The sequence below is a fragment of the Candidatus Accumulibacter vicinus genome (assembly GCF_000584955.1).
Taxonomy (GTDB): Bacteria; Pseudomonadota; Gammaproteobacteria; order Burkholderiales; family Rhodocyclaceae; genus Accumulibacter; species Accumulibacter vicinus.
Window position 1 is genome coordinate 97321 of the sequence record NZ_JDSS02000027.1, and the last position, 40786, is coordinate 138106.

The 40786-nt window shown below is 62.0% G+C and carries 38 protein-coding genes; 18 read left to right on the top strand and 20 right to left on the bottom strand.

Features of this window, described 5'->3' with window-relative positions; all coding sequences use genetic code 11:
* Positions 1-175: 175 nt before the first annotated feature.
* Together CAPSK01_RS12925 and CAPSK01_RS12930 are read left to right on the top strand one after the other, a co-directional pair.
* On the top strand, positions 176-1813 hold the full coding sequence (locus tag CAPSK01_RS12925) for an acyl-CoA synthetase (protein ID WP_034927238.1): 1638 nt from the start codon (positions 176-178) through the stop codon (positions 1811-1813).
* A 92-nt stretch (positions 1814-1905) separates the two neighbouring features.
* Positions 1906-2706 (top strand): enoyl-CoA hydratase, encoded by an 801-nt coding sequence (locus CAPSK01_RS12930; protein WP_034927241.1) that lies wholly within the window; start codon positions 1906-1908, stop codon positions 2704-2706.
* A gap of 80 nt (positions 2707-2786) precedes the next feature.
* On the opposite strand, the gene CAPSK01_RS12935 is transcribed toward CAPSK01_RS12930, so the two are convergent.
* On the bottom strand, positions 2787-3095 hold the full coding sequence (locus tag CAPSK01_RS12935; RefSeq protein ID WP_034927245.1) for a transcriptional regulator: 309 nt from the start codon (positions 3093-3095) through the stop codon (positions 2787-2789).
* A 444-nt stretch (positions 3096-3539) separates the two neighbouring features.
* Between CAPSK01_RS12935 and CAPSK01_RS12940 the strand changes: the two genes are divergently transcribed.
* From CAPSK01_RS12940 to CAPSK01_RS12950, 3 genes are all read left to right on the top strand, one after another.
* The gene (locus tag CAPSK01_RS12940; RefSeq protein ID WP_034927250.1) at positions 3540-3788 is read left to right on the top strand and encodes a hypothetical protein; all 249 of its coding nucleotides are present in this window, start codon (positions 3540-3542) and stop codon (positions 3786-3788) included.
* Complete coding sequence (locus tag CAPSK01_RS12945) at positions 3788-4216, top strand: TA system VapC family ribonuclease toxin (protein ID WP_034927252.1); 429 nt, start codon at positions 3788-3790, stop codon at positions 4214-4216. The genes CAPSK01_RS12940 and CAPSK01_RS12945 overlap by 1 nt, the downstream gene beginning before the upstream one ends.
* A 201-nt stretch (positions 4217-4417) precedes the next feature.
* The gene (locus tag CAPSK01_RS12950) at positions 4418-4645 is read left to right on the top strand and encodes a hypothetical protein (protein WP_034927254.1); all 228 of its coding nucleotides are present in this window, start codon (positions 4418-4420) and stop codon (positions 4643-4645) included.
* A 65-nt stretch (positions 4646-4710) separates the two neighbouring features.
* Here the strand turns inward: CAPSK01_RS12950 and recN are convergent, their stop codons facing one another.
* Both recN and CAPSK01_RS12960 read right to left on the bottom strand, forming a co-directional pair.
* Positions 4711-6399: a DNA repair protein RecN gene (gene recN / locus CAPSK01_RS12955; RefSeq protein ID WP_034927261.1), complete on the bottom strand. Its 1689-nt coding sequence runs from the start codon at positions 6397-6399 to the stop codon at positions 4711-4713.
* A gap of 35 nt (positions 6400-6434) precedes the next feature.
* Positions 6435-7361, bottom strand: coding sequence for an NAD kinase (locus tag CAPSK01_RS12960; protein WP_273703640.1), 927 nt, complete (start codon positions 7359-7361; stop codon positions 6435-6437).
* Between the two features lie 73 nt (positions 7362-7434).
* Between CAPSK01_RS12960 and hrcA the strand changes: the two genes are divergently transcribed.
* Both hrcA and hemH read left to right on the top strand, forming a co-directional pair.
* Positions 7435-8463: a heat-inducible transcriptional repressor HrcA gene (hrcA, locus tag CAPSK01_RS12965; protein ID WP_034927264.1), complete on the top strand. Its 1029-nt coding sequence runs from the start codon at positions 7435-7437 to the stop codon at positions 8461-8463.
* Positions 8463-9566, top strand: a complete 1104-nt coding sequence (gene hemH, locus CAPSK01_RS12970) for a ferrochelatase (RefSeq protein ID WP_034927267.1) — start codon at positions 8463-8465, stop codon at positions 9564-9566. The genes hrcA and hemH overlap by 1 nt, the downstream gene beginning before the upstream one ends.
* 4 nt (positions 9567-9570) lie before the next feature.
* Here hemH and aceB read toward each other — a convergent pair whose 3' ends face one another.
* Positions 9571-11169, bottom strand: coding sequence for a malate synthase A (gene aceB / locus CAPSK01_RS12975; RefSeq protein WP_034927269.1), 1599 nt, complete (start codon positions 11167-11169; stop codon positions 9571-9573).
* A gap of 117 nt (positions 11170-11286) precedes the next feature.
* Between aceB and CAPSK01_RS12980 the strand changes: the two genes are divergently transcribed.
* Positions 11287-12192 (top strand): LysR family transcriptional regulator, encoded by a 906-nt coding sequence (locus tag CAPSK01_RS12980; protein WP_034927585.1) that lies wholly within the window; start codon positions 11287-11289, stop codon positions 12190-12192.
* A 47-nt stretch (positions 12193-12239) separates the two neighbouring features.
* Here CAPSK01_RS12980 and CAPSK01_RS12985 read toward each other — a convergent pair whose 3' ends face one another.
* Positions 12240-12395 (bottom strand): hypothetical protein, encoded by a 156-nt coding sequence (locus tag CAPSK01_RS12985; RefSeq protein WP_273703641.1) that lies wholly within the window; start codon positions 12393-12395, stop codon positions 12240-12242.
* A gap of 542 nt (positions 12396-12937) precedes the next feature.
* Positions 12938-15883 (bottom strand): HD domain-containing phosphohydrolase, encoded by a 2946-nt coding sequence (locus CAPSK01_RS12990; RefSeq protein WP_034927280.1) that lies wholly within the window; start codon positions 15881-15883, stop codon positions 12938-12940.
* Between the two features lie 134 nt (positions 15884-16017).
* Here CAPSK01_RS12990 and CAPSK01_RS12995 point away from each other — a divergent pair, with 134 nt between their 5' ends.
* On the top strand, positions 16018-16527 hold the full coding sequence (locus CAPSK01_RS12995; RefSeq protein WP_273703642.1) for an adenylyltransferase/cytidyltransferase family protein: 510 nt from the start codon (positions 16018-16020) through the stop codon (positions 16525-16527).
* A gap of 55 nt (positions 16528-16582) precedes the next feature.
* Here the strand turns inward: CAPSK01_RS12995 and CAPSK01_RS13000 are convergent, their stop codons facing one another.
* The 7 genes from CAPSK01_RS13000 to CAPSK01_RS13035 all read right to left on the bottom strand — a co-directional run bounded on the left by CAPSK01_RS13000 (position 16583) and on the right by CAPSK01_RS13035 (position 23249).
* Positions 16583-17431, bottom strand: a complete 849-nt coding sequence (locus tag CAPSK01_RS13000; protein ID WP_034927283.1) for an HDOD domain-containing protein — start codon at positions 17429-17431, stop codon at positions 16583-16585.
* 183 nt (positions 17432-17614) lie between these two features.
* The gene (locus CAPSK01_RS13005) at positions 17615-17998 is read right to left on the bottom strand and encodes a YajD family HNH nuclease (protein WP_034927286.1); all 384 of its coding nucleotides are present in this window, start codon (positions 17996-17998) and stop codon (positions 17615-17617) included.
* Between the two features lie 74 nt (positions 17999-18072).
* Complete coding sequence (locus CAPSK01_RS13010) at positions 18073-19239, bottom strand: nucleotide pyrophosphatase/phosphodiesterase family protein (RefSeq protein ID WP_034927309.1); 1167 nt, start codon at positions 19237-19239, stop codon at positions 18073-18075.
* 247 nt (positions 19240-19486) lie between these two features.
* Positions 19487-20023 (bottom strand): chalcone isomerase family protein, encoded by a 537-nt coding sequence (locus CAPSK01_RS13020; RefSeq protein ID WP_034927313.1) that lies wholly within the window; start codon positions 20021-20023, stop codon positions 19487-19489.
* Entirely contained in the window at positions 19992-21173 is a 1182-nt protein-coding gene (locus CAPSK01_RS13025) for a cyclopropane-fatty-acyl-phospholipid synthase family protein (RefSeq protein ID WP_034927319.1), read from the bottom strand. Before CAPSK01_RS13025 ends, CAPSK01_RS13020 begins: the two co-directional genes overlap by 32 nt.
* Entirely contained in the window at positions 21170-21931 is a 762-nt protein-coding gene (locus tag CAPSK01_RS13030; protein WP_034927322.1) for a DUF1365 domain-containing protein, read from the bottom strand. The genes CAPSK01_RS13025 and CAPSK01_RS13030 overlap by 4 nt, the downstream gene beginning before the upstream one ends.
* Before the next feature lie 7 nt (positions 21932-21938).
* Positions 21939-23249, bottom strand: a complete 1311-nt coding sequence (locus tag CAPSK01_RS13035) for an FAD-dependent oxidoreductase (protein ID WP_273703674.1) — start codon at positions 23247-23249, stop codon at positions 21939-21941.
* A 192-nt stretch (positions 23250-23441) separates the two neighbouring features.
* Here CAPSK01_RS13035 and CAPSK01_RS13040 point away from each other — a divergent pair, with 192 nt between their 5' ends.
* Positions 23442-24347, top strand: a complete 906-nt coding sequence (locus tag CAPSK01_RS13040) for a MerR family transcriptional regulator (protein WP_034927323.1) — start codon at positions 23442-23444, stop codon at positions 24345-24347.
* A 25-nt stretch (positions 24348-24372) separates the two neighbouring features.
* Here the strand turns inward: CAPSK01_RS13040 and CAPSK01_RS13045 are convergent, their stop codons facing one another.
* The gene (locus tag CAPSK01_RS13045) at positions 24373-25422 is read right to left on the bottom strand and encodes an MBL fold metallo-hydrolase (protein WP_034927324.1); all 1050 of its coding nucleotides are present in this window, start codon (positions 25420-25422) and stop codon (positions 24373-24375) included.
* 157 nt (positions 25423-25579) lie between these two features.
* On the opposite strand from CAPSK01_RS13045, the gene CAPSK01_RS13050 reads away from it, so the two are divergent.
* The 8 genes from CAPSK01_RS13050 to CAPSK01_RS13085 all read left to right on the top strand — a co-directional run bounded on the left by CAPSK01_RS13050 (position 25580) and on the right by CAPSK01_RS13085 (position 32068).
* Complete coding sequence (locus CAPSK01_RS13050) at positions 25580-26029, top strand: PaaI family thioesterase (RefSeq protein ID WP_034927325.1); 450 nt, start codon at positions 25580-25582, stop codon at positions 26027-26029.
* A 16-nt stretch (positions 26030-26045) separates the two neighbouring features.
* Positions 26046-27209, top strand: a complete 1164-nt coding sequence (locus CAPSK01_RS13055) for an isovaleryl-CoA dehydrogenase (RefSeq protein WP_034927326.1) — start codon at positions 26046-26048, stop codon at positions 27207-27209.
* A gap of 25 nt (positions 27210-27234) precedes the next feature.
* Entirely contained in the window at positions 27235-28377 is a 1143-nt protein-coding gene (gene can / locus CAPSK01_RS13060; RefSeq protein ID WP_034927327.1) for a carbonate dehydratase, read from the top strand.
* 88 nt (positions 28378-28465) lie between these two features.
* Positions 28466-29410, top strand: a complete 945-nt coding sequence (locus CAPSK01_RS13065; protein WP_273703643.1) for a DMT family transporter — start codon at positions 28466-28468, stop codon at positions 29408-29410.
* Entirely contained in the window at positions 29407-30543 is a 1137-nt protein-coding gene (locus CAPSK01_RS13070; protein WP_034927328.1) for an acyl-CoA dehydrogenase, read from the top strand. The genes CAPSK01_RS13065 and CAPSK01_RS13070 overlap by 4 nt, the downstream gene beginning before the upstream one ends.
* 31 nt (positions 30544-30574) lie before the next feature.
* Positions 30575-30904, top strand: coding sequence for a hypothetical protein (locus CAPSK01_RS13075; RefSeq protein ID WP_034927329.1), 330 nt, complete (start codon positions 30575-30577; stop codon positions 30902-30904).
* A gap of 3 nt (positions 30905-30907) precedes the next feature.
* Positions 30908-31525, top strand: a complete 618-nt coding sequence (locus CAPSK01_RS13080) for a VTT domain-containing protein (RefSeq protein ID WP_337958582.1) — start codon at positions 30908-30910, stop codon at positions 31523-31525.
* A 339-nt stretch (positions 31526-31864) separates the two neighbouring features.
* Positions 31865-32068 carry a zf-HC2 domain-containing protein gene (locus tag CAPSK01_RS13085; protein ID WP_273703644.1) on the top strand — a complete coding sequence of 68 codons (204 nt, stop codon included), beginning with the start codon at positions 31865-31867 and terminating at the stop codon, positions 32066-32068.
* A gap of 91 nt (positions 32069-32159) precedes the next feature.
* On the opposite strand, the gene CAPSK01_RS13090 is transcribed toward CAPSK01_RS13085, so the two are convergent.
* The 6 genes from CAPSK01_RS13090 to CAPSK01_RS13120 form a co-directional block, all read right to left on the bottom strand.
* A complete protein-coding gene (locus CAPSK01_RS13090; RefSeq protein ID WP_337958583.1) occupies positions 32160-33074 on the bottom strand; it encodes an MFS transporter in 915 nt (304 codons plus the stop codon).
* Positions 33013-34920: a pyruvate kinase gene (locus CAPSK01_RS13095; RefSeq protein WP_034927332.1), complete on the bottom strand. Its 1908-nt coding sequence runs from the start codon at positions 34918-34920 to the stop codon at positions 33013-33015. The genes CAPSK01_RS13090 and CAPSK01_RS13095 overlap by 62 nt, the downstream gene beginning before the upstream one ends.
* Positions 34921-35100: 180 nt before the next feature.
* Positions 35101-35280 (bottom strand): hypothetical protein, encoded by a 180-nt coding sequence (locus CAPSK01_RS13100; RefSeq protein WP_273703646.1) that lies wholly within the window; start codon positions 35278-35280, stop codon positions 35101-35103.
* An 85-nt stretch (positions 35281-35365) separates the two neighbouring features.
* Positions 35366-35923, bottom strand: coding sequence for a 1-acyl-sn-glycerol-3-phosphate acyltransferase (locus CAPSK01_RS13105; protein WP_034927334.1), 558 nt, complete (start codon positions 35921-35923; stop codon positions 35366-35368).
* 460 nt (positions 35924-36383) lie between these two features.
* On the bottom strand, positions 36384-39701 hold the full coding sequence (locus tag CAPSK01_RS13115) for an Ig-like domain-containing protein (RefSeq protein WP_273703647.1): 3318 nt from the start codon (positions 39699-39701) through the stop codon (positions 36384-36386).
* Between the two features lie 85 nt (positions 39702-39786).
* Positions 39787-40786, bottom strand: a 1000-nt coding sequence (locus CAPSK01_RS13120; RefSeq protein WP_034927347.1) for an asparagine synthase C-terminal domain-containing protein, incomplete at its 5' end; no start/stop codon positions are given.

Sequence of the window (40786 nt, forward strand, 5' to 3'; positions counted from 1 at the left end):
CGCCGACCGCCGACGCCCAGGGTGGCGTCATTGCCCTGGTTGTGGCCAGCGGAGAACTCGGGCGAGAGTTCGCTGCGTGGTTGAATGATCTGGAGAAACGTGGCAGGCTGAAGCACTGCCGGTCAACGGCAGGCGAAAGCCAATCATACTGATCACCTGAGAGGAGAAGCTGGGGATGCCAAATATTTACCAAGAAGGTCTCGACAAGAATACGGCCAATTACACGCCGCTGACGCCGCTGACATTCATTGCCAGGAGCGCTTATATCTATTCCGAGCGCACGGCAGTGATTCACGGTCAGCGTCGCTATAGCTGGCTCGAGACTTTTACCCGCGTCCGCCGCCTCGCGTCGGCGTTGACCAACCACGGTATCGGCGAGGGCGACACCGTGGCCGTGATGCTCAACAATACCCCGGAGATGGTCGAGTGCCACTTCGGCGTGCCGGTCACCGGCGCGGTTTTGAATACGCTCAATACCCGTCTGGATGCCGAAACGATTGCTTTCATGCTCGAGCACGGCGAGGCCAGGGTGCTGATTACCGACCGCGAGTATTCGCCTACCGTGAAAAAGGCGCTGGCCGTTCTGCGCAGCCCGATCCTGGTGATCGATGTTGACGATCCCGAGTACAGCGGCCCCGGTGAACGCCTGGGCACGCAGGAGTACGAGCAGTTCATTGCCGGCGGGAGCCCGGAGTTTCCCTGGGGCGGCCCGGCTGACGAATGGGATGCCATCTCGCTCAACTACACCTCCGGAACCACCGGCAACCCGAAGGGCGTGGTTTACCATCATCGTGGTGCCTATCTCAACTCGATGAGCAACATCGTCAGTTGGGGAATGCCGCCGCATTCGGTCTATCTGTGGACGCTGCCGATGTTCCACTGCAACGGCTGGTGCTTCGTCTGGACGATGGCCGCCAACGCCGGCACCAACGTCTGTTTGCGCCGCGTCGATCCGAAGCTGATATTCGAAGCGATCCGTGCACACCGCGTCACCCACTACTGTGGCGCACCGATCGTGCACAGTCTGATGGCCAATGCGCCGGCCGACTTGCGCGCCGGCATCACACACCAGGTTGCCGGCCTGATCGCGGCCGCACCGCCGCCGGCCGCAGTCATCGAAGCGATGGCGAACATCGGCGTCGATCTCACGCATGTGTACGGTCTGACCGAAACCTACGGGCCGGCGGCGGTGTGTGCCAAACACGCCAACTGGGCCGCGCTGCCGGTGGCCGAACAGGTTGATCTGAACGGTCGACAGGGCGTGCGTTACCACGCGCAGGAAGCGATCACCGTGCTCGATCCGGCGAGCATGGAGGCGGTACCCTGGGACAAGGAGACCATGGGCGAGATCATGTTCCGTGGCAATCTGGTGATGAAGGGCTATCTCAAGAACCCGAAAGCGACCGCGGAGTCGTTTGCCGGCGGCTGGTACCACACCGGCGACCTGGCGGTGATGCACGCCGATGGCTACGTGAAGATCAAGGATCGTTCGAAGGACGTGATCATCTCCGGGGGAGAAAACATTTCGTCGATCGAGGTCGAGGATGTCCTCTACAAGCACCCGGCGGTGATTGCTGCGGCCGTCGTGGCGACGCCTGACCGCACTTGGGGCGAGGTGCCCTGCGCCTTCATCGAGTTGCGCGAAGGGGCGGCGCCGAGCGAGCAGGAGGTGATCGAGTTCTGCCGCCAGCACATGGCACGTTTCAAGGTTCCCAAGCGGGTGATCTTCTGTACTTTGCCGAAGACCTCGACCGGCAAGATCCAGAAGTACGTGTTGCGCGAACAGGCGAAATCCGCAGCCGCGATCGAGTAAGCCGAAGCTGCCGCTGTGGCCGGCAGGCGGGTGGACGCCGCTTGTCCGGCACTCGCAAATGATCCTCTACAACCCGTTCCCAGGAGAGAAGCATGCATCCCCCGACGTCAACCCAGGAAGACCCCTACGTTATCCGCACCGATCACGAGGGCATCGCGACGCTGATGCTGAATCGCGCACAGCAGTTCAACGCCTTGTCGCAGGCGATGATTGCGGCCTTGCAGGCGGAACTGGATGCGATCGCGCCGGATCCGGCAGTGCGTGTCGTGATCATCGCGGGTGCCGGCAAAGCCTTTTGTGCCGGACACGATCTCAAGGAGATGCGGGCCAATCACCACCAGGCGTTCATGCAGGATCTGTTCCGGCGTTGCGGCAAGATGATGATCACCCTGACGCAAATGCCGCAACCGGTCATCGCGCGTGTGCATGGCATTGCCACTGCCGCCGGTTGTCAGCTGGTGTCGATGTGTGACCTGGCGGTCGCTGTCGACAGTGCGCGCTTTGCCACCTCAGGCATCAACGTCGGCCTGTTCTGCGCGACGCCGGCGGTCGGACTGTCGCGCAACCTCGGTCGCAAGCAGGCGCTCGAGATGCTGCTCACCGGCGATTTCATCGATGCCCGAACGGCTTTACAGCAAGGGCTGGTGAATCGGGTCGTCGCCGCCGATGCGCTCGATGCCGAGATTGACCGGTTCGCCCGATCGATCGTTGCCAAGTCTTCGGTAGCCATCGGAATGGGCAAGCAGATGTTCTACAAGCAACTTGAAATGGGGCTGGACGCTGCCTACCAGTATGCCTCTGAAGTGATGGCCTGCAACATGATGACCGCCGACGCCGGCGAGGGGATCGACGCATTCATCGGCAAGCGCCGGGCCGAGTGGAAGGGCCGGTAAGATTTCCCTGCCATGCGCAGCAATTTCCGGCTCCCATTTTCAAGTCGTATGAACAGGCCGGGAACCCGCAGAACGAACTTTCAGGCAGGCTTCTTGAGCTTGCTCTTGGCCGCCTTCTTGAGGGTCTTGAAGAGTTCCGGGTCTTCCGCCTTCACGTATTCGAGAACCTCGATGTCTTCACGTTTGAGGCGCTGAATGTCGATCTGCTCGACATGGACGAGCCTGAGCAGCTCACGCACCGGCTTGGGCATATTGCGGCCGCTTTCATAGCGCGAACCGCCACTCTGCGTCACGCCGATCTTGGACCAGAACTGCTGCTGATTCAAACCAAGCCTGCGACGAATTTCGCGCGGATCGACCTTCTCAACTACTTTGTTGACGGTGCTCATGACTATCCTTTCTTACATTCACGCCAAGTGGACCAGCAGAAAGTCGACTTCCTGCCATACCTTCATACAATATGACTTTGGTAATGCACGACGCACTATAAGCGATTCGCCCGAAATTTTGCAAGTGGCATTGTAATAGAACATCAGGCTAAGCCGGAAGTGGTTCAACAGCCCAGCCAGGCCCTGCAGAACGCCAGGACGTTGCGGACGCGCTTTCGCAAGCGGCGGTCCGGGCGAACCACTTCCTGCCGACCACGGCACAGCCGACGAACCGCCGTTCTGAACACCGTCGATCGCTCAGACTTCAAGGGCCCCCGTCGGCCCCTTTTTATGTCGACTTCAACACACGACGGTGATCCATGATCCCATCGGGTTGGGTATCGTTGCTTGCTTGCAGTGTTCTGATGCGTTAGCATCAATGCATCACTGGTCAGGAGAATGCTCATGCGTACCACTCTCGATATCGAAGACGATGTCCTGCTGGCTGCCAAGGAGCTTGCCCGGCGTGGCGGGACGACGGCCGGCCGGGTGATCTCGCACCTCTTGCGGCAAGCCCTGACCCAGTCGCCGCCATCGACGACCAGCAGCCCCAGCGAGCCGGCGGCCGTCCACGGTTTCCGCCCCTTCCCGTCACGGGGGAAAGTGGTCACCAACGAGCAGGTCGACCAGCTGAGAGACGAGGAAGGCGTTTGATGCGCGCCTTGCTCGATGTGAATGTGCTGATCGCCCTGCTGGACAGCGACCACCTGCATCACACCAGAGCCATGGCCTGGTTGCAGGAGAACATTCAGTCGGGCTGGGCGTCGTGTCCGCTGACCGAGAACGGTTGTATCCGGATCATGTCGCAACCCGGCTACCCGAACGCACTGCCGGCCGGGGCCATCGCCGAACGTCTCGCCGCAGCGACGGCGACCAGCCATCACGTTTTCTGGCCAGACGCCGTGAGCATCCTCGCGAGCGGCCGGATTGCCTGGAATGCCGTACTCGGCTCCCGCCAGGTGAGCGACGTGTATCTGCTGGCACTGGCGGTGCAGCAAGGCGGCCGCCTGGTGACGCTGGATCGTGCGGTCCCGCGGCAAGCCGTTCCTGAGGCAAAAAGTCGTCATCTCCTGGTGATCTGAATTCCCCGACAGGGCCGTCGGTGCAATGGATGCTTGCCCGCCACCCGCCCCGGTCTTCATCGGCGTGGGCGGCCGACACCCCCTCCAGAGCGTCGCCAATCGCCCTCGACTCCCGTGGTCAGCCATCGGGTTTGCGGTGGCCAGACAAAAGAGAGGACTTTGAGCAGGAGCAGCGATTTCTCGGTCTTGAAGTGCGTGGCGATGTGCAGGAAGCTCGGTCCGGGTCCCGCCGGGGCCCATCAGGCGGCGCAGGATCTCCGGCGTGAACCCGGCATCGAGATAGCGCTGGCCGGCAACGACGCCTTCGCCGGCGCGGCAGCGTCCGGCCTGCTGGTCGCGGACGACGCCGGGCAGAGCGACGTTGCCGAACTCCGGATCGGGCTGCGAAGCACCGAGCGCGACGCCTTGCCAGCGCGATTTGTCCATTGAGGGACGATTCCCGAAATCAGGGAGTTAGGGCATTTCATGGTCAAGGGTGACCCGCCAACGCTGGATCAAGGGCGTCGTGAGCCGTTGCTGCCGCCTCCGTCTGCCGTGATCAGCATTTCCCTGGCATGCTGACGGGTAATCGACGTAATGTCGATGCCGCCAAGCATGCGAGCAATTTCCTCCACCCGGGCATCTCCTTCGAGTGTGGCAACGTGGCTGCGCACCGATCCTGCCCGAATCGTCTTGCTGACTTGCCATTGCCAGTTGGCGCGTGCGGCAACCTGCGGCAGGTGCGTCACGCAAAGAACCTGTCTTTCGCCTCCCAATTCGCGCAGCAAGCAGCCGACGACTTCGGCAACACCACCACCGATGCCGACATCGACCTCGTCGAAGATCAGCGTCGGTACGCTTGCCGCCTGACTGGTGACCACCTGAATGGCGAGACTGATCCGTGAGAGTTCGCCCCCGGAAGCGACCTTGGCCAGCGACCGCGGTTCGCTACCGGCCAGGCCGGCGATACGAAACTCGACCTGTTCAAACCCGGCAGCATTCCCTCCTTCGACCGGCAACAAGCCAAGCTCGAAGCGGCCTCCAGCAAGCGCCAACTGTTGCATGACCTGGCTGACTTCGCGGCCGAGCACTTCGGCTGCCTGGGCGCGTTTGCCGGAGAGACGCTGCGCGAGCTGTTCATACTGCACACGGGCGGCCGTGGCGCGCGCCGCCAGGGCGGTGAGGTCGGCAGCCTCACCAAGGACGCTCAGTCGCTCCTGCCAGCGTGCCAGTAGCCCTGGCAGGTCATCGGGAGCACAGCGGAATTTGCGCGCACAACCCAGGATCGCTTCGATGCGTTGTTCGACTTCCACCAGACGCCGTGGGTCGAGTTCGATACGATGGGTGTAACGATGCAGGGCAGAGGCCGCTTCGCTGAGTTCGGCCTGCACTGATTGCAGCAGATCGGTGATTTCGGATAGCGCCGGATCGTACTCGCAAAGCCCATCCAGGCGATTGATCGCGGCAGCGACCTGGGCCTCACAAGCGGCGTCGCCCTCGGCCAATACCTGCAAGGCGAACTGCGCGCCTTCGACAAGGCTGGCTGCATGGCCCAAACGTTTGTGCTCCTCGTTCAGAAGCTGCCATTCTTCGGTCGAGAAGTGGAGTGTTTGCAGTTCACGAACCTGCCATTCCAGTTGCTCGCGTTCGACGGCCAAGGCCTCGCTGCCGCTGCTGGCGGTATCCAACAGCGTCTTGGCCGCGCGCCAGTTGCGCCATGCGGTGGCGACTTCCGCGAGCAGGGATTCGAGCCGGGCGTGCGAATCGAGCAGAGCGCGCTGCGCTTCGCTGCGCAGCAGCGACTGATGCGCATGCTGACCGTGGATGTCGACCAACGATTCGGCCACCTCCCGCAACTGCTGGACGGTCACTGGCGAACCATTCAGATAGGCGCGCGAACGGCCGCTGGCATCCAGTACGCGACGCAGCAGCAAAACGCCCTGCGTATCCAGATCATGCGCCTGTAGCCAGGCGGCAGCCGCCGGCGAAGCCGCAAGGTCGAACTCGGCACTCACCTCCGCGCGCTCGCTCCCGGCGCGAATGAGGCCCGTGTCGGCGCGCTCACCCAGGGCGAATGCCAGGGCGTCGACGAGAATCGACTTGCCGGCACCGGTCTCGCCGGTCAGTGCGCCAAATCCTTGCTGAAACTCGAGTTCCAGCCGGTCGACCAGCACGAAGTCGCGAATCGTCAAACGACAGAGCATAGGGGGATCGTTAATCTCGTCGTCACGGCATGGGATCAATGTTCCTTGGGTCGCTCGCTCCAGTGCAGCTTTTGTCGGAGCATGGCGAAATAGCTGTAACCCGGCGGATGCAGCAGACAGATCGAATATTCGGAGCGACGGATACGTACGGAATCCTCGTTGCGGAGATCAACCGTCACCTGGCCGTCGAAGTGAGCACGCGAATCGGTGGCGTGCACGATCCGGATCTCGATTTCGTTGCGATCACCGACCAGGATTGGCCGGTTGGTCAGGGCGTGTGGGCAGAGCGGAACCAGGGCGATGGCAGAAACCTGCGGATGCAGGATCGGGCCATTGGCCGAGAGCGCGTAGGCCGTCGAGCCGGTGGAGGTGGCGACGATCAGGCCGTCCGAGCGCAGGTGGTAAATGAACTCGCCGTCGATGAACAGTTCGAGCTCGATCATCCGTCCGATCGCGCCCTTGTCCACCACCACATCGTTCAAGGCCAGGTTGGAAACGATACTACGCTCGCCACGCACGACATCCGCATCGAGCAGCATGCGGGTCTCCGGAACGAACTTGCCATCCAGAAGGTCGTCCATGCAGGTCAGCATGTCGCTACGTGCGATGTCGCTCATGAAGCCGAGACGCCCCTGGTTTACGCCGACCAGAGGCACCCGATAACGGGCCAGTTGGCGTGCGGCATTGAGCATGGTACCGTCGCCACCGACGACGATGGCGATGTCGGCATGGGCACCAAGCCAGGTGAAACTGCCGCTCGCCCAGCTTCCGAGTTCCAGATGCGAGATGACGTTGCAGGCGGTCTCTTCCTCGATCAATACGGTCATGCCGCGTTCCTGCAGGTAATGGGCCAGCAGGCGAATCGACTCGGCAATCTCTGGACTGTGGTACTTTCCGACCAGCGCAATCGTCCGGGGTGGCGGTGCGCAATCAGCCGAATCTTCTGGAAAGGCGTTGTTCATGCGTGAATTAAACCACAATTCAGCCTGCTTCCGCGGCGCCCCGTGATCGATGGATTTTTTGTAGAATCGGCCCATGCTAGACGAACGCGCCAAAACGCTCCTCAAGACCCTGATCGAACGCTATATTGCTGAAGGGCAACCCGTCGGATCACGCGCCCTGTCCCGGTACTCGCGCCTGGATCTGTCGGCAGCAACCGTGCGTAATGTCATGGCCGATCTCGAAGAAATTGGTCTGATCGCCAGTCCGCACACCTCTGCCGGGCGTGTCCCCACGTCACGCGGCTACCGCTTTTTTGTCGATACTCTGCTGACTGTCCAGCCGCTCGAAAAGGACAAGCTCGACGCCATCGAGGAACAGTTGCTGCCTTCACAGCCCTCGCAATTGATCAGCAAGGCCTCGCACCTGTTGTCCGGGCTGACCCATTTTGCCGGCATCGTCCTGGCGCCGCGCCGTCTGACGCCGAAGATCCGTCAGATGGAGTTCGTCAGTCTGTCAGAGAAGCGCATTCTGCTGATCCTGGTCACTTCCGACGGCGACGTGCAGAATCGCCTGCTCTTCCCCGGGCGCGCCTATACGCCGTCCGAACTGGTCACCGCGACCAACTATCTGAATCAGCATTTTGTCGGCCAGGATTTTGAGTCCATCAGTCGCCGTCTCCATGAAGACCTGCAGAAACTGCGCGGCGATCTGCAGATGCTGATGGCCGCGGCGCTGACGGCCGGTGACGAGGCAATGCGTGGATCCGACAACCGCTATGTCATTTCAGGTGAACGCAACCTGCTTGAAGTCGAAGAATTCTCGTCGAACATGCGGCGGCTGCGCGAATTGTTCAACCTCTTCGAGCAGCAAACCTCGCTGATGCAACTGCTGGATCTCTCGAAGCGTGCCGAAGGGGTACAAATCTTCATCGGTGGCGAATCGGGGCTGGCTCCCCTTGACGAGTGCAGCGTGGTCACGGCACCGTATGCCGTGGACGGTGAAGTGGTCGGATCGGTCGGCGTCATCGGCCCAACCCGCATGGCCTACGAACGAGTCATTCCAATCGTCGAAATTACCGCCCGACTGCTCTCTTCGGCGCTGACCTATCAGGCCAGATACTGATGCCAGGTTATTTCCCGGAACCGGTCTACCGCCACGGTTCATCCACAAACAGCGCCGTTCTGCTGATCAACCTGGGGACCCCGGCAGCGCCGACGGCCACCGCGGTGCGACGCTACCTCAAGGAGTTCCTCTCCGATCCGCGCGTCGTCGAGATCCCGCGCGCTGTCTGGTGGCTGATTCTGAACGGCATCATCCTCAATATTCGACCGCGCCGGTCGGCGGAAAAGTACGCGGCGGTGTGGACGGCCGAAGGCTCGCCACTGCGCGTGCATGTCGAACGTCAGGCCAAGTTGCTGCGTGGCTTGCTTGGGCAGGCCGGACATCGGGTCCTCGTCGATTTCGCCATGCGTTATGGTGAGCCGTCGATTTCGGCAACGCTCTCCCGTCTCAAGGCCGAGGGCTGCACGCGCATTCTGTTGCTGCCACTCTATCCACAGTACTCGGCGAGCACGACGGCCAGCGCATTCGATGCAGTTGGCGCCTGGCTGCAACGTGTGCGCAATCAGCCGGAAATACGTACGGTCCGGAATTTTGCCGATCACCCCGGCTACATTGCGGCACTGGCAGCCAGTGTGCGCGAGCACTGGTTCAGTCACCCCCGGCCGGACCGATCGTATCGTCTGGTCATGAGCTTTCATGGGCTGCCGCGCTACACGCTGGACAAGGGGGACCCCTATCACTGCGAGTGCCAAAAGACCGGCCGCCTGCTTGCCGAGGCGCTGAGTCTTGGTCAGGAACAATACCAGGTCTGCTTTCAGTCGCGTTTCGGCCGTGCCGAATGGCTGCAGCCGTATACCGCACCAACCCTCAAGGCGCTGGCAGCACAGGGCGTGCAGCGGGTCGATGTGATCTGCCCGGGATTCCCGGCAGATTGTCTCGAGACGCTCGAAGAAATCGCCATCGAGGGCCGGAGTGCGTTCATGCAGGCCGGCGGCAGGGAATTCCACTACCTTTCCTGCCTCAACGAGCGGGACGACTGGATTCGCGCGCTCGCCGACCTGGCCGCCAGCCACCTGCAGGGCTGGCCGACCCGCAGCTCGCCGGACCCGGCCAGCCGCGAACTCGGCGCCTTGCGCGCGCGCGCCCTGGGCGCCTCGTTCTGAGGGCCTATTCCATGGCTTCGTACAGCGGCAGGGTCAGGAACTCCGGGTATTCCGGTGTCAGCGACATCTTGTCGAAAATGACTGCTGCCTGATCGTAGGTGGCGGTCTCTTCTCCCTGAGCACTGACCGTCGTTTTCACCTTGAGCAGTTCTTCGGCGATCATGCTGCGCACCATCTCGGCGGTGACCTTGCGGCCGTCATCGAGGACGCCTTTGGGCGAAACCACCCATTGCCAGACCTGCGAACGCGAGATCTCGGCCGTGGCGGCGTCTTCCATCAGGTTGTGGATCGGCACACAGCCGTTGCCGGCGAGCCAGCTGCCGAGGTAGTGAATGCCGACGTTGATGTTGTTGCGCACACCGGCTTCGGTGATGGGTTGCGAGGGCTGGAAGTTGAGGAAGTCCGCCGCCGTGAAGGTCTCGTCGCGCTGCTTTTCCCACTGGTTCGGGCGATCGCCGAGCACTTTCTGAAACTCTTCGGCAGCGATCGCCACCAACCCTGGGTGGGCCACCCAACCGCCGTCGAAGCCGTCATTGGCGTCACGCGTCTTGTCGTGACGGATGCCTGCCAGCGCCTTTTCGTTGGCCACCGGATCGTTCTTGATCGGAATCAGCGCGCTCATGCCGCCCATCGCCGGCGCGCCGCGCTTGTGGCAGATTTTGACCAGCTGCAGTGCGTAGCTGCGCATGAAGGGAACCTCCATGGTGATCGCGCCACGGTTGGCCAGGCAGAAGTCCGGGTTCTTCTTGAACTTCTTGATGCACGAGAAAATGTAGTCCCAGCGTCCGGCGTTGAGGCCCGCCGAGTGTTCACGCAGTTCGTAGAGGATTTCCTCCATCTCGAAGGTGGCGAGGATGGTCTCGACCAGCACGGTAGCCTTGATGGTGCCGCGCGGCAGGCCGATATGCTCCTGCGCCATGATGAAGATGTCGTTCCACAGACGCGCTTCGAGATGCGATTCCATCTTCGGCAGATAGTAGAAGGGGCCAGCGCCGCGCGCGATCTGCTCTCTGGCGTTGTGGAAAAAGACGAGTCCGAAATCGAAGATGCCGCCAGAAACGCGCTGACCATCGACGGTGACGTGTTTTTCGTCGAGGTGCCAGCCGCGCGGACGAATCTGCAGAGTGGCGATGGTCTCGTTGAGCGTATATTCCTTGCCGGCTTCGTTGGTGAATGACAACTGGCGCCGAATGGCTTTGTAGAGGTTAACCTGGCCCTGGATCTGGTTGTCCCACTTCGGACTGTTCGAGTCCTCGAAGTCGCTCATGTACGAATCGGCGCCCGAGTTGTAGGCGTTGATGATCATCTTGGCCTCGACCGGGCCGGTGATTTCGGTGCGGCGGCGCTCGAGCGCCTTCGGCAGCGGTGCAATTTTCCAGTCGCCGTCGCGGATAGACCGGGTTTCCGGCAGGAAGTCGGGCATTTCGCCAGCGTCGATCCGTTCCTGGCGAGCAACGCGTGCCCGCAGCAGTTCCTGGCGGCGACCCTCGAAAGCGCGGTGCAGTTTGGCGACCAGAGCCAGCGCCTCGGGGGTAAGAATGGTTTCGTAACCGGGTTGGATCGGTGCGTTGATTTGCATGCCGGCGGGTAGATTAAGGCTCATGCGATGACTCCTGTCGATGGGTGATGATGCAATGCAGCGATTCTATTGGAGGCTGCAATCAAAGATAATAGCGAATGGAATCAAATTATCTTTTACTTCTGGTATCGAATCGGCGAGATGGACCATATCAAGCAAATCGAGGCCTTCGTTAACGCTGCAACACGTGGCAGTCTCTCGGCAGCGGCACAGTTGGAAGGGATCACGCCAGCGGTGATCGGGCGCCGGCTCGACGCGCTGGAGGCACGCCTTGGCGTCAAGCTGCTGCTGCGCACGACGCGAAAGCTGTCGCTGACCTTCGAAGGGCAGGCTTTCCTCGAGGACTGTCAGCGCATCCTCAACGATCTGGCGAATGCCGAAGCGGCGGTTTCACTGGGTGGCATTCGTGCCAGCGGTCATCTCAAGCTGTCGGCGCCGGCCGGCTTTGGGCGTCGGCATGTGGCGCCGCAGGTAGCTGCCTTCATGCGGGCCAATCCACAAGTCACCGTGCGGCTTGATCTGACCGATCGGCTCGTCGATCTGCTCAACGAAGGCGTTGACTGTGCGGTACGGATCGGCGAAATGGCCGATTCGAGCCTGGCGAGCAGCAAACTTGGCGAAATGCGTCGCGTCATCGTTGCCAGCCCAGCCTACCTGGCTGAATACGGGGTGCCTCGTACGCCGGCCGAACTGGCCGCGCACAACTGCCTGTCGCTGGGTCAACAACGTGGCTGGGCGCTGCGCCAGAACGTGGGAGGTGAGGTGAGGAATTACAAGGTGTCGGGCACCTTCGAGTGCAATGACGGAGCGGTGTTACACGCCTGGGCGCTGGCCGGCAAGGGCCTGGCCTGGCGATCGATGTGGGAAGTGGGTGACGATTTGCAGAATGGCCGACTCGTTTCCCTGCTCGACGAGCATGCGGCACCCAGTGTCGGCATCTACGCCGTATTTCCGCAACGCCGGCATTTACCGTTACGTGTTCGGCTGTTCATCGATCAGCTCAAGACGACTTTTGGTGACCCGCAATACTGGGGGCTTGGTCACTGAACACCCGTCTGCCGCGTGACTAAAAGCACGTCAGGCTGGCCACCGGATCACTCCGCATTATTGGCAGCTCGCTTGGCGGCTCGCAGCAGCGCCTTCCTGGCTTTTTCTGCCCGGATGTGCGCGAGTGCCTGAGCCTTGTTGCACTCCTTGCAGTAGGAATGCAGGCCATCCGCACTTCGTGAATTCTTGTGAAATTCCAGCATCGACTTTTCTTGCTTGCACTTGACGCAGATTTTCGTAGTCATGGGAGAACGTGAAGGTTAGGGAAGACAGGAGGATCAGGGGCCACATATGAAGATCATAAATTGAATTAATTAAATGATCCGTGATCAATGGCACAATTTATTCCAATGCGCCGCTGTCATTTCCCTCAAACCTTTTGCCGAGACCATTCCCTCGCGCCATGGAACACTCGAGTCAATCAAAAAGTGCTGCATATCAGCATGATGCCCTGTCATACGGAGCGCCCTCGGATCGTGCGGTACCGCCGGCCAGAGCGAATCGAGCAGATTGGAAGTGTCAGTCTGGCCAGAGATGAATAAGAAAATGCTATGCCGTAATATAAACTATGTTTATTTAAAAATGGCTTGGGCGGCAGTTCCCTGGCGCTACCGGCGATTGATCAACCGTAGTCGTAAAAAATTCTGACAGTCTGTGGCGAACGCCGCGCTCGACGATGTCACACCCGGCCGCGTACTCTGCTCAGGGAGGACGAAACCTGCATCCGTACGGATCAAGGGCCGCGTCAAACGGCGGGTGGCCAGCGAAGCGTCGCGGCCAGCAAAGCTTCGACATCGACCGCGTCGACCTGCTCCGGCTGCATGAATCGTTGCGCGTAGTCGAGATATACCCCGGCGCGCAGGAAGAGTGCGAACAACTCCGGATCGATGTGCTGCTCCTGTTGCATCCGGGACATGATGGCCAGCGCTTCCGACAGCGTCTTGCCCTTCTTGTAGGGTCGGTCGACCGCTGTCAAGGCTTCGAAAATGTCGGCGATGGCCATCATTCTTGCCAGCGGACTCATTTGTTCGCGCCTGAGTTGCCGCGGATAGCCGCTGCCATCCATCTTCTCGTGGTGCCCACCGGCAATTTCCGGCACTTGCCGGAGGTGTCTCGGGAAAGGCAGTTGCGACAGCATGACCAGCGTCTGCACGATATGCTCGTTGATCTTGTAGCGTTCCTCTGTCGATAGGGTGCCACGTGCGACAGAAAGGTTGTAGAGTTCGCCCCGGTTGTATAGCAGCGGCGGGACCTGCATGCGAAATCCCCAGCGGTTGTTTTCCGGCATGCGATCCTGCGCCTGCCTGGCGATGAGGTGCTCTGGCTTGTCGGCGAGCAACGCTTCGGCAACGGGCAGTGCCGAGCAAGGTGTGCGCGCCTTGCGCAGCTTCTCTTCGTGCGAGATGCCGATGCGGTCATCGAGTGTGCGCAGCCAGGTGCGCGCGGCGATCGCCTGCAGGCGATCGATGCTTTCCGGCGCCATGAATTCGCCGCCTTCGTTGCATCGGGCAACGAAGGCGAAGTCTTCGTCGAGCTGCTGTAGTTCGGCGGCCAGCTGGCAGCGCACCGTCTCGGCGTCCTTGCCGGCGGCCATGGCCTGCAGGCTGCTGATTTCCGCATCACGTTTGAGTACTTCAAAGCGCATCCGTACTTCGTGAATGCGGTCATGGATGGTTTCCAGCTTCGTGGCCTTGTCCACCACGTATTCGGGCGTCGTCACTTTGCCGCAGTCATGCAGCCAGGCGGCCACGTGCAATACTTCCCAATCATCCTCGGATAACTGAAAGTCCTGGTAGGGACCACAACGGGCAGCGCACGCTGCGTGTGCCAGCATCTTGGTCAGTTCCGGAACGCGTGCGCAGTGACCGCCAGTATAGGGACTCTTGGCGTCAATTGCCGCCGCGATCAGTTGGATGAACGCTTCGAACAGATCCTTCTGCGCCTTGATCAGTGCCTTGCTTTCAAGTGACACGGCTGCCGACCCGGAAAGTGCCTTGACAAAGCTCAGGCGGTGGCTGTCGGTTTCCGTCTCGCTGAGCAGAATCATTGCCCCGACCAGCTCGTTCTTGCGGTTGCACAGCGGAACGGCCATGGCGTGGCTCGTCTGGGCCAGGTTCGCAGTCGCCAACCCCCGGTAGCCCAGGCTATCAAGGTCTTCGGGCTGTAGCCGGCCGGCACGGGCGATGCCTTCGGCCAATGCAGCGCCGAGCAACGGGCCGGCGTGCGCGACGTCGAGCGAGGGCAATTCGCCGGCCAGCACCGAACCGTTGTCGTCGAGTGCCACGGCCGGGTTGAGCTGACTGGCTTCGGCCAGGTAAAGCACACCGGCCCGCGTCCCCGAGGCCGAGAGCGTATCGGCGAGCAGGCGCGGCAGCAAGCGGTCGAAGTTCTGCTCGGCGGCGACAGTCTGGTTGATGTCCAGAAAGCGATGGATGGTTCTCTTCATCCCGTCCATGGTCAAAGCAAGCTCGGTGACTTCCTTGATCGAAGATTCCAGGACGATCGGCCGAGAAAATTCGAAATGGCGGATCGCCTCGGCTTCGCTGGCCAGGCGGCGCAGCGACTGCGAAATGCTCTGCGCCAGCAGCCAAGTGAGCGGAATCGACAACAGCAGAACGAGCAGCGTGGCCGCCGCCGATTGACGTATCACTTGCAGTGCCCCAGCCATCAGCTCGTTTTCCGGGATAGCAGTGACCAGGTAGAGCGGCGGCACTCCTTCGAGCATGAGGCGATTAACCGAGACTCTCCACTCGTTGCCACCCACCTTGACGCCAAGGGCATAGGCAGCCTCCTGACCCTGCATCTGCCTCACGACGGCCAGGAGCGGTACCAGCACCGGCACCGCCAGCTCGTCGATTCTCGCCAACGACGGCTTACCGTCGCTTTCCGGCGAGGCCAGCACCATTCGCGAAACATCCTCGTGGGCCAGTACGTAGCCCTGAGCGTTGACGAGCACCATCTCGCTTCCCGGGGTCACCTTTTGTCCGGCCAGTGACTTGCCGAGCGTATCGAGCAGAATGTCTGCACCGACCACGGATCGTCCGCCACCGGCGCGACTGGCCAGTGTCGTGCCGACCCGCCGGCTCGAGAAAAAGAGGTACGGAGGCGTCTTGACCTGCGTCGGGGAGGCCTGTCCTTCGGTATACCAGATCCGGTCACGCGGATCATAGGCCGCGGCGTAGTCCGGACGATCGTCGTCGCGCAGGGTCTGCAGGGCTGCGTCAAGATAGATAAAACGACCGCGCGGTGCGGCCCCGACCCGCTCGATGCTCTGCACGACGTAGTTCGCGCCGGCCGGCGCTCGCGCGGCCTCGCTCGCGCTGCCATGGCCAACACGTCCAACCAGGAAGAAGTCGCCATTGTCGTAACCGACGTAGAGCGAAGACAGCGCCGGCGAACTGTCGAGCGCCTGGCGCATGAACTCCAGGCTGTCGAGACGCTCCTTGAGCGAGGTCGCGCTGGTCACACGCTGCAGGCTCAACAGGCGAGTAGCCACCTCCGCCGGTTCGATGATGCGCCGCATCTCGAGCAGTGCTGCACGGCTGATGCGTGCCGTCAGGTCGGCAGCGGATTCTTCCAGCAGCTTGCTGCTGAGTTGGTAGCCGATGCCGCCGAGAACGCCGCAAACGAGAAGTATCAGCGCCAGAAACAGCGTCGAAATATGGATGTGCAGTGGGTAGCGATGGTGCATGTAGCGGCCCCTGTGGCGAGTCCCGAATAGCGCACGATACCGAAAAAGGATGGATTCGTGCGCCCAATGATCGGGTGGATCGGCGACGCCGGATTTCGAAAGGCTGTACGATGGGCGCTTTTGCGGAGTGACGGATGCCCAATCCAATGCCTCAACCATCGACCCGCCTGCCGGCATTCGAAAGCAAGATCGTTGCCCCCGGCGAATTTGCCGAGCGCATAGACAGCGTGCCGCGTCCGCTGGTGTTCACCAACGGCTGCTTCGATCTGCTGCACCGTGGCCATGTCAGCCTCCTCGCCGAAGCCCGCGCACTCGGCGCGGCGCTGGTTGTTGCGCTGAACTCGGATGCGTCGGTCAAACGTCTTGGCAAAGGCGATGACCGTCCGGTCAATCCCTTGCGCGATCGTCTGGCAGTCATCGCCGCTCTCGAATCGGTCACTCTGGTGACTTGGTTTGAGGAAGATACGCCATTGCAGCGCATTCTCGATTGCCGACCCGATATTCTCGTCAAGGGTGGCGACTGGCCGCTCGAAAGAATCGTCGGCAATGAGGAAGTGCACGGCTGGGGCGGTTGCGTGCGCTCCTTGCCGTTCATTCACCAGACATCGACGACCGGCTTGCTCGCCAAGATCCGGCAACTGTAGTACGCACGGGCAGTCATCGATTGCGCTGTGGTTCGGGCGGCGCCGGTCGGCGACTTCAGGAGCCAAGAGCGCTTTTCAGCGAGGCCAGGTCTTCTGCGGATTCGGCAAGCAGGGCGCCGAGCGCCTGGGCGTCAAATAGCTGCAACAGCCTGGCAGGGTCCAGCGGAACGCAAAACAGGCTGTCCCGCCATCCATGCTGCAGATTGGCCAGCTTGTTGGCGACGAACAGCACGTCGCCCAGCGTTTTCAGGGTCACGATCGTTCGATCCTGTTCGTGCTCCTGTACCACCACCAGCAGCTCTTCCGGCATCCCCATCGCAGCCAGCAGCGCGTGCCCGATACTGTCATGCCAATCGACCAGCAGCGCATGCAGTTCAGCTGGGTCGCCGACCAGGGCAGGGAAATTTACTGCCCGCGAGAGCAGGTAGAACACGCCGAGGTCATGCACCAGGCCGGCAAACATGGCCTCGTCGGGACTGACCTGGGTCAAGCGACGTGCCAGGACGCGTGCCAGCGCGGCGACCTGCATGGTGTGTTCCCAAAGGCGCCGCGACAGCGCTGCGAATGGGGCCATCTTCTTGGAGTTGAGAAGTTGCTCCATGGCCACGGCAAAGGAAACGCTGCGCACTGCCTCCATGCCAATTCGCGAAATCGCACGATTGACGTCGACGATGGCCCTTCCAGAGGGGTTCATCGCCACCGAATTGGCCAAACGGATGATCTTGGTGCTCATCAGGGGCTCGGCGCTGATCAGCGTACCCAGATGGTTGATGGTCAAATCGGGTTTTCTGAGCGCGGTTCGTACCTGAAAGGTGATATCGAGGAAAGTCGGAAAAGAAACGACATCGTCCGAAAGGTCGCGGGCGATGTCCTCTAGGATACGGAAGCAGTCTTGATTACTCACTTGTCTTGCTCTCACATACGCTGTGCACGACGAGGTGGCCGAGCGGTCTGGCAGGATTGCCAGGCGTCATGGGGCCAGCCAGCAATCGGATTCTGCCTGAAAACGATCCAGGGGGTGAGTCGCGCAGACCTGCTCGATCAAACGATATTCGGCGCTTGTCCAAGCTTCCTTCGCGAGGCAGGATCAGCGGCTTTTCAGGAGTTCCTTCAGGTTCGCGAATGGCTGCGCTGTCGCCGGCGCTCTGGCCGTCGCGCCAAGCGAAGCGATGCCAGACTGGCGGGCCGCGGCTGCGTCGAGTTCCCTGGCGTGTTCGTTATCGTGGCAGTAGAGGCATAACAGCTCCCAGTTGCTGCCGTCACTAGGGTTGTTGTCGTGATTGTGGTCGCGGTGGTGAACGGTGAGTTCGCGCAGATTCTGGTGTGTGAATTCACGGGCGCAGCGACCACAGATCCATGGGTAGATTTTCAGGGCCTGTTCGCGATAGCCCGCCTCACGGCCAAGGCGGTTGCGGATGGCGTCGGCAATCAGGCGATCGGTGTGTGCGGTTTTGGCATGGTCGTTGGCCATGGTGGGACTCCTCGAGAAAAAGTGGGCGCGGAGCAAACCGCTGATCCCGGCAGTTAATAGGAAAGTCATGACCGTCAGGCCAGCAGCGCGATCAGCGGAACGCGCATTTCGCTGCTGCTGATGCCGCCATGTACGCCGAGCATTGCAAAATGCTTTTCTCCCGGCAGCCAGTCCTTGATCGTCCAGTTGTCCTTCATCACCAGGGTGTAGTCACCGATTCGGGATGCGAGGCGCGGATGGTAGGGGGGAGGACCGAACCATCCGCCTGCAATCAGTCGGTCGCTGGCGTAGAGGTGGGCAGCGCGGGCCAGATGGCGGCGCACATAGTCTTCGAAAGCCGGCCGATTGGCCGCGGCGACGTAGCAATAGGCGACCCGGCGCTCACCGCACAAGGGCCGGAGCAGCAGTGCGGCGAGCTGTGGATGGTCGTCGAGACTGATGACTCGGCGATGGGGAGAATCAATGAAACCATGGTCGGCGGTGAGCAGCACCCAGGTATTGCTGCCGCGCAGCTTGTGCAGCAACTCACCGAACAGGGTGTCAACCGTGCTCAGTGTCTGTTGTGCCTGGCGGCTGTCGGTGCCGTAATGATGCGAACAGCTGTCGAGGTCGGGGTAGTAGGCATAGACATAGCGCGAGCGGGTCGTTTCCTGCAGAAGTTCGCCCAGACAGGCAAACATCTCGGCGACCGAGTGGTAGGCACGGGTCTGCGCAGCACGCGAGTGCCAGGCGTTGAAGGGGCTGTCGACGATGCTCTGTGGCGTTACCACCCAGGACTCGCGATCCAGCCTCTGAAACAGCGACGGATGCTCGAACAGGCGCGACGGCAGAGCGGCCGGCGACAGTCGGGGCGGCCCCAATCGGGGTGTCAGCGGCAGGATTGCCAGGGTCTGGTCGATCTCGTCCAGATGCATGTGCCAACCGGTGAGACCGTGCTGCGCCGGCGCGAGGCCGGTCATGAAGGTGGTGATGGCGCTGGCAGTGGTCGACGGAAAGACCGAAGTCATGCTGCCGAGCAGGTGGTGTTGCAGATGCGGGCTGCTGGCGTGTCTGGCCAGCGTCCGTTGCCCCAGCCCATCGATGACCAGCAGTACGATATGCCGCGCCCGGCCCAGTTGCGCCGCCGACAACGCCGGTAGCGGTGGATATGGACTGCTGGTGCTGCCGCAGGCTGTGGCGATGCTCTGCACCAGATTGACGATGCTGCCACCAGCGTAGTCGGGAAGGTGATTCGCACTCATGATCCGGCCATTTTACGCCAAGCGTCAGCGCTGGGTGTTGCCGCAAGCGCCTGGCACGCCACCATCCGGCCAGGTCTGGCTCCTGGCATCGCATGCGCACCTCTTGGTAGAAGAACTCCCAGATCAGCATCGCGCCGTTTTCAGCAACCACCTGCCCGGTGATGACGAAGCGCGGCTCGGCAGTGCCGCAAAAGCCAGCGGCAGACCGAGCAGGTCGTAAGCGAGGATACGTTCGGTGCCCATCAGCTCAGGCAAGCGGCCGCTTGAGCAAGGCCGCGCGCAACTCGGGGGCGCTCGTTCGCGTATCCAGCCAGATGCCGAAGAAGGCGCGTGCGAAAGCGGGGTCGGCAATCTTGCCGACATCGCGGTCGTTGTGGAAGAAGCGCGCGCCTTCCTGCAGATGCACGCCGATGAGGTGATCGCCGGGGCGCACGTCAGGGAAGATCCTGCCCATCTGTTCGCCCCAGACCTTGAGAAGGGCTTCGTTGGCGACTCCCAGATTGCGGATTTCCTTGACGCTGGCTTCGGTGATGTCACGGCCGGCGATTTGGCGCTTATACGTCAGTTTCAAGGCCAGCGGCGGTCGCACGGGATCTTCGCCGGCGGCCCACAGGGTTGCCTCGTAGATGAGGAAACCAAAACGGCGGAACTCGCCGCTGCCCCAGCGCTTGAAGCCGGCGGTCAGGGTTTCCGGACCGCTGCTCGCCAGTCCGGCCAGCGGCCAGGCGGCGAGGGCGAGCAGGAAACGGCGCCTAGCGATGTGTGAGTTCGAAATGGAAGACATCGATGTTTCCGGCCAGGAAGCCGGCCTCGCAATAGCACAGATAAAGGCGCCAGAGGCGGCGGAATGGTTCGTCGAAACCGAGCGCCGCAATCCGCGGCCAGTTCCGGTCAAAGGCGTGCCGCCATTCCGCCAGCGTCCGCGCGTAGTCTTCACCAAAAGCATGTTCGTCCTGTACCGCCAGCCCTTGCCGGGCGGCAGCGGCGCGGAAAGTCGACGGCGACGGCAGCATGCCGCCGGGGAAGATGTACTGCTGGATGAAGTCGGTACCCTTGCGGTAGTCGGCAAACAGCTCGTCACCGATGGTGATGCTCTGGATCACCGCGCGGCCGCCCGGTTTGAGCGCCTTGGCGAGCGTCCGGAAATAAGTCGGCCACCAGCGCTCGCCGACGGCCTCGAACATCTCGATCGAAACGATGTGGTCATACTGCTCACGGGTGTCACGGTAGTCCTGCAACCGCAGGTCGGCCTCTGGCACGCGCTGGCGTGCCCATTCGAGCTGCGCCGGCGAGAGCGTCAGGCCGGTCACCTGCAGACCCTGCCGCACGGCCATCTCGGCCAGACCGCCCCAGCCGCAGCCGATTTCCAGAACGCTTTGTCCGGGTTGTGCCTGCAATCGGCTCAGGATGCGACGGTACTTGGCGATCTGCGCGGTTTCGAGATCGACCGCGTCCTCACCGCCATAGAGCGCGCTGGAGTAACTCATGCCGGCGTCCAGCCACAGTCTGTAGAACTCGTTGCCCAGATCGTAATGGGCCATGATGTTGCGCTTGCTGCCGGCGCGGCTGTTGCCGTTGAGCAGGTGGCGGATACGTGCCGCGAGCAGGTGGCGCCAGCGCCCATAGACCGCCGAGCGTAGCGCAGAACGGTTTTTCGCGAGCAAGGTCAGCAGACCGGTGACATCCGGCGAATCCCATGCGCCGTCGAGGTAAGCGGCGGCCAGGCCGATGTCGCCACGGGCAAGCACCTGGCCGAACATTGCCTCATCGTGCACCTGCAGGGTGACGCCGTGCTCGCCATCGCCGAACAGGCGGCTTGAACCGTCCGGCAGACGCACTTCGAGCAGCCCCCCTTGCAAGCGTTCCAGCAAGTCGAAGACCAGACGGGCATCGCGTGCCAGGGGCACTGCCTGGCGCAGGGTCAGGGTATTCATTTGCTCGGTTCCTGTAATGGGAAATCGGTTTTTCTGCCATGAAAAGGCACGCCTTTGAGCCACAATCTGAGTGCCTGCCAGTGAATGCGGGCCATCACGCCCAAAGTCAGCATGGGCATGCGCAGAAGGGCGGCGGCGAGAGCCCGGGTCGACCACGCCTGCGGCTTGCCCGAAATCGCGGTCAACAAGAGTTCGCCCTGGGCATCGTCGTAATCGATGCGCATGCGTGGGCAATGGCGTTGCAGATCGAAGCGGAAGCGATAGCCCCCCTCGACCTCGCAGAACGGCGAAACATGAAACACCTTGCTCGCCTGCAGCACCTCGCCGTCCAGCAGGGGCGCAGCGTCCGGGTGGTGCAGCAGGTAGCCGTGATGGCCGCCGAAAGTGTTGTTGACTTCGGCAAGCACGGCTATCAGTTCGCCGGCACGGTTGTGACAGAACCAGAAGCTGACCGGATTGAAGACGTAGCCGAGAACCCGAGGGAAGCATTGCAGGATGATTTCGCCGTCGTCGGGCAGACCACGCTCGCGCAGCAGGTTCTGCATCCAGGGCAACAGCGGACTGCCGTCGCGCGGGCCATGATCCTTCTGATGAAAACTCAGCAGCTTGCCGCGGTCGACCGCAAAAAGCGGGCCACTGGCGGCGGCCAGGTCGGCCAGCGGCAGTTGCACGAAAAATACCGGATAGACGAAGGCATGCACCGCCGGTCGCAAGCGCCGGTGCATCACGTGGCCGATCAGCAGGCGTGGGGCAGTCATCGCGACCTCAGACAGTCGCCAGTTCGCTGGCGACCGGCAGCGACTCGCCTTGCCACGGCGCCCGGATGCCCATGCTGTTGACGACGCGCAGCGCCGATTTCAGGCCGTCTTCGTGGAAGCCGTAGCCGCCCCAGGCGCCACACAACCAGATGCCGTTTTCGCCTTGAACCGCCGGCAGGTGTTGCTGCGCGGTAATCGCCGGGCCATCGAAAATGGGATGGGCATAGTCGAATTCGGCGATCACACTGGTTGGATCGGGCTCGTGCACCGGGTTCAGGGTGACCACCACCGGGGTGTTGAAGGGCAAAGGCTGCAGACGATTGATCAGATAGGAGACCGCAACCGGTTGCTCTCCCGGCTGGCCATGACCGGCAAGATAGTTCCAGGCGGACCACAGCCTCTCGTCGCGCGGCAGCAGACGGCGATCGCTGTGCAGTACGGCGCGGTTGGGCTGGTAGCGGATCGCCGAGAGCACCGCGCGCTGCCGGTCGCTGGCACCAGTGCCGAGAATGGCCAGGGCCTGATCACTGTGGCAGGCCATCACCACCTGATCGAAGCGCTCGCTGCCGGCAGGGGTGTGAACGCGCAGTCCGTCGGCCCCGTGCCGGACCGCAGTCACCGGGCAGGCGAGACGGATGTCGTCGAGCTGCGCGGCGATCTTCTGCACATAGGTCCGTCCGCCACCCTTCACCGTGCGCCACAGCGGCCGGTCGAAGACCTGCAACAGGCCGTGGTTCTGGCAGAAGCGGACAAAGGTGGCGAGCGGGGTATCGAGCATGCGGGCCGTCGGGCAGGACCAGATGGCAGCGGCCATCGGCAGCAGGTACCATTCCGAGAAGGCCCTGGAATAGCGTCCCTCGTCGAGGAAATCGCGCAGGCTGCGTCGCTTGTCCGGGTGACTGGCCAGCCAGGCGCAACTCTCGCGATTGAAACGCAGGATGTCCGAAAGCATCGACCAGAACTGGGGGCGCACGAGGTTGCGCTTCTGACCGAAAACCGTCGTCAGGTTGCTGCCCGACCATTCGAGATCCGGGTTCTGCAGGCTCACTGCGAAGGACATTTCGGTTTCGATGCTATCGACTCCGAGCAGAGCGAACAGGGCGATCAGATTCGGGTAGGTCTTTTCATTGAAAACCAGGAAACCCGTGTCGACCGGATGCGTCCGGCCCTGCAGGTGTACGTCGACCGTATTGGTGTGACCGCCGAGGGTTCTGCCGGCCTCGAACAGCGTCACCTGGTGCTGGCGGCTCAACAACCAGGCACTGGCCAGACCGGAGATGCCGGCACCGACGACGGCAATGCGTTGTATCCGTTGCATGGCGCTCCCCACGTGCCGGATGGACAGACGGCGGCTGTCCGGAGCCGATTGCACGTCAGGGAGGAAGAAATGCGCGGGTGCGTTCATGGTGGTCACTCCTTTTTTGTCCTGGACAAATTAAATAGTTTTGGCTATCCTATCGTTCGATTTGAAGATTGTCAACGATTCGTCTAATTATTGTTTAGGACAAAAATGCATATTCCCGATTTTGGCATCGCTGCCGTCGAACGTGACACAGGCCTCTCGAAGGACGTTCTGCGCGTCTGGGAACGCCGTTATGGTTTCCCCGCGCCACGCCGCGACGCCAACGGCGAACGCAGCTACCCGGCCGAGCAGGTCGAGCGCTTGCGCCTGATCAAACGCCTGATGGATCAGGGCCACCGGCCGGGGAAACTGATCGCGGCAGCCACGGAAGAACTGAGCGGGCTTGCCGCGTGTTCTCTGGTGCCGCGTGCCGCGGGGGAGAATGGGGAAGTCGAGCAACTCGGGGCTTTGCTCGCGCTGATCAAACAGCGCAACGGCGCCGCTTATCAGCAAGCCATGCAGCAGCGCCTTGCCCGACAGGGCCTGCAACGTTTTGTCCAGGACTCGGTGGCGCCGCTGACCCGGCGCGTCGGCGAAGCCTGGGAGGACGGCAGCTTCGAGATATTCGATGAACATCTGTTTACCGAACTCACCAAGCGCCTGTTGCGCCAGGCCATTGCCGCGCTTCCTGTCGGCCGGAGCCGGCCGCGCATCCTGCTGACCAGCGTACCGGACGAACAGCACGTGCTCGGCCTGCTGATGGTCGAGGCGCTATTCGCACTCGAAGGTGCCGATTGCATTCCTCTCGGCGTACAGATGCCCTTGCTCGAAATCGGCCGCGCGGCCAGCGCGCACCGCGCCGACATCGTTGCCCTCTCCTTTTCGGTCGCTTTTCCGCAACGCCAGATTGCCGTCCTGCTGCAACAGTTGCGGCTGATTCTGCCCCCGGAGGCAGCCCTCTGGGCCGGCGGCGCCGGCATTCGACGACTGGTAAAACTGGACGGCGTCGATCTCTTGCCAACCTTCGACATGGCACTCGCAGCGCTGGCCGACTGGCGCGCCGCGCACCCCTGAAACATGCTCCTCGGATATTTTCGGGTCAGGCGGGCGATACCGCTGCTGGCCTCCGGACAAAACGGATCAGTCCATGCGCGTCCTCGATGCGCAGCAGACGTCCGGCATGTTCGAGTCGATTCAGGTGCGCTATCGCTTCGCCCATGGCGAACATCATCTGATGCGTATCGAGATCCCGCGAGAACAAGGTCATCAATAGCTCGGCAGCGCTGCGTGGAGTGGTGCAGTGCGCTTCAAGAACCTGCAGGCGCTCCTGGTGGTGTGCGTGCAGCGCATTGACCCGGTTCTCGATGCCGTGGAAGGGCAGTCCGTGCGAGGGAAGGACCAGAGTCTCGGCAGGCAGTTCGCGGTAGTGATCGATCGACTGCAGGTAGTCGCCGAGCGAGTCGGCCAGGGGTGTGACGGCAAAGACGCTGACATTGGTCGAGATCTTCGGCAAGAGCATGTCGCCGGAGATCAACACGCCGAGCTCCGCGCAGTAGAGTGCCGCATGTTCCGGCGAATGGCCAAAACCGATGCGGACTTGCCAGCGATGTCCGCCAATGGCCACCTGGTCACCACCGAACAGGCGCTGGTAATGTGTCGGCAGACTCGGTACGCCGCGGTTGTAGCCACTGCCGCGACGTTCCAGTGCCGCGCAGCGATCGGCATCAAGGCCGTGTGCACGAAACTGCCGCAACATCGGCTGATTGCCGTGACCGCCCACCTCGTGCCAGACCGCATGCGCCGTCAGATACTCGCCCACCGTCATGCACACCGGCGCACCGGTGCGCTCCTGCAACCAGGCGGCGAGGCCGAGATGATCGGGGTGGAAATGCGTGACGATGATGCGCACGATTTTCCCGCCACGTGCCGTCGACACCAGGCGGGACAGGATTTGCTGCCAGCATTCCTTGACCGTATCGAGGGCGAAACCGGTATCGACGATGGTCCACCCGGCATCGTCTTCAAGCAGCCAGAGGTTGATGTGGTCGAGGGCGAAAGGCAGCGGCATCCGCAGCCAGTGGATACCCGGAGAAACCTCGAAGGTTTCGCCAGCAACCGGCGGGGTGGCAAAGGGGTAATCTGGCAGCATCGCGGGGCGGATTGTAAAAAATGCTGAAACCTATACACTGGGCGTGCTCAGAGGCTGACTACCGCCAGCGTCGAGCTGGCACCATTCTACACGTGATTCAGTGCCGTGCCGCCCTTAAAGCAACCCGGCACAAGCTTCCAGATTACAATTCGTAGCCATGCATAAAGCCCAGGATCCCCATTTTGCCGAACGCGTCCGTGCCAGCTTTGCGCGGCAACAGGCCATGAACCTGATCGGCGCCCGCATGGCGGTGGTCGAGGCGGGTTACACCGAGATTCATCTGCCCTACAAACCCGAAGTCACGCAGCAGCATGGCTACATTCACGGCGGCATTGTCGGCATGATTGCCGATTCGGCGGCGGGTTACGCCGCCAGCACCCTGACGGCGGCCGACACCGAGGTGTTGACCGTCGAGTACAAGCTCAACCTGCTGGCCCCGGCCGAAGGGCCCCTGTTGATTGCCGAAGGATCGGTGGTCCGCTACGGGCGAACACTGATCGTGACCCGTGCCGAAGTGTTTGCCGTCAGCCATGGCAGGAAGAACCTGTGCGCGCTGATGCAGCAGACCATCATGGCCGTGCACGGCAAACACCCCGCCAAAACCTGATCAAGGAGCGACAGACATGCCCTACCCGAACCTCGGTTTTGCCCATGGCGAGACCATCGACATGCTGCGGGCAACCGTTCAGGCTTTTGCCGCTGCCGAAATCAGGCCGCGCGCCGAAGCCATCGATCGCGACAACTTCTTTCCCGCCGATCTTTGGCAGAAGATGGGCAGCATGGGCCTGCTCGGCATCACTGCCGAGGAGGAGTACGGCGGCAGCGGGCTCGGCTATCTCGCACACATCATCGCCATGGAAGAAATCTCCCGAGCTTCGGCGAGTGTTGCCCTCTCCTACGGCGCGCACTCGAATCTCTGCGTCAATCAGATTCGCCGCAATGGCAATGCCGCACAGAAAGACCGCTATCTGCCCAGACTGATTTCCGGAGAACACGTCGGGGCGCTCGCCATGTCGGAAGCCAACGCCGGTTCGGACGTGGTCAGCATGAAATTGCGCGCCGAGCACAAGGGCGACCGCTTCGTCCTCAATGGCGGCAAGATGTGGATCACCAACGGCGGGGATGCCGACACGCTGGTGGTCTATGCCAAGACCGACCTCGAGGCCGGCTCGAAAGGCATCACCGCTTTCATCGTGGAAAAGGGGATGCCGGGTTTCTCCTGCGGCACCAAACTCGACAAGCTCGGCATGCGCGGATCGAACACCTACCCGCTGTTTTTCGATGACTGCGAAGTGCCTGAAGAAAATGTCCTCGGTCAACTGAATGGCGGCGTGCGCGTGCTGATGAGCGGCCTCGACTACGAACGCGCCGTGCTCGCGGGCGGTCCGCTGGGAATCATGGCTGCCGTCATGGATCTGGTCCTGCCTTACATCCATGACCGCCAACAGTTTGGCCAACCGATCGGTGAATTCCAGTTGATGCAGGGCAAGATCGCCGATCTGTATACCACCTTCAACGTCTGCCGAGCTTACGTCTATGCCGTCGGCGCGGCCTGCGATCGTGGCGAAACGACCCGCAAGGACGCCGCCGGGGCGATTCTGTACGCTGCCGAAAAGGCGACCTGGATGGCCGGCGAGGCGATCCAGATCCTCGGCGGCAATGGCTACATCAATGAGTACCCGGCGGGTCGCCTGTGGCGCGATGCCAAGCTCTACGAGATCGGTGCCGGCACCTCGGAAATCCGCCGCATGCTGATCGGCCGGGAGCTTTTTGCCGAAACGCTGTAAAACCCTATGAACCGCTAGGAAGATCATGACCTGCACGCTGCGCGCCGTCAGCGCCAACGACACCACTGCCATCGAACACGTTCGCCAGTTCTTCCGAAATTATGCCGCGTGGCTCGGCGTCGACCTGTGTTTCCAGAATTTCGAAGCGGAAATGGCATCGCTACCGGGCGCCTACGCCCAGCCTGACGGTCGCCTGTTCTATGCCGAACGCGATGGCCGGCCGGCTGGCTGCGTCGGTATCCGACCCTTCTCGACGGGCCTTTGCGAACTGAAGCGGCTGTATGTCGAGCCCAGCCAGCGTAGCTTCGGCATCGGCCGCGTGCTGACGATGGCGGCGATCAAGGCGGCCAAGGAAATCGGCTACCGCAAGTTGCTGCTCGACACCCTGCCAACCATGCGCGTTGCGGTCAAGCTCTACCGCGAACTGGGTTTCAAGGAAACGCCCGCCTATTACCAGACGCCACTCGAAGGCACGATGTTTCTCGCCCTCGATCTCGAAAACTGGTCGGAGGAAGAAGTCGTCAACGAAAACCTCTTTCACCTGTTCGACTTCAACCGCGCCTGGTCGAGTCGCATGCAGGAGATCGATCCGGGGTACTTCCTCAAACTGTCGCACTTGCAGACACCGCAATACCTGTGGATCGGCTGCTCGGATTCGCGTGTGCCGGCCAACGAGATTGTCGGTCTGCTGCCGGGCGAGCTTTTCGTCCACCGCAACGTCGCCAACGTCGTCGTACACACCGATCTGAACTGCCTGTCGGTGATCCAGTTCGCCGTCGATGTCCTCAAGGTCAGGCACGTCATGGTCGTCGGCCACTACGGTTGCGGCGGCGTCAAGGCTGCACTCAATCGGGATCGTGCCGGGCTGGTCGACATCTGGCTGCGGCATGTCCGCGACGTGCACGACAAACATCTGGCACTGGTCGATACCCTGCCGCCAGAGCGGCAACATGATCGACTTTGCGAACTCAATGTTCTCGAACAGGTGACCAACGTCTGCCAGACCTTCGTCATCCAGGACGCCTGGCAGCGCGGTCAGCCGGTCACCGTGCACGGCTGGATCTACGGCCTGCGCGATGGACTGATGCGTGACCTCGGGTTCACCGTGCACCGCCACGAAGACCTGCTGCCGAACTATGTCGCGGCACTCGCAGGGCTGCAGGTCTGAGTCGCAGACGCGACATACCCATGACAAACCCTGCCATGCGCCATTTCTTGCCACTTCCCGGCAGCGCAGCCGCGACCGCGGAAACTCTTTGACCGCAACTGCCGAACGGGCGCAGGCGTTCCCCACGACCTACCTCAAGCTGCTCGCCACCGTCCTGGTCTGGGGAGCAACCTGGATAGCCGGCCGGGTGGCGGTCAGCGAAGCCTCGCCGCTGGCCGTGGCCAGTTGGCGCTTCCTGCTCGCGGCGCTGGTCCTCGGCACGCTGGTGGTAATCCATGAAGGCTGGCCGCGCTGGTCGTTCAAGGAGTGGTTGACGCTCGTGGCACTGGGCGCCAGCGGCATCTTTCTCTATAACCTGTGTTTCCTCTACGGTTTGAAGATGATCGAGGCCGGGCGCGGCGCGCTGGTGGTGGCGCTGACGCCGGCGGTGGTCGCGGCCGGTGACTGGCTGCTGTTCAGGGCGCCGATGTCGCCGACGAAAGCTGCCGGCATCGCACTGGCGATGTTTGGCTGCCTGCTGGTGGTCACCAACGGCGACCCCCGTCTGCTGCTGGCCGGCGAGGTGGGTCTCGGCGAATGGCTGATCATCGGCTGCAGTGTGCTGTGGGCGGTTTATACTTTTGTCGGCCGGCGCGGCACGCGCTCACTGTCGCCGTTGGCGATGACCTTTGGTGCCAGTCTGACCGGCTGGGGGATGCTGACCATCGCGGCGCTGCTACAGGGGTCGCTGTTCATGCTGACGGAAATCACCTGGCGTGGCTTGAGCGCGATCGTTTTCCTCGGGCTATTCGGTACCGCCCTCGCCTTTACCTGGTACGCCGAAGCCGTGCAACGCATCGGCGCGACGCGCTCGGCGGCGTTCATCAACCTGGTCCCGGTCAGCGCCGTCATCCTCGGCGCCGTGCTGCTCGACGAACGGCTCGGGGTCGGGATTCTGTTCGGCGGCACGCTGGTCATCGCCGGAGTCGTCATCACCAATCATGCCGGCGCGCGCCTTGCGGCCGGCGTCATCAGCAAGGAGAAAATCCAATGATCTTGACACAGGAACAGGAAATGATCCGCGACTCGCTGCGCGTTTTCGCGCAGGAGCGTCTGGCGCCCTACGCTGCCGAGTGGGACCGCCATCACACCTTCCCGGCCGATGCGCTACGCGAACTCGGCGAACTCGGCGCGCTTGGCATGGTCGTTCCCGAGCAATGGGGCGGCGCTGGCATGGACTACATGTCGCTGGTGCTGGTGATCGAAGAGATCGCCGCTGGCGACGGCGCGACCTCGACGATCGTCAGCGTGCAGAATTCGCTGGCCTGCGGCATCACCATGAAGTACGGCAGCGACGAACAGAAGGAAAACTGGCTCAAGCCAATGGCACGCGGCGAGATGCTCGGCTGCTTCTGCCTGACCGAACCGCATACCGGCTCCGATGCCGCGGCCATCACCACCCGCGCCGACCGCGACGGCGATCATTTCGTTCTCAATGGCGTCAAGCAGTTCATTACTACCGGCAAGTACGCGCAGGTGGCGATCGTCTTTGCCGTCACCGACAAGGCCGCCGGCAAGAAGGGCATCTCGTGTTTCCTGGTGCCGACCGCGACACCCGGTTACATCGTTGCCCGCATCGAGGAAAAGATGGGTCAGCGCGCTTCGGATACCGCGCAGATCCTCTTCGAGAACTGCCGGGTTCCGGCTTCCTGCCTGCTCGGCAAGGAAGGCGACGGCTACCGGATTGCCCTGTCGAACCTCGAAGCCGGCCGCATCGGCATCGCTGCCCAGTCGGTCGGCATGGCGCGTGCCGCTTTCGAAGCGGCGGTGCAATACGCCAAGGAACGCGAAACCTTCGGCAAGCCGATCATCGAGCATCAGGCGGTGAGCTTCCGTCTCGCCGACATGGCCACGCAGATCGATGCCGCTCGTCTGCTGGTCTGGCGGGCCGCGACCTTCAAGGATGCCGGCAAGCCCTGCCTCAAGGAAGCGTCGATGGCCAAGATGTTCGCCTCCGAAATGGCCGAAAAAGTCTGCTCCGACGCGATCCAGATTCTCGGCGGCTACGGCTACGTCAGCGACTTCCCGGTCGAGCGGATCTATCGCGACGTCCGTGTCTGCCAGATCTACGAAGGTGCCAACGACATCCAGCGCCTGGTGATCGGCCGCGCCGTGACGGGTGATTAACGACGCTCGTCAATCGACGTTTGGGAAAAACATGTCCACCCTGCGCTTGCTCGGCGACAAGCTGGCGGGTGGCGACTATTACACCGGGGAAGTAAAACAGAACCCATGGGACCAGGAAATTGGCCCGATCAAGGCCTTTGCCTGGCCCATGCTGCTGCAGGCCGGCGGTCTGGCGGTTGGCGTCGCGGGCCGTCTGCAACTCAAGCCCGGGTGGTGTCAAGGCTCTCAGCCTGCCACCGGCACAGGTGCTGCGCGGGCTTTGGCAGAAGTGGCTGACGCCATCTCACGCGACCGGCAACGCAGGGCGGGAGATGGCGTGACCGAGCCTTGTCGGGCCTGCGCGCGCCGGCTGGCGTTTTGACTTGTGGACACCCCGGATGAGAAAGAGCTGACAGCGCTGGACCACATGTTGAACCGATCGACCCTACCCTACCCGCGACTGCTTGCGGTGGCGCTGTTCCTCGGCGTACTGTTCGCGACCTTCGAGCTGTCCGGTTGGCGCGACCACTTCAGTCGGCAGTTCCTGCACGACCAGTTCCTCGAGCACAGGCTGAACGGAGTCCTGATTTTTGTCCTGCTATTCTCGCTGGGCAACCTGATCCAGATCCCGGGCTGGATCTTTCTCGCGGCCGCTGTGCTGGCCCTGGGACGAAGCTGGGGCGGCGTCGTCACCTACCTCGCCGCCAGCATCTCCTGCGCACTGACTTTCCTCAGCATCCGCCTGGTCGGTGGCGATGCCCTGCGACAGTTGACGAACCGGCCCGCGCGCCGCCTGCTGGAGCAACTCGATGGCCACCCGATCCGCAGCGTTCTCTGCCTGCGCATCCTGTTTCAGACGGCGCCGGCGCTCAACTACGCCCTCGCCATGTCCGGGGTCGGTTTTCGGGAGTACATGCTCGGCACCCTGCTCGGCCTGCCTCTGCCGATCGCCCTCTATTGCCTGTTCTTTGACTTCCTGGCCAGGCTGCTCCACCTCGGCTAGGAGGAGTCGACATGGCCAGATCTGCGTCGCAAGTTCTCGGCAACAGAAATGTAAGGATCTGCGCCGCGAGCCGACAAACCATCGGCAGTCCGGTTGTCGACCAGTCGCTGCGACCGGGGGACTTGCGCTCACGCCGCCGGCCCTGCCAGCTTCCTGATCACCCGGCGCGGTTTTTTTGCACGAGGAGAGCGACCCTGAGCAAGTGGATGTCGGACCGATGGCGCCGCTGACGATGCCCGCCGATTGCCGTTGCGGACGAGTCCGACGAGCTGCCGCGATGCGTTCGCAAGGCGGTGGCGCACGGTCGGTTGGCGCCGGCGCCAGCGCCAGAATCGAGCGATGATGCGCAACTGTCGGGAAATAACCCGCTTGTGCTCGGAGGCGCTCGAGCGGGAGCTCACGTTGCGTGAGCGCGTGACGATGCGGACGCACCTGATGATCTGCCTCCCCTGTCGAAACTTCCGCACGCACCTCGCCTTCCTGCGCCAGGCCATGCGCCGGTACACCGAAGGCAAGAGCGGTGCCGGACCGGACGACTCCTGACGGCCCGGGAGAGGCGATGCAACCCTCCGATCACAGACGCGTCGACGGCAGCCGTGGTAGGCACGCGGCGCGCCCGCTTCACGGTATTGAGTCAAGCGAGATTCTGCAGGATTGGCGTCGCGAAGTTCTGGATCGCGCCGAACGCCGTCGTGATCAGAAAGAAAAAGGCGAAACACAGCCATACCGCCGGCGAGCGCAGGAACGCCAGAAGCGGCGCCGGCGTCGCGACCTCGGGCGCCGGCAGGCTGTGCGGCGGATCGGCGAGCGTACGGCGGCGCCAGAACAGGAGAGCCAGTGCCAGAGCCGCGAGCGCGGCGGCGGCTAGTGCCGCGACCCGCCAGCCGGCCGTGGCGGCAATTCCGGTCATGAACACCGGCGCCAGCGCCCAGCCGAGATTGCCGGAGAGGCCATGAATCGAGAACGCGTAGCTCAGCCTGGGTGGCGACACGCGGCGATTGAGCACTGTGAAATCGGCCGGGTGGAAGACACTGTTGCCCAGCCCGGCCAGCGCCGCGACGATGGCCAGCGCGGCATAGCCGTCAGCGACCGCAAGCAGCAGCGACGCAGTCAGGCAACAACCGATGCCGCCGCCGAGAACCCTCGCCGCGCCGTAGCGATCGACGAGGAAGCCGGCAAGCGCCTGACCCATTGCCGAGACAACGAAGAAGACCGTCATCGTCGCGCCGATGCCGGTGAAGCTGAGTGCGAAGTCCTTCATCAGCCACGGAAAGAGGGGCGGCAGGAGGAGGTGAAAGAAATGCGAGACGCCATGCGCGCAGCCGATCAGCGAAACGACCTCGAGGTCACGGCTTGGCGGCAGCGCCGCGGAAGTGGCAGTCATGGCGGTACTCTTGGACGGATGCCTGCAGTGTACCGGGTTCTGGGCGGCCAAGAAGCCTCGGCGGCGCTGCCCGTTCCTGCCGGCGAGTGTCCGTTCGGCGCGCCTAGACCTGTTCGGAAATCGACAACCTGCGCAGCATGTTGCGCCGCTTGTGCTGGTGGGCATGCATGCGCTCCAGCACGCCGTTGAGAAAACGCACCGCCTCGACGATGTAAGGCCCCTTGTTGAGCATCACGGCCTCGGCACGGCCGCTCATGACGGCGTCGGAGACCTCCGCACGCGTTGGTGCTCCCGTCTTGGCCAGCCCCTCCAGCACTTGGGTCGCCCAGATCACCGGCACATGGGCGGCTTCACACAGCCAGAGGATCTCTTCCTGCACCTCGGCCAGACGCTCGAAGCCGACTTCGACGGCAAGATCCCCGCGCGCCACCATCACGCCGACCGGCGGCGAGTACATCGCGGTCAACAGCAGGCGCGGCAGGTTCTCGAAAGCCTCCCGGTTCTCGACCTTGAGCACGATACCGATATCTCCACCACCCAGCCTCTCGAGATGGCGTTGCAGGAGCAGCACGTCCTCCGGCGTGCGCACGAAGGAGAGTCCAACCATGTCCACGTGCTTCACCAGGAACGTCAGGTCATGGACATCCTTTTCCGTCAGGGCCGCGATGGCAAGTTCGGTGTCGGGCAGATTGATCCCTTTTTCCGGCCGCAGCCTGGCGGTTGTCGGGCCAGTGTCGCCGATCTGCACGACGATTTCCCGACCGTCATTGGCAATGACGCGGCTGCCGATCTTTCCGTCGTCGAAACAGATGGTCTCGCCGGGTCTTGCGGCTTCGAAAGCGGCATCCAGGGAGCATGAAATGCGCGCCGGGTCGATGAGCTGACCCCCGGCGTCGCGCACCGCGGCCCGCCCCGGAATGCGATCGCGGGTCAGGATCAGTCTGTCGCCCACCGCCAGCTCGATCGGCGAGACGACCTCGGGCAAGGGACCAAAGTCGCCTTCGGCAATCACCTCGCCGGCGCGGAGCAGGCGAGCCAGGCCGCCTTGTTCCACGTAGGCCGTCCGGCTCGCCAGCGCCAGACGCGAGGCATTGCGCACTTCGCTCACCACGAGTTCCCGATATTTACCCCGGCAATCGTCGAAGGCGATGACGTCACCGACAAGCGCGGACGCGACCAGATGGCCTTCGATCGGCAAGGTGAAACGCACACCCGGAGGTGCCGGCTCGGGAGCCGCGGCCGGCGTCAGCCAGACCTGCGCCGGCTCACTCACCGACCCGCGCAGGTCGCGGCGTGGACGATATTTGAGGACGCGCCCGAGCGACTCGATCATGCCGGTACGCAGCTTCGGACCCGCCAGGTCGGCATAGATCTTGGCCGAGCGGCCGAGTTCCCTCTCGGCACGGTGCAGGTTTTTGATCATGCCCAGCCAGGCCGTCTCGTCGTCGTGTGCGCAGTTGATGCGCATCACGTCCATGCCGGCAGCCAGCAGGTTGCGCACCAGCGCGTAGTCGAAGGTCGCTTCGCTCGGCATCGTCACCATGATCCGCACCGAACGTTTGCCCGCCGGCGAGCCGAGGAGAAGCTGGCTGTGTTGATCGAGGACGATGGTGCCATCGTCGCTGCTCAGCGGTGAAGCCGGAGACTGCGGTTGCCGCGGCCGGCCGACGAGGCCATGCAGGGCCGCCAGCACGGCATCCAGCGAACGCAGTGTTTGCGCCTCGCAGCCGCCCAGTGAAGTCAGGCCGAGAGCGGTCAGTTCCTCCTGCAGCGGCCGCAGATCGATCTGCCGCAGGGCGAGATAGTGCAACAGGTTGCGGGCGCTGCTCTGATAGCTGGGCCCGATGCGCTGCAACTGATCGACGTGGCTCAACTCGAGCGCCATGGCGCGAGCACGCAGCTCACTGATTTTCGGGATCAGACGTTCCGCCTGCGGGTGGCCGCCGCCGGCAGTGGCCTCTGCGCCGTCACTCAGGCGTGGACTGTCCGGGACTTGCTGGGTTTGGTTCATTGGCTGTTTTCCGTCCGCGGGATGGCAAGAACCCCCGCAGGCTACGCCAACAATGTTTCGGCAGCGTGACGAGGCGAGCCGCCAGGGTGGCGGCGGACCGGCAAGCCACTGGGCCCGGAAAGAGCGGCGCACGACCCCGCAAGCGATGACGCGCTGATCTCCAGCACCCTCCTTGCTTGCTCAGCGGGGCGCGAAGAAGATCCTCGGAGCCGCCCGGAGCTGCCGTTCCTCCCGAATCCGTCGCGGGTAATCGAAGTGCCCGGTAGTGAGGACGAACAACTCCTTGCTGCCGCCGAGGGCGTTGAAGACCGAAAACTGGCTTGGTGGTGCGACCGTCGGGTCGAACAGGGCTGCCGCCACGTGCATCGGCTGGTGGATGAATCACTCGCCGAAATGACCCCGGCGGCTTCGCGAATGCCTTTGGCGAGGCCGCTGCCCGACGCCGTCAGTCCAGCCAGTGGATCGGCGATGCCAGATCCGGGTGCTTGCCGCGCCGGTCGGCGTAGTGGCGCGCGATGGCCGCCAGATCGCTCGCCGGATTGGCGGATAGCGTCACGTAGGCAAGAATCCCGGCTTCGCGGCGCGCGTAGTCCACAAAACCCAGGGCGACCGGCACATCGGCAGCCAGCGCTATCCGGTAGAAGCCGCTCTTCCAGCCGCGGGTCAGCCTACGCGTGCCTTCCGGGGCGACGACCAGAAGCAGGCGGGGATCGGCTGCAAACTGCGCCACCATCTCGGCGACGAAGCCCTGACGGACGCGCCGATTTACCGGGATGCCGCCCAAACGGCGCAGCAATCCGCCAAAAGGCCAGCGAAACAGCGACTCCTTCGCTACCCATCGGGCATCGAGACCGAGCGCCAGCTTGCCCAGCAGGGCATAGAAGGCGTCCCAGTTGGACGTGTGCGGATAGCCGATCAGCACGGCGCGTGCCGGCCGCCCCGGTGGTTCGCTCAGCGTCCAGCCCAGCAGGGCGAGCAGGCGACATGACAGGATCTTCAACATGTGGGCAGTGTAACCAGAGGTGGCCCGTTTGTTACTATGAAAGTCGCGAGCGACCCTCGAATCTCCCCACCTCTCCACTTGCAGGAGAGGGATCGGGGGGTGACATGCTTTGCGCCGACAGAAGTCGGCGGTCAGCGTTCCAGCGTCAACGGGCCGATCTTGGCGTGCCGTTTCGTCAGGCCCGGATCACTCCTCGCGGGGCTGCTGGTGTCACCCAAAACCTGCACCGCAGGCGCCATCCATTGCCGCTTCCCGTCATGCTGCTGCCTCAGTTCCGCTCGCGTCTTGTCGCTCTTCAGCGCCGCCAGGGCCACTTGCGCCTTGAATGCCGGTGTGTGGTTCCGCCTTCATGCTCTTGCTCCTGTGGTGGCTGCTTCGACAGCCGTTGATTGGGGGCAAGGCTACCACTTCTCCTGCTGTCCGAAATTCCGGGGGGCCGCTCTGTTTTCCGATGAAGGCATCATTGTGCGCTCCTGTAGAGGATCGTGAGTTTGGGTCTCAGGTTGGGATTGGAGGCCGACTCTCGGGTATAAAAGCGTTTGAGATTGTTGTTGCCGCTGACCTCGATCAGGCGCCAACCGAAATTGGGCTGGCCTTGTGCCATTTGCTGTACACCCACGCTGACATCGATGTTCAGCCATCCACTATTCCATCCGACGCTACCCTGTCCATCAGCGATACTGAGGTAATCGCTTCCGGAATTGTTTGCGCCAGCGGCACTCCATGCGGCACCGGCCAGACGTTGCTGCCATGTAGCCTGCGTTTCACTCCAATCCATCAATATTCGATGGGCTCGATAGGTGTAATCGTACGCGGTTGACTTGTACATACTCAGCGTGGCGGACTGGATGGTGGCCCCATCGGGTATGGGGCCACCCTCGGAAGCAAAGATCGCAAACCGGACCAGACTGGTATACGACGAGCCACCAGACAAGAAGTACGTTTGGGTACCCAGGCTTGTGGTCTTGGAATATACCGAAAGATAAGTATCGCGCGTTCCAGCGTAGCCGTTGACCCCATCTTGCAGAGAGAGCGTGCTCTCTGGAAGGGGTGTGATGACAGTCACGGAAATGGGCGCGGATGCAGTGCTGGCCCCCAAGTTGTCATACGCGATCGCCGAAAGCGTATAAGAGCCGACGACACTGGCAGACCAGGCGACGCTGAAAGGAGGTGACAGGGATTCACCGATCTTTTTGCTTCCCTCGAAGAACTCTACCCTGGCAATCGAACCATCGCTATCGGAGGCGTTGGCGTTGATGCTGATGAAGGTGCCAGTATTGATCGTGGTGCCATTGGCTGGACTTGACAGACTGACGACGGGAGGTTGGTTGATCCCTAACATGGTGATCGTGATGGGAGGTGAGACGGCTGTTTTCCCAAGATTGTCGGTGGCTCTGGCCGTCAAGATATGGCTACCTGCAGGAGGGTTTACCCAGAAAAACTGATAAGGCGGTGAAGTGATTTCGCTGAGTTTTTCCGCGCCGGCGAAGAATTCTACCTTGCTCACCGTCCCATCAATATCGGAGGCATTGGCAATCAGCGTGACACTGCCGCCCGCGGCGATCGTGGCACCATTGGGCGGCGCCGTGAGATTCACGACAGGCGATTGGTTGGTTCCGCTAACGGGCTTGTAAACCCAGACGTTGCCCAAGGTCCTGTCCTGCAATCCGATGAAGACCCCGAGGTCGGAAGCGTACTTCCACTTGCCGAGAATGCCGGTTCCCGTGTCCCCGTTTGGCACGGAACCGGTTGGCGTTGGCTGCAACGAGACAGACCAACCAGATGCTGATATTGTTTCAGGAGGGCTGATCGACCACACGCGACCATCTCCACACCACAGCATGTACTTGCGTTGCACCGGGTCAAAGTCAAGACCACATTTTTTCAGTGTGATGGCATTTGCCTGCAACAATGGTAGCAGTTGGCCGTTGGGATCCGAGAGATTGATGCGAACCTCATAATTCTTGGAGCCTGGTGTTGCCGTGTTCCAGTAGTACAAAGGAAATGAGTTGTTCCCGGTCAGCACGAAGAGTTTTTGTCCCGGGTCGAATGCACACGATGTGGAATCTGTTGGCGAGCCCCAGTAGCCACCAATTCGTTCCCAGTTGTCTGCCGCGGGAGCAGTGACATCATTGATCACATAACGATACAGATTGCGTGCCGTACCGCCAGAGGTTGCGCCCACGTAAACCGTATCACGCCCGTTCTCCGCAGCGTAGGCAGTGCATCCATTCACATGACTCGCCGGGAGCGGGGCACTCGCGAGATTGACCGTATGATCACGGTTCTGCCACATCTCACCACCGACTACTTCGGGATGTGGTGCGGTATTTTGCACGTGGGAGCCGGTGCTTCCTCCCACCTTGCCGGGGTCGGCCCGATTGGGATCAAAAAAATAGGGGCCCGTATTTCTGCTGGTAGTCGCTGTGGCCTGACGCCTGTATTGCCCACCGTTTTGCCAAGCGGCGCCACCCAGTACCAGCAGCCGGTCGACGATAGGCAAAAATATGTTGTTATCGTAGGTGTGGGCAGAGGCTGGGGCCGCGTCTGGCCCATCTACCGCAATGTAATTGCCCAGCGGGTCCTGTATTACTTGGCTCGGCAGGGACGCCCTTTCCCACATCATCGTGCTTGCACGCCAGCGGTAGACGTCATTCCCTGAGTAGTTCGCGTGCCCGCCGCCATAGAGCCACAAGTCAGCCCGATTCGTATCCCAGCCGAAACTGCTCCAGGCACCAATTATCGCGCTTGGATAATACGCACCAACCGGGCGCAGATCCGGCGGGGTCCACACGTCTGAATAGTTGTTCGTGTTGACCTTCGCCCAGTTTCCCTCGGGAAGGGATGCGATCATAGCCTGGAGCTCAGTCAAGGCTTGGCCGCTAGCCATTTCACTTGTCGTCGGCGCAGCGGCAGCGTTGATCTCGGAATTGCTCGCACCAGGACTGTACAAAACCGGGGTCGCGCGCGAGCGCTCCTGATCATTGGATAATATCTCGAGACTCAGCACACGCTGTTGGTGAACGCCAGACGAATCGAAGCAGGAAACGGTAATGTCCCACTGCCCAGGTACGGTCGGCGTTCCCGAAATCGCTAAACGGGCAGCATCCAGAGCCAACCCGCTTGGCAATGGAACATGGCACTTGACCGGGGGGCGACCGCCATCAACCTCAAGAAAAGCGTCAAAGCGTTCATTCACGACGGCAATCGGCAGGGCCGAGGTGACGATCCGCAGACCAGGTCGCGACTCGCCAACGAACTGCAACCTCAACGCATCAACGACTACCGGCTTATCCGAATTTCCAACCAGCTCGATTTTCGACGACGATTCGGGCGTGAACGGAAAGGTGCCGATGCGTTGCCAAAGTCCACCGCCCATCGTCTGATCGGCCCTCGCAGTCGAGCTTCCCTCGGCATGTTGCACGAGTATCTGAGCTTGCTTGGCATTAACTTTGGTAATGGGCCACCAGAGATAAACGGTGTACCAGCCTCGACGCGGAATCTGCGGCTGAAATGTAAATGAACTTTTCCCCGGGCCGACGCTTGTCAACGCCCAAGAACTTCTGGCCAGATACCCCCTGAACTCCTCGAATGCCCCCAGGCGTTGGTTGTTGAAATCATCGGTCGTCAAGACAATGTTCGGGTAATCGGGGGATTCCGGGATCGTTTCCGTTGCGGCCACATTGGCGCAGAGCGCTAACAGCATGAGCCAGAAAACCATCAATCGACACGGCATTCGCCAGCTGCTGACGATCAAACCATAATTCATATTTCCCATTTCCCATCCTCATTGTCAACTTGATAATGAGACATATTCCCAAGGTTCACATAACCGCAAGCTATCGCAGATGGTCATCAAGTCATTATCTTGTTTCCTGGTGCCGGAGCCACTGCTCAAACATCGTCAGGATCCACGCCATCTCCCCGTAGTAGCCGGGGTGGGCGGGCAGATATTCGCTCATCAGTTTCTGGATGAAATCAGCGCGAATGATACCTCGTGTCGCGAGCGTGCCGAGCGAATCCTCGACGAGTTTCCTCAAGGCTGGCGTGCGTGTCGTCCAGAGGCCAAAGGGCAGTCCGAAGCCTTTTTTCTTCTTGGTAATGATCGCATCGGGCAGGAAGCCTCGCAGCGCTTCCTTGAAGAACCAGCGTAGCTTGAAGCGGCGAAGCTTCCAGTCGGGTGGCAAAGCCATCGAGAAATCGGTCAATGTATCCGCCAGCAATGGATAGCCGACTTCGATGCCAGCCATTCGAGTGGCACCGCGTACCTTGGGAAGGTCACTGTCGGCCAGCGTGTAGCGCCAGTCGTAAGCCAGCATTCGATTGATCAGGCTCGGCGCCTGGCACTCGCTCCAGGTGGACTGCATGTGTCTCGATGGCTCACTCAGGTCGATCCGGGCGAGGAAATCGGCACTTAATACGCTGGCAGGGTCAAGCTGCATGAGCAGATTGAAGCTCTGCAGGCGATCCGGCATCGGCACACGGGAATGACGGACATAACCGGTGGCTTGCTTGAGACCGGGTATCCGCCGCAACGGACTGTGGTCGTCGCACATGGGCTCGATCAGGCGCCGCATGCCCTTCGGAACGGCGTGATAGAACTCGAACAAGCGCTGCATCGCGTAGCGGGAATTCCCCCCGAACAGTTCGTCGCCGCCATCTCCCGCGAGAATCTTGGTGCAGCCATCGGCGCGTGCGATTCTGGCGCAGTAATAGGCTGGCAGGGCCGAGGAATTACCGAAGGGTTGATCGAAATGCTGCGCGACCGCCGGCATGCTGGCCACCAAATCAGCCGGCGTGACGTAGTATTCATGGTGCTCGCAGTCAAAGTGCTTGGCGGCGATGCGGGCATAGGCCATTTCG

Coding starts and splice junctions, on each gene's coding strand:
- CAPSK01_RS12925 (WP_034927238.1), top strand. CDS start 176: ATGCCAAATATTTACCAAGAAGGTCTCGACAAGAATACGGCCAATTAC.
- CAPSK01_RS12930 (WP_034927241.1), top strand. CDS start 1,906: ATGCATCCCCCGACGTCAACCCAGGAAGACCCCTACGTTATCCGCACC.
- CAPSK01_RS12935 (WP_034927245.1), bottom strand. CDS start 3,095: ATGAGCACCGTCAACAAAGTAGTTGAGAAGGTCGATCCGCGCGAAATT.
- CAPSK01_RS12940 (WP_034927250.1), top strand. CDS start 3,540: ATGCGTACCACTCTCGATATCGAAGACGATGTCCTGCTGGCTGCCAAG.
- CAPSK01_RS12945 (WP_034927252.1), top strand. CDS start 3,788: ATGCGCGCCTTGCTCGATGTGAATGTGCTGATCGCCCTGCTGGACAGC.
- CAPSK01_RS12950 (WP_034927254.1), top strand. CDS start 4,418: ATGTGCAGGAAGCTCGGTCCGGGTCCCGCCGGGGCCCATCAGGCGGCG.
- recN (WP_034927261.1), bottom strand. CDS start 6,399: ATGCTCTGTCGTTTGACGATTCGCGACTTCGTGCTGGTCGACCGGCTG.
- CAPSK01_RS12960 (WP_273703640.1), bottom strand. CDS start 7,361: ATGAACAACGCCTTTCCAGAAGATTCGGCTGATTGCGCACCGCCACCC.
- hrcA (WP_034927264.1), top strand. CDS start 7,435: ATGCTAGACGAACGCGCCAAAACGCTCCTCAAGACCCTGATCGAACGC.
- hemH (WP_034927267.1), top strand. CDS start 8,463: ATGCCAGGTTATTTCCCGGAACCGGTCTACCGCCACGGTTCATCCACA.
- aceB (WP_034927269.1), bottom strand. CDS start 11,169: ATGAGCCTTAATCTACCCGCCGGCATGCAAATCAACGCACCGATCCAA.
- CAPSK01_RS12980 (WP_034927585.1), top strand. CDS start 11,287: ATGGACCATATCAAGCAAATCGAGGCCTTCGTTAACGCTGCAACACGT.
- CAPSK01_RS12985 (WP_273703641.1), bottom strand. CDS start 12,395: ATGCTGGAATTTCACAAGAATTCACGAAGTGCGGATGGCCTGCATTCC.
- CAPSK01_RS12990 (WP_034927280.1), bottom strand. CDS start 15,883: ATGCACCATCGCTACCCACTGCACATCCATATTTCGACGCTGTTTCTG.
- CAPSK01_RS12995 (WP_273703642.1), top strand. CDS start 16,018: ATGCCCAATCCAATGCCTCAACCATCGACCCGCCTGCCGGCATTCGAA.
- CAPSK01_RS13005 (WP_034927286.1), bottom strand. CDS start 17,998: ATGGCCAACGACCATGCCAAAACCGCACACACCGATCGCCTGATTGCC.
- CAPSK01_RS13010 (WP_034927309.1), bottom strand. CDS start 19,239: ATGAGTGCGAATCACCTTCCCGACTACGCTGGTGGCAGCATCGTCAAT.
- CAPSK01_RS13020 (WP_034927313.1), bottom strand. CDS start 20,023: ATGTCTTCCATTTCGAACTCACACATCGCTAGGCGCCGTTTCCTGCTC.
- CAPSK01_RS13025 (WP_034927319.1), bottom strand. CDS start 21,173: ATGAATACCCTGACCCTGCGCCAGGCAGTGCCCCTGGCACGCGATGCC.
- CAPSK01_RS13030 (WP_034927322.1), bottom strand. CDS start 21,931: ATGACTGCCCCACGCCTGCTGATCGGCCACGTGATGCACCGGCGCTTG.
- CAPSK01_RS13035 (WP_273703674.1), bottom strand. CDS start 23,249: ATGCAACGGATACAACGCATTGCCGTCGTCGGTGCCGGCATCTCCGGT.
- CAPSK01_RS13040 (WP_034927323.1), top strand. CDS start 23,442: ATGCATATTCCCGATTTTGGCATCGCTGCCGTCGAACGTGACACAGGC.
- CAPSK01_RS13045 (WP_034927324.1), bottom strand. CDS start 25,422: ATGCTGCCAGATTACCCCTTTGCCACCCCGCCGGTTGCTGGCGAAACC.
- CAPSK01_RS13050 (WP_034927325.1), top strand. CDS start 25,580: ATGCATAAAGCCCAGGATCCCCATTTTGCCGAACGCGTCCGTGCCAGC.
- CAPSK01_RS13055 (WP_034927326.1), top strand. CDS start 26,046: ATGCCCTACCCGAACCTCGGTTTTGCCCATGGCGAGACCATCGACATG.
- can (WP_034927327.1), top strand. CDS start 27,235: ATGACCTGCACGCTGCGCGCCGTCAGCGCCAACGACACCACTGCCATC.
- CAPSK01_RS13070 (WP_034927328.1), top strand. CDS start 29,407: ATGATCTTGACACAGGAACAGGAAATGATCCGCGACTCGCTGCGCGTT.
- CAPSK01_RS13075 (WP_034927329.1), top strand. CDS start 30,575: ATGTCCACCCTGCGCTTGCTCGGCGACAAGCTGGCGGGTGGCGACTAT.
- CAPSK01_RS13085 (WP_273703644.1), top strand. CDS start 31,865: ATGATGCGCAACTGTCGGGAAATAACCCGCTTGTGCTCGGAGGCGCTC.
- CAPSK01_RS13090 (WP_337958583.1), bottom strand. CDS start 33,074: ATGCCCACCAGCACAAGCGGCGCAACATGCTGCGCAGGTTGTCGATTT.
- CAPSK01_RS13095 (WP_034927332.1), bottom strand. CDS start 34,920: ATGAACCAAACCCAGCAAGTCCCGGACAGTCCACGCCTGAGTGACGGC.
- CAPSK01_RS13105 (WP_034927334.1), bottom strand. CDS start 35,923: ATGTTGAAGATCCTGTCATGTCGCCTGCTCGCCCTGCTGGGCTGGACG.
- CAPSK01_RS13115 (WP_273703647.1), bottom strand. CDS start 39,701: ATGGGAAATATGAATTATGGTTTGATCGTCAGCAGCTGGCGAATGCCG.